The organism is Methyloceanibacter sp. (assembly GCF_050726195.1).
Taxonomy (GTDB): Bacteria; Pseudomonadota; Alphaproteobacteria; order Rhizobiales; family Methyloligellaceae; genus Methyloceanibacter.
Genome location: NZ_JBOHJC010000004.1, coordinates 54,985 through 110,463, shown reverse-complemented (window position 1 = coordinate 110,463; position 55,479 = coordinate 54,985). Strand labels below are relative to the sequence as shown.

Annotated in this window: 53 protein-coding genes and 2 pseudogenes (2 of these 55 cut by a window edge); 21 read left to right on the top strand and 34 right to left on the bottom strand. The window is 64.9% G+C overall.

Annotation, left to right across the window (positions count from 1 at the left end):
- The 3 genes and pseudogenes from leuC to rplS all read right to left on the bottom strand — a co-directional run.
- On the bottom strand, window positions 1–134 hold the 5' portion of the coding sequence (gene leuC, locus ACRECX_RS04125) for a 3-isopropylmalate dehydratase large subunit (protein WP_431557540.1). Its footprint begins 1,273 nt before the window's first position; the window shows 134 of its 1,407 coding nt (coding positions 1–134); the start codon lies at window positions 132–134; its stop codon lies beyond the left edge, outside the window.
- Between the two features lie 96 nt (window positions 135–230).
- Entirely contained in the window at window positions 231–734 is a 504-nt protein-coding gene (locus ACRECX_RS04120) for a DUF1993 domain-containing protein (RefSeq protein ID WP_431557539.1), read from the bottom strand.
- 485 nt (window positions 735–1,219) lie between these two features.
- A pseudogene (rplS, locus tag ACRECX_RS04115) lies at window positions 1,220–1,582 on the bottom strand (50S ribosomal protein L19); the annotation flags it as partial.
- Between the two features lie 246 nt (window positions 1,583–1,828).
- On the opposite strand from rplS, the gene ACRECX_RS04110 reads away from it, so the two are divergent.
- A complete protein-coding gene (locus tag ACRECX_RS04110) occupies window positions 1,829–2,434 on the top strand; it encodes a hypothetical protein (protein WP_431557538.1) in 606 nt (201 codons plus the stop codon).
- Window positions 2,435–2,452: 18 nt separating this feature from the next.
- Here the strand turns inward: ACRECX_RS04110 and trmD are convergent, their stop codons facing one another.
- The 6 genes from trmD to ACRECX_RS04080 form a co-directional block, all read right to left on the bottom strand.
- A complete protein-coding gene (gene trmD / locus ACRECX_RS04105; RefSeq protein ID WP_431557537.1) occupies window positions 2,453–3,151 on the bottom strand; it encodes a tRNA (guanosine(37)-N1)-methyltransferase TrmD in 699 nt (232 codons plus the stop codon).
- Complete coding sequence (locus ACRECX_RS04100) at window positions 3,148–4,842, bottom strand: adenylate/guanylate cyclase domain-containing protein (protein ID WP_431557536.1); 1,695 nt, start codon at window positions 4,840–4,842, stop codon at window positions 3,148–3,150. Before ACRECX_RS04100 ends, trmD begins: the two co-directional genes overlap by 4 nt.
- 116 nt (window positions 4,843–4,958) lie before the next feature.
- The gene (gene rimM / locus ACRECX_RS04095) at window positions 4,959–5,471 is read right to left on the bottom strand and encodes a ribosome maturation factor RimM (RefSeq protein ID WP_431557535.1); all 513 of its coding nucleotides are present in this window, start codon (window positions 5,469–5,471) and stop codon (window positions 4,959–4,961) included.
- Window positions 5,472–5,473: 2 nt separating this feature from the next.
- Window positions 5,474–5,968: a 30S ribosomal protein S16 gene (rpsP, locus tag ACRECX_RS04090; protein ID WP_431557534.1), complete on the bottom strand. Its 495-nt coding sequence runs from the start codon at window positions 5,966–5,968 to the stop codon at window positions 5,474–5,476.
- A 37-nt stretch (window positions 5,969–6,005) separates the two neighbouring features.
- Window positions 6,006–7,496 (bottom strand): signal recognition particle protein, encoded by a 1,491-nt coding sequence (ffh, locus tag ACRECX_RS04085; protein ID WP_431557533.1) that lies wholly within the window; start codon window positions 7,494–7,496, stop codon window positions 6,006–6,008.
- A 22-nt stretch (window positions 7,497–7,518) separates the two neighbouring features.
- Window positions 7,519–7,713, bottom strand: a complete 195-nt coding sequence (locus ACRECX_RS04080) for a glutathione S-transferase (protein ID WP_431557532.1) — start codon at window positions 7,711–7,713, stop codon at window positions 7,519–7,521.
- A 283-nt stretch (window positions 7,714–7,996) separates the two neighbouring features.
- Between ACRECX_RS04080 and ACRECX_RS04075 the strand changes: the two genes are divergently transcribed.
- On the top strand, window positions 7,997–8,536 hold the full coding sequence (locus tag ACRECX_RS04075; protein WP_431557531.1) for a hypothetical protein: 540 nt from the start codon (window positions 7,997–7,999) through the stop codon (window positions 8,534–8,536).
- Here the strand turns inward: ACRECX_RS04075 and ACRECX_RS04070 are convergent.
- The 3 genes from ACRECX_RS04070 to ACRECX_RS04060 all read right to left on the bottom strand — a co-directional run bounded on the left by ACRECX_RS04070 (window position 8,500) and on the right by ACRECX_RS04060 (window position 11,582).
- Window positions 8,500–9,939, bottom strand: a complete 1,440-nt coding sequence (locus ACRECX_RS04070) for a carotenoid oxygenase family protein (protein WP_431557530.1) — start codon at window positions 9,937–9,939, stop codon at window positions 8,500–8,502. The genes ACRECX_RS04075 and ACRECX_RS04070 overlap by 37 nt on opposite strands.
- Before the next feature lie 80 nt (window positions 9,940–10,019).
- Window positions 10,020–10,349, bottom strand: coding sequence for a DMT family transporter (locus ACRECX_RS04065; RefSeq protein ID WP_431557641.1), 330 nt, complete (start codon window positions 10,347–10,349; stop codon window positions 10,020–10,022).
- Between the two features lie 15 nt (window positions 10,350–10,364).
- Complete coding sequence (locus ACRECX_RS04060; protein ID WP_431557529.1) at window positions 10,365–11,582, bottom strand: amidase family protein; 1,218 nt, start codon at window positions 11,580–11,582, stop codon at window positions 10,365–10,367.
- An 81-nt stretch (window positions 11,583–11,663) separates the two neighbouring features.
- Between ACRECX_RS04060 and ACRECX_RS04055 the strand changes: the two genes are divergently transcribed.
- From ACRECX_RS04055 to ACRECX_RS04030, 6 genes and pseudogenes are all read left to right on the top strand, one after another.
- Window positions 11,664–12,866, top strand: a complete 1,203-nt coding sequence (locus tag ACRECX_RS04055; protein WP_431557528.1) for an MFS transporter — start codon at window positions 11,664–11,666, stop codon at window positions 12,864–12,866.
- A gap of 21 nt (window positions 12,867–12,887) precedes the next feature.
- On the top strand, window positions 12,888–13,754 hold the full coding sequence (gene dapF / locus ACRECX_RS04050) for a diaminopimelate epimerase (RefSeq protein WP_431557527.1): 867 nt from the start codon (window positions 12,888–12,890) through the stop codon (window positions 13,752–13,754).
- A gap of 33 nt (window positions 13,755–13,787) precedes the next feature.
- Entirely contained in the window at window positions 13,788–15,056 is a 1,269-nt protein-coding gene (gene mtaB, locus ACRECX_RS04045) for a tRNA (N(6)-L-threonylcarbamoyladenosine(37)-C(2))-methylthiotransferase MtaB (RefSeq protein WP_431557526.1), read from the top strand.
- 5 nt (window positions 15,057–15,061) lie between these two features.
- Window positions 15,062–16,024: pseudogene (gene ftsY / locus ACRECX_RS04040) on the top strand (signal recognition particle-docking protein FtsY); the annotation flags it as partial.
- Window positions 16,008–16,613, top strand: a complete 606-nt coding sequence (locus tag ACRECX_RS04035; RefSeq protein ID WP_431557525.1) for a septation protein A — start codon at window positions 16,008–16,010, stop codon at window positions 16,611–16,613. The pseudogene ftsY and the gene ACRECX_RS04035, both read left to right, overlap by 17 nt.
- 341 nt (window positions 16,614–16,954) lie before the next feature.
- Window positions 16,955–17,296: a MarR family winged helix-turn-helix transcriptional regulator gene (locus ACRECX_RS04030; RefSeq protein ID WP_431557524.1), complete on the top strand. Its 342-nt coding sequence runs from the start codon at window positions 16,955–16,957 to the stop codon at window positions 17,294–17,296.
- Here the strand turns inward: ACRECX_RS04030 and ACRECX_RS04025 are convergent, their stop codons facing one another.
- From ACRECX_RS04025 to ACRECX_RS04005, 5 genes are all read right to left on the bottom strand, one after another.
- Entirely contained in the window at window positions 17,297–17,890 is a 594-nt protein-coding gene (locus tag ACRECX_RS04025) for a DsbE family thiol:disulfide interchange protein (protein ID WP_431557523.1), read from the bottom strand. It lies immediately after the preceding gene.
- Window positions 17,887–18,105, bottom strand: a complete 219-nt coding sequence (gene ccmD / locus ACRECX_RS04020; RefSeq protein WP_431557522.1) for a heme exporter protein CcmD — start codon at window positions 18,103–18,105, stop codon at window positions 17,887–17,889. The genes ACRECX_RS04025 and ccmD overlap by 4 nt, the downstream gene beginning before the upstream one ends.
- An 8-nt stretch (window positions 18,106–18,113) precedes the next feature.
- Entirely contained in the window at window positions 18,114–18,851 is a 738-nt protein-coding gene (locus tag ACRECX_RS04015; protein WP_431557521.1) for a heme ABC transporter permease, read from the bottom strand.
- A 64-nt stretch (window positions 18,852–18,915) separates the two neighbouring features.
- Window positions 18,916–19,308 (bottom strand): META domain-containing protein, encoded by a 393-nt coding sequence (locus ACRECX_RS04010; protein ID WP_431557520.1) that lies wholly within the window; start codon window positions 19,306–19,308, stop codon window positions 18,916–18,918.
- Window positions 19,309–19,451: 143 nt separating this feature from the next.
- The gene (locus ACRECX_RS04005) at window positions 19,452–20,447 is read right to left on the bottom strand and encodes an AraC family transcriptional regulator (RefSeq protein WP_431557519.1); all 996 of its coding nucleotides are present in this window, start codon (window positions 20,445–20,447) and stop codon (window positions 19,452–19,454) included.
- A 169-nt stretch (window positions 20,448–20,616) separates the two neighbouring features.
- Here ACRECX_RS04005 and ACRECX_RS04000 point away from each other — a divergent pair, with 169 nt between their 5' ends.
- Window positions 20,617–22,275: a hypothetical protein gene (locus tag ACRECX_RS04000; protein WP_431557518.1), complete on the top strand. Its 1,659-nt coding sequence runs from the start codon at window positions 20,617–20,619 to the stop codon at window positions 22,273–22,275.
- 17 nt (window positions 22,276–22,292) lie between these two features.
- Here the strand turns inward: ACRECX_RS04000 and ccmB are convergent, their stop codons facing one another.
- Window positions 22,293–22,961, bottom strand: a complete 669-nt coding sequence (gene ccmB / locus ACRECX_RS03995; protein WP_431557517.1) for a heme exporter protein CcmB — start codon at window positions 22,959–22,961, stop codon at window positions 22,293–22,295.
- On the bottom strand, window positions 22,958–23,584 hold the full coding sequence (gene ccmA / locus ACRECX_RS03990) for a heme ABC exporter ATP-binding protein CcmA (protein WP_431557516.1): 627 nt from the start codon (window positions 23,582–23,584) through the stop codon (window positions 22,958–22,960). The genes ccmB and ccmA overlap by 4 nt, the downstream gene beginning before the upstream one ends.
- Before the next feature lie 210 nt (window positions 23,585–23,794).
- Here ccmA and acnA point away from each other — a divergent pair, with 210 nt between their 5' ends.
- From acnA to ACRECX_RS03975, 3 genes are all read left to right on the top strand, one after another.
- A complete protein-coding gene (gene acnA, locus ACRECX_RS03985; RefSeq protein WP_431557515.1) occupies window positions 23,795–26,500 on the top strand; it encodes an aconitate hydratase AcnA in 2,706 nt (901 codons plus the stop codon).
- A gap of 40 nt (window positions 26,501–26,540) precedes the next feature.
- The gene (locus ACRECX_RS03980) at window positions 26,541–27,035 is read left to right on the top strand and encodes an N-acetyltransferase family protein (protein WP_431557514.1); all 495 of its coding nucleotides are present in this window, start codon (window positions 26,541–26,543) and stop codon (window positions 27,033–27,035) included.
- Window positions 27,036–27,128: 93 nt separating this feature from the next.
- Window positions 27,129–27,911: a DUF1223 domain-containing protein gene (locus tag ACRECX_RS03975; RefSeq protein WP_431557513.1), complete on the top strand. Its 783-nt coding sequence runs from the start codon at window positions 27,129–27,131 to the stop codon at window positions 27,909–27,911.
- Window positions 27,912–27,954: 43 nt separating this feature from the next.
- On the opposite strand, the gene ACRECX_RS03970 is transcribed toward ACRECX_RS03975, so the two are convergent.
- On the bottom strand, window positions 27,955–30,051 hold the full coding sequence (locus tag ACRECX_RS03970) for a calcium-binding protein (protein WP_431557512.1): 2,097 nt from the start codon (window positions 30,049–30,051) through the stop codon (window positions 27,955–27,957).
- A 456-nt stretch (window positions 30,052–30,507) separates the two neighbouring features.
- Between ACRECX_RS03970 and ACRECX_RS03965 the strand changes: the two genes are divergently transcribed.
- Window positions 30,508–30,891 carry a DUF2794 domain-containing protein gene (locus ACRECX_RS03965; RefSeq protein ID WP_431557511.1) on the top strand — a complete coding sequence of 128 codons (384 nt, stop codon included), beginning with the start codon at window positions 30,508–30,510 and terminating at the stop codon, window positions 30,889–30,891.
- A 214-nt stretch (window positions 30,892–31,105) separates the two neighbouring features.
- On the opposite strand, the gene ACRECX_RS03960 is transcribed toward ACRECX_RS03965, so the two are convergent.
- The 10 genes from ACRECX_RS03960 to ACRECX_RS03915 form a co-directional block, all read right to left on the bottom strand.
- Complete coding sequence (locus ACRECX_RS03960) at window positions 31,106–31,861, bottom strand: Bax inhibitor-1/YccA family protein (protein WP_431557510.1); 756 nt, start codon at window positions 31,859–31,861, stop codon at window positions 31,106–31,108.
- A gap of 177 nt (window positions 31,862–32,038) precedes the next feature.
- Window positions 32,039–33,736, bottom strand: coding sequence for a M10 family metallopeptidase C-terminal domain-containing protein (locus tag ACRECX_RS03955; protein ID WP_431557509.1), 1,698 nt, complete (start codon window positions 33,734–33,736; stop codon window positions 32,039–32,041).
- Window positions 33,737–33,998: 262 nt separating this feature from the next.
- Window positions 33,999–35,741 (bottom strand): calcium-binding protein, encoded by a 1,743-nt coding sequence (locus ACRECX_RS03950; RefSeq protein WP_431557508.1) that lies wholly within the window; start codon window positions 35,739–35,741, stop codon window positions 33,999–34,001.
- Window positions 35,742–35,876: 135 nt separating this feature from the next.
- Window positions 35,877–37,481, bottom strand: coding sequence for a M10 family metallopeptidase C-terminal domain-containing protein (locus ACRECX_RS03945; protein ID WP_431557507.1), 1,605 nt, complete (start codon window positions 37,479–37,481; stop codon window positions 35,877–35,879).
- 126 nt (window positions 37,482–37,607) lie between these two features.
- Window positions 37,608–38,771, bottom strand: a complete 1,164-nt coding sequence (locus ACRECX_RS03940; protein WP_431557506.1) for a helix-turn-helix transcriptional regulator — start codon at window positions 38,769–38,771, stop codon at window positions 37,608–37,610.
- Between the two features lie 243 nt (window positions 38,772–39,014).
- On the bottom strand, window positions 39,015–40,181 hold the full coding sequence (locus ACRECX_RS03935) for a helix-turn-helix transcriptional regulator (protein WP_431557505.1): 1,167 nt from the start codon (window positions 40,179–40,181) through the stop codon (window positions 39,015–39,017).
- Window positions 40,182–40,376: 195 nt separating this feature from the next.
- On the bottom strand, window positions 40,377–42,419 hold the full coding sequence (locus ACRECX_RS03930) for a hypothetical protein (RefSeq protein WP_431557504.1): 2,043 nt from the start codon (window positions 42,417–42,419) through the stop codon (window positions 40,377–40,379).
- 307 nt (window positions 42,420–42,726) lie between these two features.
- Window positions 42,727–42,900: a hypothetical protein gene (locus ACRECX_RS03925; RefSeq protein ID WP_431557503.1), complete on the bottom strand. Its 174-nt coding sequence runs from the start codon at window positions 42,898–42,900 to the stop codon at window positions 42,727–42,729.
- 42 nt (window positions 42,901–42,942) lie between these two features.
- Window positions 42,943–45,519, bottom strand: coding sequence for an ABC transporter permease (locus tag ACRECX_RS03920; protein WP_431557502.1), 2,577 nt, complete (start codon window positions 45,517–45,519; stop codon window positions 42,943–42,945).
- A complete protein-coding gene (locus ACRECX_RS03915) occupies window positions 45,516–46,232 on the bottom strand; it encodes an ABC transporter ATP-binding protein (RefSeq protein ID WP_431557501.1) in 717 nt (238 codons plus the stop codon). Before ACRECX_RS03915 ends, ACRECX_RS03920 begins: the two co-directional genes overlap by 4 nt.
- 67 nt (window positions 46,233–46,299) lie before the next feature.
- Here ACRECX_RS03915 and ACRECX_RS03910 point away from each other — a divergent pair, with 67 nt between their 5' ends.
- The 7 genes from ACRECX_RS03910 (at window position 46,300) to ACRECX_RS03880 (ending at window position 51,989) form a co-directional block, all read left to right on the top strand.
- The gene (locus ACRECX_RS03910; protein WP_431557500.1) at window positions 46,300–46,959 is read left to right on the top strand and encodes an arylesterase; all 660 of its coding nucleotides are present in this window, start codon (window positions 46,300–46,302) and stop codon (window positions 46,957–46,959) included.
- Entirely contained in the window at window positions 46,959–47,711 is a 753-nt protein-coding gene (locus tag ACRECX_RS03905; RefSeq protein WP_431557499.1) for a dienelactone hydrolase family protein, read from the top strand. Before ACRECX_RS03910 ends, ACRECX_RS03905 begins: the two co-directional genes overlap by 1 nt.
- Before the next feature lie 12 nt (window positions 47,712–47,723).
- On the top strand, window positions 47,724–48,146 hold the full coding sequence (locus ACRECX_RS03900; RefSeq protein ID WP_431557498.1) for an NUDIX hydrolase: 423 nt from the start codon (window positions 47,724–47,726) through the stop codon (window positions 48,144–48,146).
- Between the two features lie 95 nt (window positions 48,147–48,241).
- Window positions 48,242–49,765: an inorganic phosphate transporter gene (locus ACRECX_RS03895; protein ID WP_431557497.1), complete on the top strand. Its 1,524-nt coding sequence runs from the start codon at window positions 48,242–48,244 to the stop codon at window positions 49,763–49,765.
- An 18-nt stretch (window positions 49,766–49,783) separates the two neighbouring features.
- The gene (locus tag ACRECX_RS03890; RefSeq protein WP_431557496.1) at window positions 49,784–50,392 is read left to right on the top strand and encodes a CDP-alcohol phosphatidyltransferase family protein; all 609 of its coding nucleotides are present in this window, start codon (window positions 49,784–49,786) and stop codon (window positions 50,390–50,392) included.
- Window positions 50,389–51,336 carry a phosphatidate cytidylyltransferase gene (locus ACRECX_RS03885; protein WP_431557495.1) on the top strand — a complete coding sequence of 316 codons (948 nt, stop codon included), beginning with the start codon at window positions 50,389–50,391 and terminating at the stop codon, window positions 51,334–51,336. The genes ACRECX_RS03890 and ACRECX_RS03885 overlap by 4 nt, the downstream gene beginning before the upstream one ends.
- Window positions 51,333–51,989 (top strand): lysophospholipid acyltransferase family protein, encoded by a 657-nt coding sequence (locus ACRECX_RS03880; RefSeq protein WP_431557494.1) that lies wholly within the window; start codon window positions 51,333–51,335, stop codon window positions 51,987–51,989. Before ACRECX_RS03885 ends, ACRECX_RS03880 begins: the two co-directional genes overlap by 4 nt.
- Here ACRECX_RS03880 and ACRECX_RS03875 read toward each other — a convergent pair whose 3' ends face one another.
- Together ACRECX_RS03875 and ACRECX_RS03870 are read right to left on the bottom strand one after the other, a co-directional pair.
- Entirely contained in the window at window positions 51,990–52,499 is a 510-nt protein-coding gene (locus ACRECX_RS03875; RefSeq protein WP_431557493.1) for a DUF1772 domain-containing protein, read from the bottom strand. It abuts the gene before it with no gap.
- Between the two features lie 39 nt (window positions 52,500–52,538).
- Window positions 52,539–53,132: a hypothetical protein gene (locus ACRECX_RS03870; protein WP_431557492.1), complete on the bottom strand. Its 594-nt coding sequence runs from the start codon at window positions 53,130–53,132 to the stop codon at window positions 52,539–52,541.
- A 209-nt stretch (window positions 53,133–53,341) separates the two neighbouring features.
- Between ACRECX_RS03870 and ACRECX_RS03865 the strand changes: the two genes are divergently transcribed.
- Window positions 53,342–54,382 (top strand): glycoside hydrolase family 3 N-terminal domain-containing protein, encoded by a 1,041-nt coding sequence (locus ACRECX_RS03865; protein ID WP_431557491.1) that lies wholly within the window; start codon window positions 53,342–53,344, stop codon window positions 54,380–54,382.
- A 3-nt stretch (window positions 54,383–54,385) separates the two neighbouring features.
- On the opposite strand, the gene cydB is transcribed toward ACRECX_RS03865, so the two are convergent.
- Both cydB and ACRECX_RS03855 read right to left on the bottom strand, forming a co-directional pair.
- Window positions 54,386–55,420: a cytochrome d ubiquinol oxidase subunit II gene (gene cydB, locus ACRECX_RS03860; protein WP_431557490.1), complete on the bottom strand. Its 1,035-nt coding sequence runs from the start codon at window positions 55,418–55,420 to the stop codon at window positions 54,386–54,388.
- On the bottom strand, window positions 55,417–55,479 hold the final stretch of the coding sequence (locus tag ACRECX_RS03855; protein WP_431557489.1) for a cytochrome ubiquinol oxidase subunit I. It continues 1,323 nt past the right edge of the window; 63 of the gene's 1,386 nt are visible here — the last part of the coding sequence; the start codon falls outside the window, past its right edge; it ends in the stop codon at window positions 55,417–55,419. Before ACRECX_RS03855 ends, cydB begins: the two co-directional genes overlap by 4 nt.

Sequence of the window (55,479 nt, the reverse complement as noted above, 5' to 3'; positions counted from 1 at the left end):
CCCTCGAAGGCCTGCGGGCTCGTCACCTCGTGCACGAGATGCCGGTCGATATAGATCAGACAGGTGCCGTCCGGCGCCTCGTGCACCAGGTGCTCGTCCCAGATCTTGTCGTACAGGGTGCGGGGCTTCGGCATTTTCGCGAGTTTAGTCGTTGAAATGCTCAAATTTCTAGGGGTCAGATAGCGTCTCAAGCCGCAGTTTACAAACCCCCAAGAAGTCGCCTTGGCGGGTTACATGCCGAGAAAGTCGCGCTTGCCGAGTTCCACTCCATTGTGGCGGAGGATCAGATAGGCGGCAGCGACGTGGAAATAGAGGTTCGGCAGGACGAAGTTGAGAAGATAGTCCTGGCCGGTAAAGGTCAGGCTGCGATCGCCAAATTTGACCGTGATATTCCTCTCCTCGCTGCCGTCGATTTGCGCGGCAGTGAAGCCGTCGAGGAAGCGCAAGGTCTTGGCGATCCGCTCCTGGAGCTCGGGGAAGGTCTTCTCGGTATCGGCGGTGTTGGGAAACTCCTGGCCCGCCAGCCGCGCGGCCCCGCGCATCACCATGTCGCCGGCGATCTGCACCTGCCGCGACAGTGGCAGCATGTCGGGCGCGAGGCGGGCGTTGACCAAAACGGAAGGGTCGATGCTGCGCGCCTCGGCGAACGCAGCGCCCTTGTCCAGGACCTTGGACAGAACGCCGAGCACACGCACGAAGACAGGAACGGAGGCTTGGTACATCGAGAGCGGCATGGCAACTCCTCGGGCTTCAATCGGGATGCCAAGGCTCTACGTGCGCGCCATGGCGCCGGCAAGGCGCACTGACCCCGCGCCGTTCACTTTCGTGCGAGGTGAATTTTCGCCTAGCTCTTCTTGGGCTTTTTGGCGGGCTTGGCTTTGGCCGCCTTGGCTGCGGCTGGCTTGGCCTTGGCCTCGCTCTCGGCGTCTTCCCCTTCCGCCTCTTCCTCGGCAGGGACTTCGTCCGCCGTGGTCTCGGCCATCAGGGCCACTGCCTTCGCCGTCCAGTCGTCGTTCTCGATCTGGCCGCCCAAGGACAGCGCGTCCTCGACATGGGCGATCTCGTCGTCGGTCAGGTTGGCGATCTGCTCGAACTTGATGATACCGAGCTTGCTGAGCTTGGTCTCGATCTCGGGCGTGATGCCGGCGATGAGCTTGAGATCATCGGGCGCGCCCTTGGGCTTGGTGAAGCCCTTGAAGCCTTCCGCCTTCTTCTTGCCGCGCACGTCCTGGCGCTCGGGGATGCGCGCCGCCTTGCCGCGGCGGCCACGCAGATAATAGAGCTTGGCGCGGCGGACGCGGCCGCGGCGCACCACCTCGATGGAATCGATCAGCGGCGAATGGATGGGGAATACGCGCTCGACCCCTTCGCCGTAGGAAATCTTGCGGACCGTGAAGTTCTCGTTGATGCCGCCGCCGGAGCGGCCAATGCACACGCCCTCATAGGCCTGGACGCGGGAACGCTCGCCTTCCACCACCTTGACGTTGACGCGGACGGTGTCGCCGGGGCCGAACTCCGGCACCTTGCGCTTCTTGAGACGCTCGGCGACCTGCTCTTTCTCGAGCTCTTCGATGATATTCATGACAATACCTTTCCAGGGCGCCTGCCTCGGCTTTTGGCCTGCGTGCGAACGCCATTCTTTTTGATTGATCCAGAAGTTCAAGTGCGGGGGGGCAAGCTTCCGCGGGGGGTTTCCTAGCCCAGGTTGCGGTCCTTGTCGATGGATTTTGGGACTAGCAAAGGCACCAAGGCAGCGAAAGCCTGGCCCCAATGCCTCGGTGTTCCAGGGCGAACGTGACTACACAGTCAGGACTGGTAAGTTGCGGCCATGCGGAAGCGGCGCGCATGGCAATGGCTCTTTGCGGCCCTCACCTTTGTGGGGCTTGTCGTGATAGCCCTCAGGGTAGAAGAAGCGGCCGGAGTCAGGGGGCTCTCCGATCTCCTGTTGCCTATCGCCCAGCGCGCGCCGTCAGTGTGGCAAGCGATCACAAGCACCGCGGCTCTCTGGGTGGCAGTCGTGGTCGTTGCCTATACGGCGGGGATATGGACTGAGGTCCTTTCCAAGAGGCGGTTGGAACCAAAGCCTTTTGACACTGGGAAGCTCGCCGAAGACTGCGAGCATATGTCGGGCATTCTCAGGAAGGCGGCGCATTTGCTGGAGCATGACACGCACAATTACATGTTTAAGTTGCGTCACGATTTGATGCGACTTTCTCTTGTCCTGTCTCGGGGGCCGGGGCGAATTCCGATTGAGTTGAGTTGTGCGAGCGAAAAGGCTGCCTTTGCATCAGCCGACCTTCTCGACGAGCTCGCCGCCGCCATCCGCGAAGGCAATCGAGCAAAATACAAAGAGGCAACGCGCCGGTTCAGTCGTTTAGGTCAAGCTGGCGAGTCTCCGGCGCCTGAAGGCAAGCCAAAAGAAAAGCCGCTATAGGCGAAGGCCTGAACGTCGTTATTTGCGCTTCAGCTTCGCCCAAAGGTCGGGGCGGCGGGTTTTGGTGAGCGCCTCCGCCTGCTCTCTCCGCCACTCGGCGATCTTCCGGTGATCGCCAGAAAGCAGCACGTCGGGGATGGTGCGACCCTCCCATTCGCGCGGGCGCGTGTAATGAGGATATTCCAGGAGCCCGGAAGCGAAGCTTTCCTCGGCCAGCGAGCCCTCATTGCCGGCGACGCCAGGCAGGAGGCGCACGCAGGCATCGATCAGGACTTGCGCCGCAAGCTCGCCGCCCGACAGCACATAGTCGCCGATGGAGACCTCCTCGACGTTCCGCGCGTCGAGCACGCGCTGGTCGATGCCCTCGAAGCGGCCGCAGAGCAGGATCGCGCCGGGCGCTTGCGCCAGCGTGCGGACCCGATCCTGAGTGAGGGGGGTTCCGCGCGGCGAAAGATAAAGCGTGGGCGTGCCTGGCGCTGCGTTTACGCGGGCAGCGTCGATTGCCGCGGCAGCGATATCGGCGCGCATTACCATGCCGGCGCCGCCGCCAGCAGGTGTGTCGTCCACCGAGCGGTGCTTGTCGGTGGCGAAGTCGCGGATGTCGATGGTCTCAAGCGCCCACTTGCCGTCGGCGAGCGCCTTGCCGGCGAGGCTCGAGCCAAGTGTGCCCGGAAACATCTCGGGGAACAGGGTCAACACGGTGGCGCGCCAGGTCATGACGGTGCATCTCCCGCGCTTGCGCTGCGCTCCGCCTTGAGCAGCCAAGTCTCCAACTGCCCCACGCCCTTCACTTGGATGGGCCCGCGCGGCTCGAACACGAAGGCATCGCCAAGCCGCTCCATGACCGCGCCAGATACCTGAATCTCGCCGGGAATCCCGTGGCTCTCGAGCCGCGAGGCGAGGTTCACCGTCTCGCCCCACACGTCGTAGGAGAACTTGTCGGTGCCGATGATGCCCGCCATCACCGGGCCGCCGGCGATGCCGATCCTGATCTTGAGATCGACGCCGTGGATCTCAGACAGCCGCGCCACGAGATCGGGCAGTTGCAGCGCCATGCGGGCAAGGCGCGGCAGGTGGTCGTGCAGTGGCCGGCTCACGCCCGCCACCGCCATATAGCCGTCGCCGATGGTCTTGATTTTCTCCACGCCGTGCGCCGCGGCGAGCCGGTCGAACTCGGTGACGATCTGGTCGAGGATGGCGACAGTGCGTGCCACGCCAAGCTTCTGTGCGAGCTCGGTGAAGCCGACGAGATCGGTGAACAGGACGGAAGCCTCGTCGACGCTGTCGGCGACGCGCTCGCCAGGCTTCTCCTTAAGGCGCTCGGCGATCGCCTCGGGCAGGATGTTGGCGAGGAGGGAATCGGCCTCGGCGCGGGCGCGGTCGGCCACGGTGAAGGCATAACCCACGAGCAGCGCGATGATGCCGAAGGTTGTCACCGCCGACGACACGTAGAGATTGGCGAGCAGGCCGGGGTCGGCGGCGATCTGCGCACTCTCGGGCGGATAGAGGAACCAGGCCGCGAGGTGGAGGGCGAGGCCGATGGCGATGACCGCCGCGACGAGGCGCAACCGGCCCATGCCGCAAATGGCAAAGGCGACGGCGGCAACGATGATGTAGTTGATCTGAATGCCGGAGTCGCGGCCAAGCTCGCGCACGAAGAAGAACAGCGCGAGATATTCGGCGACGCAGATCAACAAGGCTGCGGCGATGTCGTTGATGCGGTGGGCCAGCGGCGCGGCGAGGGCGACGAGGACCAGGAGCAGATTGGCGACGATCAGCGGCCAATATTTGTCGACGCCGTAATAGGCGAACACGCCGGCATAGACCACCGAGAAGATGACGATCAAAAACGCCATCACGTTGACGATGGTGAGCTGCCGGCGGACGGGGCGCGGATAATTGGCCGTGCCGATCTCGGCGAGCCGGATCAAGGGAGCCAGCCAGCCGAAGCGCGCGGCATGGCGCGGCGCCGCGCTATGACGAAGCTCGGCGCGCAACCGCATCAGCATCTGCCCGAGCTTGTTCTGGCCGGCGCCGTCGGGGCCGGTGCCCCAATAGCGGTCCTTGGGCGAATCCTCCTCGATCTTCTCCTCGCCAGAGCCGACAAGAAGATCGCGCAAAGTCTCGTGCTGAGTGAATTTGGCGCGGAGCGCGCGCTCCATGATCGCGTCCTTCATGGCGTCCCAGTCAGGCCTGATGTGCCCCTTGTATTTGCTGGCGTAGCGCTTGGCCGCCGCGGCGTTGGGCAATTGGCGAATGCGCTCTTGGCGGTCCGGCTCGTCGAATTTCTGCGCCTGATAGTAGTGTTCGCTGGTCGGCCAGACCGTGCCGTCGATCAGAATCGGATAGTTCGCGAAGTTCGAGAACTCGCGGTAGCGGTCGGACTTGGAGAAAAAGCGAATGGTCATGGCGTGTCACCGCCGGCGTGGCGGACGATCCAGTAACCACGGTAGTGGTTTCAGCAATCAACTCTAGTGTTTACTGGATTCCCGCTTGCGCGGGAATGACAAGGAGTCTGAGGCAATTACTCCGATTCCTCGGGCAGGACGAGGACGAGGCGGCGCCCCGCGACGTCCACTTCCGGCACGGTCGTCTCGGTGAAGGCCACCATCAGATTTGCCTCGCCGCCTACGGGCGCGATCTCGATGATGTCGCTGGCGCCGAAATTATGCACGGTGACCACTTTGCCGATGGGCTTGCCGTTCGCATCCACCGCTTCGAGGCCGACCATGTCGGCGACATACCACTCGTCCGCCTCGCGCGGCGGCAGGCTGGCGCGGAGGAGGTAGAGCTTGGTGCCGTTGAGTGCTTCCGCCTGCTCGCGCGTGGCCACGCCCTTGATGCTGGCGATGAGGGCCTTCGGCGTGACGCGGACGCGCTCGATCTCGATCGTCTTCGCTCCCGTCTCGTCCTGGAGCGGGCCATAGGTCGCGATGCCGGCGGGGTCTTGGGTGAAGGAGCGGAGGCGGACCTCGCCCTTCAGCCCTTGCGCCGCGCCAATCTCGCCAACCAGCACCCGGTCCGCGTCTTGGCCCAAGGCTACTCGGCGGCCTTCTCGGCTTCGGCCTCGGCGGGCGTCTCCTCGGCCGGGGCCTCGGCTTGAGCAGCCTCCTCAACGGCAGGTTCCTCTGCCGGAGGCGGAGCGGCAGCTGCCTCGGCGGCGGCCTTCTCGGCCTCGGCGGCGGCCTTGGCCTTCTCCTCGGCGGCGGCTTTCTTGGCCTCTTCGCGCTCAAGTCGCTTCTTGCCGGGCTTCGCCTTCTCAGGGTTCAGCCGCGCCGCGCGCTTCATCAGGCCGGCGGCGTCGAAGAAGCGCAGCACGCGGTCGGTCGGCAGGGCGCCGTGCGACAGCCAGTGCTTGGCGCGATCGGTGTCGAACTTGACGCGCTCGGCGGAGTCGCGCGGCAGGAGTGGATCGAAGGTGCCGATCTTCTCGATGTAGCGGCCGTCGCGCGGGCTGCGCGAGTCGGCGACGACGATGCGGTAGAAGGGCCGCTTCTTGGCGCCGGCCCGCGACAGTCTGATCTTCAGTGACATTGCTTTCGTTCTCCTAGGTGTTCGATCTCAAAGGGCTTCAGCGTTTCTTCGTCTTTGGCAGGCCGGGAAGCCCGCGCGGCAAGCCTCCGGGGAGGCCGGGAAGGCCTCCGGAGAAGGCGCCGGGCGGCAGTCCGGGAAAATTGGGTGGCGGCGGCAAGTCCGCGCCGGCGGGCAGGTCGGCGGGCATTTCCGGCGGCGCGCCGCCGAACATCTGGCTGAAAATGCCCCGCTTCTTGCCCATGGCCTTCATCATGTCGGCCATCTGGCGGTGCATCTTTACGAGTTTGTTGATGTCCTGGACGCTCGTGCCCGAGCCGGACGCCACGCGCTTCTTGCGCGAGGCGTTGAGCAGCTTCGGGTTCTTGCGCTCGGCGCGGGTCATCGAGCCGATGATCGCCTGCTGGCGCTTGAGGATGGTGTCGTCGAGGTTGGCGGTGTCGAGCTGCTTCTTGATCTTGCCGACTCCGGGCAGCATGCCGAGCACGCCGCCCATGCCGCCGAGCTTCTGCATCTGCTTGAGCTGCTCGGCGAGATCCTCGAGGTCGAAGGCGCCCCTCTTGACCTTCTTGGCGATGGCCTCGGCCTTGTCGAGCTCGACGGTCTGAAGAGCCTTCTCCACCAGGCCGACCACGTCGCCCATGCCGAGAATGCGCCCGGCGATACGATCGGGATGGAACTCCTCGAGCGCGTCGAGCTTTTCGCCGACGCCGATCAGCTTGATGGGCTTGCCGGACACGGCGCGCATGGAGAGCGCGGCGCCGCCGCGCGCGTCGCCGTCGACACGGGTGAGCACGATGCCGGTGAGGTTGACGCGCTCGCCGAAATTCTTGGCGAGGTTGACGGCGTCCTGGCCGGTCAGCGCGTCGGCGACGAGGAGCGTCTCGTGCGGCTCGGCGATCTTCTCGATGGCCGATGTCTCGGCCATGAGCTCTTCGTCGATGTGGGTGCGGCCCGCGGTATCGAGCAGGAGCACGTCGTAGCCGCCGAGCTTCGCCGCCTTGATGGCGCGTTCCGTGATCTTGGTCGGGCCTTCGCCGTCGACGATGGGGAGCGTGGCGATCTCCGCCTGCTCGCCCAGCACGCGCAGCTGCTCTTGCGCCGCCGGACGCCGCGTGTCGAGCGAAGCCATCAGCACTTTCTGCTTGTCGCGGGTCGCAAGCCGTTTGGCGAGCTTCGCCGTGGTGGTGGTCTTGCCAGAGCCTTGCAGGCCGACGAGCATCATCACCACGGGCGGCGTGGCCGCGAGGTCGATGCCTTGCGCGTCCGAGCCGAGGGTGCGCACCAGCTCGTCGTTGACGATCTTGATGACCATCTGGCCCGGGGTGATGGAGCGCACCACTTCCTGGCCGACCGCCTTCGCCTTCACCCGGTCGATGAACGAGCGCACCACGTCGAGCGCCACGTCAGCCTCAATCAGCGCGCGGCGCACCTCGCGCATGGCCTTGGCCACGTCGTCCTCGCTCAGCGCGCCGCGGCGCGTGAGCTTGTCGAGGATGCCGGAGAGGCGGTCCGATAGGGTTTCGAACATTGGCGCTATGCCATCCTTCTCGCTAGCGCTCCAACTCCGACGGGTCGATCAGCTCGTCGAACAGGACAGCCGCCTTGGCGAACTTGTCGCGGCAGCCTGGGCAGCAGAAGCCGATGACCCGGCCGCGATAGCGCATCAGCGAATCCGGTGCGACCGGCTTGCCAGACCAGGGGCAGGCGGTGTTGATGCAGTCCTCGATAGTCAGGCTCTCCGCCATATCCTTCTCCAAACACGAACGCACCCGTGGGCGCATCGCGCTGACGGGTGTTGACCCCCCTGACTCTTGATTTGCGCCACCGCGCTTCGCGCTACTTGAGCGCTGGACGTGCAAGCGGGCAATCATGTTCAGGGCGGCGGCTCTGGTTAAGGAGCTGCCTTGAATTCGGCCGGGAATGTCGGCGAGGCGAGGCCTCAAGTCAAGCGGCGCAGGCGATTTCTCTTGCCCTTCCGGCGCCCTCCTGTCACGAGCTTGCGCCGGCAAATCGAGGTTTTAGAGGACAATGCGGCCGCGGGTCATTCTCCTTGTCCTAGTTCTCGCGGCTTGGCCAACGGCCACCGCAGCCAACGTGATCTGGCCTGCCGCCCTCCTCACCGAGCGCCTGCTCGCCTGGTGGATCATCGGGGCCTCGCTCGTCATCGAGTGGTATTTCGTCGCGACGGCCTTTCGGCTATCGCCGAGAAACGCGGCGTGGGCGACGCTCGCAGCCAATGCCATGTCGGCGGGGATCGGGGTCTTCCTGGTGCCGTTTCTCGGCATCGGGCTCGCCGCAATTCTCCACTATTCGGGCATCGGCCCGGCCATTGGGTGGCAGGACTTTAGTCTGCCGGACTGGGCCGCGACCTTCGTGCTGGCGGTTGCCGCCAACCTCGCCATCGAGCTTGCGGTGTTTCGGTTCGGCTATGGACTTGGCATCGGCCGGCGGGCGTTCTGGCTGATCGCGCTCGCCAACGTCATCACCGTCGGGCTCGCGCTCGTTAGCCTCGATATCGTCCCCGATGACGTCTATCGCGAGGTTTCGCCGGGGATCGTCGCGAAATAGTTGCCGTGGAAGTGGAAGGGGATGGCGTGTGGCGCCTCCGCGCGCGCCTTCTCCTCTAAGGTGCGCGCGTCGAGCACCAGAAGGAAGGACCGGTCCTTGACGACATCGAGGACGACCGACAACAGCACGCCTTCGTCTTCGGCTTGTGCAGAGGGCGCAGGAACGAACACGGGCTCGCCGGGATAAAGTCCCGGCTCGTACCAGCGCGCAACCGTGCCGGTCTCAATATCGACTTTGAGAATTGAATCGAGGAAGTCGCCCTTCACCTCGATGCCCGTGCCCCAGACATAGCGGTAGGGCTTGCCGGCATGCGCCTTGTAGTTGATACGCGGCAGTTCGAGAGCCACTGACGCGAGCGTCTCGCGGGCGACGGGGCCGCCTACGAGCGGGACGCGATAGCGCACGAGCCGGCCGGTGGCGTCGAGCGGCGTGTTCGCGCGGAGTTTTGCCAGATAAAGTGCGTCGATGATCTCGGCGTTTTCGTACGCGATCAGGTCGATGACGAGGTCGCCGCCGTCCTCGAAGGCGTTGACGTGATGGAAGGCGAAGGCGGCCTCGCCTAGGGCGGTCGCCACAGTGCGCCCGCTGTTCTTCTCGACCACGGTGAATTTGAGTCCGCGCTCGGGCTGCCAGCGATAGTTCCGGATAAAGGGCTTGCCGGAGAACTTCAATTCGAGCGCGCTCACGGTCAGCGGGAACTCGACCAGCGCAAGGTAATTCTCGCTCATGGCGAAGCTGTGCATATAGGCGGGCCGGTCGACTGGAAGCTCGGCCACTTGGGCTTGCGCGCCATCGTCACCGATGCTGAACAAGAGGTAGCGGCTCTCCATGCCGAACGCGACCATGTAGCTGTAGTGGCGTTTGCGTGCGACGTCGTAGTGGGGATGGGCGTTTGAGACCTGGCCGGCGAGAGGCGGTGCATAGCCGAATACGCCGAGCGTCTCGAGCGTGTCCGGGGCGAAGCGCATGGGCAGCGTCGTCTCGGTCAGGGCGACGATCTCGCCGCCGAAATCTGAGACATTGACGTTGCAGTTCGCGGTGAGCTTCGGATCGAAGATCGCGGCAACACGACCGAACAGAGTGCGGCAAGGGTCGGTGGCGAACTCGCCGTAACTGATCTTGCCGGTCTCCATGGCGGCGGTGAAGGCGTTGCTTTGGAGAAAGCAGCTTGAGTAGGTGACCTGGCCGTCCCCGAAGGCGAAGCGATGCAGCATCGCGAGCCCGTCGAACCAGTGATTGTATGTGCGCTCGCCGACTTCGAACTTCGATGGGCCGGTGCGCAGCAGCGTGCCCGTCAGCCAAGCCGGCAACGCGCCCCGAACCGGCAGCGGTAAGGGACTTTCGGTCTCTTGCGTCAGCGAGCGAAAGCCCGCGCCAAAGGCAAAGGCGGTTTTGCTCGACATCGTACCCTCGCGGTCAATGCGAGGAGCCTAGAGGACGTTCCTTAAGAGCGGCTCAAGAGGAGCATCATCCACGGCAGCGCCTAATGTGGCACAGAATGCGAAAACGCGTTCACCACGACGACGCCACCGATGATGAGACCGAGCCCAATCAGCGCCGGAAGGTCCAGCGGCTGTTTGAACCACAGCCAGCCGATCAGCGCGATCAGCACGATGCCGAGGCCCGCCCACATGGCGTAGGCGATGCCGACGGGGATGGTCCGCAGACTGAGTGCGAGAAAGAAGAAAGAGGCCGCATAGGCGACCACGACCACGAGGCTTGGAACGAGCCGGGTGAAGGTGTCGGATTCCTTCAAGGCGGAGGTTCCGATCACCTCGAAGCCGATCGCGAAGCTGAGATAGAGGTAGGGCAAGGCTAGGGTCACGGCTCACTCCTGGTCTGGGGACTGGCTCTTAGGGGTTTGTGGACGCGAGAGAAACGGCAAGGTCGAGCAGCGCCTCGTCGCCGCCGGGCCAGCCGATGAACGACAAGCCGACCGGGCAGCCGGCAGCCTCGGCCGCCGGGATCGAGATCTGCGGCAGGCCGGCATGGCCGGCGAGGCAGGTGCTTTGCAAGGTGAGGGTGCGGTGAACGAGGCGCCGTCGGGGATGCCGCGCTCCGGCGGCAGGGTGGGCGTGGTCGGCAGCGCGATCAGCGTCCCCGGCTGCACCGTCTCCGCCAGCCGCTTGGTCGCTTCGGTGCGCACGGCCCGTGCCGCCTCCGCCTCGTCGAAAGTAATCCGCGCCGCGGCCTCGAAGCGCTCCTTGATGCCGGGACCGAGATCGACGTCGTGGGACTGAATGAAGGGCAGCAGGGTCGACTGGATCTCGAAGCCTTGTATGACGCGGAAGGCATCGCGCCACGCATCGATCTCTTCGCCGGCGATGGAGCGGTGCTCGGGAGCGGGGAGCGCCGGGCCGATGCTCGCCAATACACGACGCAACGCCTCGGCGGCGCTCGGCTCTTCATGGGCGAAGAAATCCTCCGCCAGGATCAGGCGCTCGATACTGGTATAGACGGGCTCGCCTTCCAGAAGAACATTGCCGACCTTGCGGAACAGCTCGGCGTCGCGCGCGAGATAGCCGACCGTGTCATAGCTCGGCGCCATCGGCGTCACGCCTTCGAGCGAGATGCGACCATGCGTCGGCCGGTGTCCGTAAAGCCCGGAGAAGGAAGCCGGCACGCGGATCGATCCGCCGGTGTCGCTGCCGAGGGCAAAGTCGCACATCTTCGCGGTCACGGCTGCCGCAGAGCCGCAGGAGGAGCCGCCGGTGACGCGCGCGGGCGCGCGGCTATTGACCGGCTGGCCATAATGGGCGTTCCAACCGAGAACGCTATAGAAGAACTCGTCGCACACGGTGATGCCGGTGCATGAGGCGCCGGCGTCAAGCAGCCATTGGATTGCGCGAGAGGTGGCGGGAGCCGCCCGGGCATGGGCGTACCAGTCGGGGTTGCCGTTCGCGACTTTGTGGCCGGCGATGGCGAACAGATCCTTCACCATGAAGGTGGTGCCGGCGAGCAGGCCATGCTTCCGCCCCATCAGCGGCTCCTTCAAGGTATGGGGGACAAGAGCGCCGACGGGATCACTCTCAGGAATGGCGATCATCGGGCTCTCCTCGGGGTACGCTCGAGGAGCAGAACGCCATATAAGTGCGATCTTCGCAACGCCTCACGATGGCTGAGCCCCTTGAGCGCCGGGACGACACCAAGATCGCGCCTGCCGGGAACGGTGTGGGCGCTCGGCTTCACGTCGCTGTTCATGGACATCTCCTCGGAGCTGATCCACGGGCTGCTGCCGCTGTTCCTCATGGTCAGCCTTGGGGCCAGCGCCACCGCGCTCGGCATTGTGGAGGGCATCGCCGAGGCGACGGCCTACATCACCCGCGTCTTCTCGGGCTGGCTCTCGGACACGCTGCAGCGGCGCAAGGCCCTCGCCGTCGTCGGCTATGGACTTGCTGCGGTCACGAAGCCCCTATTTCCGCTCGCCAACGCCGTCTGGCTGGTGCTGGTTGCGCGCTTTATCGACCGTATCGGCAAGGGCATCAGGGGCGCGCCGCGCGATGCGCTGGTCGCCGATGTCACGCCCGAGCATCACCGCGGCGCGGCGTTCGGCCTGCGCCAGTCGCTCGACACGGTGGGCGCGACGGTTGGGCCGCTGCTCGCGATCTTGCTCATGTATCTCTACAACGACGATATCCGCACGGTGCTGTGGTTCGCGGTCATCCCCGCCGCGATCGCCGTCGTCGTTCTGCTGGTAGGCGTGAAGGAGCCGCCGCGCGTCCCGGAGGCGAAGCGGGCGCCGATCAAATTCGCCGAGGTCAAGCATCTCGGCCGGTTCTATTGGCTCGTCGTGGCGGCGGGCGTCGTGTTCACGCTCGCCCGGTTCTCGGAAGCGTTCCTGGTCATCCGCGCGCATGATCAGGGGCTGGCGCTTGCGCTGGCGCCGGGCGTGATCGCGGTGATGAGCCTCGTGTTCGCGGCAAGCGCCTACCCGGCTGGGCGGCTCCAGGACAGATTCGGGGCGCGGCCGCTGCTACTCGCCGGCCTCGTGGCGCTGATCGCCGCCGATCTCCTGCTTGGGTTCGGCGAAACGCTGCTCCCCATCTTCCTTGGCATCGGCCTGTGGGGCCTCCATATGGGGCTCACGCAAGGGGTGCTCGCGGCGCTGGTGGCCGAGACGGCGCCGTCGCGGCTCCGCGGCACGGCTTTTGGCCTATTCGGCCTGGCCACCGGGCTTGCGGCGCTCGTGGCCAGCGTCGTGGCGGGCGTGCTGTGGGAGGTCGTTGGCCCGGCGGCGACGTTCCTGGCCGGCGCGGTCTTTGCCGGTTTGGCGCTCATAGCGTTTGTAGCGATTCCCGGCGGAAGAGCCGCGTCCCCCGGTGCTATATAGGCGGCAGCAGGATTGAACGACATGGACGCAGCACTTCTTCCGTTTCGCAAGATGAACGGGCTCGGCAACGACTTCGTCGTGCTCGATGCGCGCGCTCGCGTGTTCGGGCTCACGGCGGAAGCGGTGCGCGCCATCGCCGACCGCAAAGAGGGCATCGGCTGCGATCAGCTCATCGCGCTGGAGCCGTCGTCGAAGGCGGACGTATTCATGCGTATCTGGAATGCCGACGGAGGCGAGGTCGCCGCCTGCGGCAATGCCGCGCGCTGCGTGGCCGCCCTCGTCGCCGAGGAGCAGGGACGCCCGCAAGTTACCATCGAGACGGAAGACGCGGTTCTCGGTGCTGTGGTCGGCGGCGACGGCCAGGTCACCATCGACATGGGTGCGCCCCGCCTTGCGTGGAACGAGATTCCGCTCGCCGAGCCGTTCCACGATACGCGTCGCATCGAGTTGCAGGCGGGGCCCATCGATGCGCCGGTGCTGCACTCGCCGGCCGCGGTCAATGTCGGCAACCCGCACGCCATCTTCTTCGTTGAGGACGTGGATGCGGTCGATCTTGCGCGTATCGGGCCGATGCTCGAGCACCACCCGCTGTTTCCCGAGCGCGCCAATATCTCGGTGGCGCAGGTGCTGAGCCCGGAGCACTTGAAAGTGCGCACCTGGGAGCGAGGTGCCGGGCTGACGCGCGCCTGTGGCACCGCGGCCTGCGCTTCCGCCGTCGCCGCCATCCGCCGCGAGCTGACCGGCCGCAAGGTGACGGTGAGCTTGCCGGGCGGCGATCTCGTCATCGAATGGCGAGAGGGGGACGGTCATGTGCTGATGACCGGGCCCTACGCGCTCGACTTCGAAGGCACCTTGCCTGCGGCGCTCTTGCAGCCCGCCGGGGTCTGACTCAATTGAATATTTTGTGTTAGAAGCCGCCCCATGTCCGAGACACGGAACATCGAGATCATCACCTTCGGTTGCAGGCTCAACGCCTACGAGTCCGAGGTCATACGCGCGCACGCGGACGCCGCCGGGCTCACCGACGCGGTGATCGTCAACACCTGCGCGGTGACGGCCGAGGCCGTGCGCCAGGCGCGCCAGGCGATCCGCAAGGCCCGCCGCGAGCGGCCCGGTGCGCAGATCGTGGTGACCGGCTGCGCGGCGCAGATCGACCCCGACCGCTTCGCACGGATGGACGAAGTCGACCGGGTCATCGGCAATCAAGAGAAGGTGGAAGCGCGCACGTTCCAGGGGCTCTGCCTCGACGGCACCGAGAAGGTCGCGGTCAACGACATCATGTCGGTGCGCGAAACTGCGGGCCATCTCATCGAAGGCTTCGGCTCGCGCGCCCGCGCCTACGTGCAGATCCAGAACGGCTGCGACCATCGCTGCACGTTCTGCATCATTCCGTTCGGCCGCGGGCCGTCGCGCTCGGTTCCCGCCGGCGAGGTGGTTGCGCAGGTGCGCAAGCTCGTCGAGAACGGCTACGCCGAGATCGTGCTGACCGGGGTCGACATCACCGCCTATGGCGCCGACCTGCCCGGCGAGATGACGCTCGGCAAGCTTGTGCGCACGGTGCTCAAGCTGGTGCCAGAGCTGCCGCGCCTGCGGCTCTCGTCCATCGACTCCGTGGAGGCCGATCCCGTGCTGATCGCGGCGATCGCCGAGGAGGAGCGGCTGATGCCGCATCTCCATCTTTCGCTCCAGTCTGGCGACGATCTCACCTTGAAGCGCATGAAGCGCCGCCACGCGCGCGCAGATTCCGTCAGCTTCTGCGACGCCATGCGGCGCGCGCGCCCAGACATGGTGTTCGGCGCCGACCTGATCGCCGGGTTCCCCACCGAGACCGAGGACATGTTCAGGAACTCGCTGTCTCTGGTCGACGATTGCGGTCTCACCTTCCTCCATGTGTTCCCGTTCTCGGCGCGCGAAGGCACGCCAGCGGCGCGCATGCCGCAAGTGAACGGCGCGATCATTTCCCGGCGCGCAGGCGAATTGCGCGACAAGGGGCTCGCCGCGCTGAGGGGCCATCTCGCCGGCGCCAAGGGCCGGCGCATCCAAGTGCTCATGGAGAATGCCGTCACCGGCCGCTCCGCGGACTTTACGCCCGTCAGGCTCGACAATTGCGCAGGTGGTGCCGGCATGTTGGTCGATGCGCTGGTGTCCGGCGACGACGGTGCTGCCCTTATTGCCGAGGTGCATCCATGAGCGCGGAGAAACCTGCCGCGCCGGAGACGAAGCGAAGCTGGTTCCAGCAGCTCAGGCACGGTCTCTCCCGGACCTCGGCCGCTCTCTCCAACAACCTTGCGGATGTGCTCGTTCGGCGAAAGCTCGACGAAGACACGCTTCACGAGCTTGAGGAAGTGCTGATCAAGGCCGATCTTGGTGTCGGCATGGCCGAGCGCATTCGTGCGGCGATCGCCAATGGGCGCTACGACAAGGGGCTGACGCCTGAGGCAGTGCGCGCCGTGCTGGCGGCCGAGGTGGCGCGCGTGCTCGAGCCCGTGGCGCGGCCGCTCGCGCTCGACAAGGCGGCCAAGCCGCACGTGATTCTCGTGGTCGGCGTGAACGGCACCGGCAAGACCACGACCATCGCCAAGATGGCGCATCAGTTCGCGCGCAAGGGCGCGAAGGTCATGCTCGCCGCCGCCGACACGTTCCGCGCCGCCGCCATCGATCAGCTCAACGTGTGGGGTGGCCGCGTCGGCGCCGAGGTCGTCGCCAAGGACGTAGGCAGCGATCCGGCGGGCGTGGCGTATGACGCGCTTCAGAAGGCGAAGGCCGAAGGCATGGATGTGCTCCTCATCGACACCGCCGGGCGGCTCCAGAACAAGGGCGATCTCATGGCCGAGCTCGCCAAGATCGTGCGTGTGCTTAAGAAGCTGGACGACAACGCGCCGCACTCGGTCGTACTCGTGCTCGACGCCACCACTGGGCAGAACGCCATCAATCAGGTGCAGACATTCCAGGAGATCGCCGGGGTGACGAGCCTGGTGGTGACCAAGCTCGACGGGACGGCGCGCGGCGGCATCCTTGTCGCGATCGCCGAACGCTTCGGGCTGCCCATCAACGCCATCGGCATCGGCGAAGGGCTCGAGGACTTCGAGCCGTTCGATGCGGACGACTTCGCCCACGCCATCGCCGGGAGAGGAAGCGAGAATGAAGCCGCTGCCTGACACTAAGACGACCGCGAAAGTGGGCGAGCCGGAGCAATCCGTGGGCGCCAAGCTGGCCGTCGAGCTTGGGCCGCTGCTCATCTTCTTCGGGGTGAATGCAATCTACGGCATTTTCGCCGGCACTGCGGCCTTCATGGCGGCGACCGTGGTGTCGCTCGGCTATGCGTGGCTGCGCCACCGTAAAGTGCCGGTGATGCTGGTGGTCAGCGCCGTGATCGTGCTCGCGTTCGGCGGTCTCACGCTCTATTTGCAGGATGAGACCTTCATCAAGCTCAAGCCGACCATCGTCTATACGATGTTCGCGGTGCTACTGGCGGCGGGCCTCCTCACGCGAAAACCCGTGCTCGAACTCCTATTCGGCCCGGTGTTCAGCCTCACCGAGGAAGGTTGGCGCAAGCTGACCCTGCGCTGGGCCGTGTTCTTCGTCGCCATGGCGGTGCTCAATGAGATCGTATGGCGGAATTTTTCGACCGACACCTGGGTGAGCTTCAAAGCATTCGGCTTCCTGCCGATCACATTTCTGTTTGCCATGGCCCAAGTGCCGCTGATGCAGCGCTACGGCGTGCCCGCGGACGAGGCCCCCAAATAGCCGCGGTCGCTTAAGGTTACCCATAGTCCTTTGTTTTCATCACCTTGTAAGGCCGTTCGCTCCCTCCGATATGTCTTGCCGACCCTTGGCCGGGCCCCCCGCGGTTCAACTCGCCGCAGGTTTCCGTGCAACCTGACGTTTGCTGATCGCGATTTCGGGTTGTAAAAGGAGCCTGCCGCATTAACCGAGACACTGTGGCAACCGAGGGATCTTGCACGCTCCGCGCGAGATCGGCGCCGCATATGATGGCAAAGGCTGGAAACGCTCTGAATCGCTCGGCGACTCACCTGTTGCACCGCGCGGGTCAATGTGCCGCCGACATTTTCGCTGCGGAAGCGCGGATGGGCGGCCTGACGCCGCGCCAGTTCGCCGTGCTGATGACGGTGGCCGAGGAGGAAGGGCTCACGCAGACCGACCTCGTCGATCGGACCGGCATCGACCGGTCGACTCTCGCCGATATCGTCGCCCGGCTGCTTTCCCGCGGCCTGATCCAACGCCGCCGCGCCAAGAACGACGGCAGGGCCTATGCCATCAAGCTGAGCGCGCAAGGCGCCAAGACCTTGCGCGAAGCCCAGCCGGCGGCCGCTGCCGTGGATATGCGGCTTCTTGCCAATCTGCCGCCGGCAAAGAGGCAGGACTTTCTCGAGTCACTTGCCATCATCGTCGAGTCGTCCGGCAAGTAACTAGCCTTGCGGCACACCACTCGGCTGTCGCAGGAGCGGCAGGATCTTCTGCGTGATCGCCGCTTCGGTGAGCGGACCTACATGGCGGTAGGCAATTTTTCCGTCGCCGGAAATCACATAGGTCTCCGGTACGCCGTAGACGCCGAAGTCGATCGCGACCCGGCCGGAAGCGTCGGCGCCGACGCGGCCGAACGGATTGCCGTAGCGGCCGAGAAAGCGCCGCGCCGACGCGGGGTCGTCCTTATAGTTGATGCCGAAGAGGCGAATGCCTTGCTCCTTGGCGAGCGCCATGAGCAAAGGATGCTCCTCGAGACACGGCACGCACCACGAGGCAAACACGTTGACGACGGTGGGCTCGCCCGTGGCGAGATCAGCGGCGGTGAAGCTCTGCATGTCAGTGCCGTCCCCGGCCTTCAAGCCTTCGAGCGGGGGCAGCGCGAACGCCAGCACGGGCTTGCCGATCAGCGCCGAGGGCAGGCGCGAGGGATCGCCGGTGTGCAGCGCATACCAGAAGAGGCCGGCGAGACCGGCGAAGATGAGGAAGGGCAGCGCGACGCTTAGGCGGCGCGGGTGTCCTTTCGACTTGGGCGTCATGACCGCTTGGCTTTGGCACGCGGGGCGTTGGGCTTCCGCTTCAGCGTCTCGTTCGCCGCAGAGCGCCGCCTGATGCCCTTGCGCTCCAACTCGCTCAACATGCGCCGCTGCTCGCGGTCATCCATGATGGTGGCGAGAGTGAGCGCGCCCAAGGCGACGAAGGTCACGCCGTAGGCGGCGACGATAAAGACTGCGTGGGGGCCGAGATCGAACATGTCGGCGATCAAGCCTCGGCAAGCGCGGTGTGCTGGACGTGGGTTTGCTGGAGCGCGCGCACGCGGCGACGCAGGATCTCGGCACGCATGGCGATGAGATGCAACAGCACGAAGAGAGCGGTGAAGCCGGCCGCCATGACAAGGAGCGGCGTCAGCAACGATGGATCAATGGTGGGACCGTCGGCGCGGAGCACGCTCGCCGGCTGATGCAAGGTGCTCCACCAATCTACCGAGAACTTGATGATGGGGATATTAACGGCGCCGACCAGCGCGAGGATCGCCGCGGCGCGTCCGGCGCGGCCCGGCTCCTCGATAGCCTGCCACAGCGCAATCAGCCCGAGATAGAGCAGGAACAGCACGAGCATGGAGGTGAGCCGCGCGTCCCACACCCAGTAAGTGCCCCACATGGGCTTGCCCCACAGCGAGCCGGTGACCAGCGCCACGAAAGTGAAGGTGGCGCCGATCGGGGCCGCGGCCTTGGCGGCAACGTCGGCGAGGGGGTGCCGCCAGATGAGCGTGCCAAGCGCGGCGATGGCGATCAAAGTGTAGCCGAACATGGCGAGCCACGCGGCGGGCACATGGACGAACATGATCCGCACGGTCTCACCTTGCTGATAGTCTGGCGGGGCCACGAAAAAGGCGAGATAGAGCCCGGCGACGAGCGGGATGACCACGAGGCCGCTGAGCCAGGGAGCGACACGGTCGACAAGGCTCAGGAAGCGCGTGGGATTGGCGAGGCTGATCATGCCGGGTGGTCTAGTGGGTTTGGCGGGAGAGCGCAATCAGGCCCCGGCAAGGGCGCCAGGGCTTCTACGCGCCGTCGACCTCGACCAGGCGCGCGATTTCCTGCCCGCCTGCGTCGAATAGGACCAGCGAAGCGCCCTCGCGCCGGAAGGTGGCCGCGGCCTGGAGCGTCGAGAGAAATGTCGTCTCAAGCTCGTACTTGCCCGGGCAGCCCTTCTTGGTCGAGGCGAGCGGGCCGATCCGGACGGTGTCGCCGGCGATCTTGTAGCCGCCGAAGAACTGGTTGCAGCCACCGTTGCCAGTGACCCGGCCGTTGGCGTGGAACGTGACGAAGACGCGCTCCTCCGCGGGAACGGCGAAGGAGTGAATGAGGCTAGGGTGCCACCGGCTGCCGGCAGGCGTTTCGGTCGTGGTCAACCCCATCGATCCAATGGCCAAGGCAAGGGCGATCGGCAACATTCGTGAAGGTCCTCTCGCGCCGCATCCATTCGGGCGACATCCCGGAGATTAGATGGTGAGCGGCTTTCGTCCGCATTAAATCTTGGAAAGGCGTCCGTGCTTCTAGCGCATGGCATTGCGCAGCGCGGCGGCGGTGCTTCGCGTCAGGACCACCGCGCGTATCGCGGCGTGACGCCGAACCGCCTGCGGAAGTGGCGATTGAAGTTGGAGATTTCGTTGAAGCCGCAGTCGAGCGCGATTTCGGCGATCCTGAGCCGGTCGAACCGGCTATCGGCGAGCATGGCGCGCGCCTTCTGTAGTCGCAGTTCGAGAACGCGCTCGCTGAAGCTCCGGCCCGACTCGTGAAGCAGCTCCTGGACGTAGCGTGGCGACACGCCGGCCGTCGCGGCAACACGATCGAGCGAGAAGGTCGGATCGGTGAAACCGGCCCTGATCGCCGCAGTGATCTCTCGCAACCTGGCGCGGCGCAGTCCCCGCATCCTGGCGATCTCGGCCGACTCGCCCTCAGCTCCAAGGGCGAGCGCAACGAGATCCAGCAGCGTGGTCTCGATGTGGGTGTCCAAGCCGAGCTCCTCGTCCACGCCGCCATCCATGAGGAACTGGATGTATCGCCGAAAGTGCCTGGCTGCGGCGCTGTCGGAAAACTGTGCAAGCGCCAGATCCTCTGCGTCGGCGACGCGCTCGAGCAGGCGCTGGCGGGGCAAGTTGATGCCCATGACGCGCATCTCGCTCGCCGCTTCGGCTACGGCCGCCTCAGCGTTAGTGAACAGCGTCCACTGCTGACTTCCGACTACGGTCTCCCGGTCGCGCTGTCTCATTGCGAGGGGCGATGCGTTGCAGTTGAAGGTCACCATGAAATCGCCGCGCGTATCGGCCGACAAGTGCTTGGCGTTACGGGCCCACCTGAGCACCGTCGAGCTTGCGCGGCCTAGGCCGATCTCCTTGAGGTGCATGAACTCGTAGACCGCGCTGAACGGCCGGTCCTGCACGCGAGCGAAATCGCAGGCGCCATAGCGCTCGGCGAAAATGTCGCAAAAAAGATTGAAGCGCGCCGTATCGCTCAAGTGTTTTGGCAGGTGGTCCGAGGAGAAAATGAGTTTCCTCGCGCCGGCCCCGTTCGTCGCATTGGGCTCGTCCATCCCAATCTCCCCCGCTTGAGCACAGCAGGCAGGACCGCGTGAAAGTCCCACTCTAGCGCGCCGCCGAACAAGACGGCAAAGCAAAAGCTTCTCATAGTTTAGGAAACGCACTGACGCCAATGGCTCGTCTACCAGACGACCGGGGACGCAGTGTGCGAACGGCAAGGCCATGGCTGTCACTCTCGTCAATAGCTTCAACGTTCAGGACAACGCCACGCTTGAGCTCGACGGCGCCTTCACGGTCACGACCGCCGTGGTCGGCGGCACGTCGCTTTTGTTCGTGGGAGGCGTCGACGATGATGGCATCAGCGTGTTTTCTGTCTCCGCCAACGGCACTCTGACCAATGTCGCCAACGTCGCCGACAACGCGACACTGGAGCTTGAGGGCGTCGCCTCCTTGACCACGGCAGTCGTCGGCGGCACCACCTACCTGTTTGCAGCGGGCATCACCGACGACGGAGTGAGCGCGTTCTCTGTGGGCGCGACGGGCGCCCTGACCAATGTTGCCAACGTAACCGACGACGCAACCCTCCTCCTCGACGGCGCTATCTCATCCGCCGTAGCGACTGTGGGTGGCACTACCTACCTGTTCGTGGCTGGCGTTAACGACGACGGCATCAGTACGTTCTCGGTCGGCCCGACGGGCGCCCTCACCAATATCGCCGGCGGCAATGAAACCGACGTCGGAGCACTCCAGCTCGACGGAATCAGGGGGCTTGCGACTGCGATCGTCGGCAGCGCGACCTATCTGTTCGCCGCCGGTTCCCAGGACGATGGTGTCAGCGTGTTCTCCGTAGGCGCGAGCGGGGCGCTGACCAACGTCGAAAATATCACCGACGGATTGGACCATCAGCTCGAAGGCGCCCAGGCGCTTGCAACGGCAAGCGTCGGTGGCACCACCTACCTCTTCGTGGGTGGAGCGGACGACAGCGGGATCAGCGTGTTCGCGGTCGGCGTCAACGGCGGCCTGACCAATGTCTTCAACATAACCGATGACGACACACTGAACCTCAACTTCGTCTCCTCTCTGATAACCGCGAGGATCGCCGGTACCACGTATCTCTTCGCGGCGGGGCAATTCGATGGGGGCGTGAGCGTCTTTGCCGTAGCTGATGATGGCAGCCTGATCAATTTCGCCAATGTCTCCGACGGTGGGGCTCTTGAGCTCGCAGGCGCAGCCTCGGTAACAACGGCAGTAATTGGCGGAGCGACCTATCTGTTCGTGGCGGGGAACACCGATGACGGGGTCAGCGTCTTCCGCATCGACACCACAGGCCTCACCATCAACGGCACGGGCGGCAACGACGTTATCGATGCGCTGAACTCAGCGCCAGGCGAGCTTCTGCCGAGCGACCTCGGCGACACCATCAACGGCCTCGGCGGCAACGACAATATCGACGGCCTCGCCGGCAACGACGTGCTGCTTGGCAGCGGGGGCAACGACATCTTGCGGGGCGGCGAGGGCGACGACGTGCTGACCGGCGGCGCGGGACGTGACTTGGTTTACGGCGACGCGGGCCGCGACAGATTCGACTTCAACAAGATCTCCGAATCGAAACCCGGCGGTCAGCGCGACAAGGTCATGCACTTTCAGCGCGGCCAGGACGACATCGACCTCCGCACCATCGATGCCAAGACAGGTGTATCCGGCAATAACAAATTCAAGTTCATCGGCACGCAAGACTTCCACGACGTGAAGGGCGAGCTGCGTTACGAGGACCGTGGCTCGACGGTCATCGTCCAGGGCGACCGTAACGGCGATGGCACGGCCGACTTCGAAATCTTCGTCGCCGTCGGCAGCCTATCCAAGGGCGACTTCTTGCTGTAGCGCGAGCAGCGTCCGCCTCAGCGCATGGCGTTGCGGAGCGCGGCGGCGGCGGCGAGCGGTGCGAGCACGATGCTGGCAAGGCTCAGCGCACAAAGAATGAGGAGGGGCGCCCAGATTGAGTTGGGCCCGGTCACGTAGGGTGTCGTTGCCGAGACCCCGAAGATCAAGATCGGCACGTAGAGCGGCACGACGAGAAGCGCGAGCAGGAGGCCGCTCCGGCGAAGGCCCAAAGTCAGGCTGGCGCCGATGCCGGCGATAAAACTCACGGCCGGCGTCCCGGCCAGCATGGCCAGCACGAGCGCGTGGAACGTGCCCAGGGGAAGATTGAGCAGGAGGCCGAGGATGGGCGCGATCAGCACCAGCGGGATGCCGGTGGTGAGCCAATGGGCGAGGCATTTCACGGCGGCGACCACGGGCAGGGGAAGCGGCCCGGTGGCGAGCACGTCGAGCGCGCCGTCGTCATAGTCGTTGTCGAAGATGCGGCCGGCCGAGAGCAGCGCGGCGAGCAGCAGCCCGATCCACAAGATGCCGGGTGCGAAGCGGGCGAGCAGGTTGAGGTTGGGTCCCAGCCCCAATGGGGTGATGACGATCACCACGAGATAGAAGCCGAGCGCGACGCCGATGGCCCCGCCTTCCCGCCAGGAGAGCTTAACGTCGCGGGCAAGCAGGGCGAGGGCGGCGTTCACGCCACATGCTCCTTCCCGAGCGCGAGCTTGTGCTTGAGCAGATTGGACGGAGTGTGGCTCGCGACGATAGCAACGCCACCGCTGTGCAGATGGAGGGCAATGGCGCGATTGATGAGGACCGTCGATCGGTCGTCGAGCGAGGCGGTCGGCTCGTCGAGCAGCCAGATCGGCCGCTTGGCGGCAAATAGCCGCGCGAGCGCAAGCCTCCGCTTCTGACCTGCCGACAGCAGCCCCGCCGGCAGATCGGCCAGTGCATCCAAGGCGAACCCCTTCAGGGTTTCATCGAGGCTCCGCTCCCCGTCCTCCAAGAAGCTTGCCCAGAACGCGACGTTCTCGCGGACGCTAAGCGCGGTCTTGATGCCGCCGAGATGGCCGACATAGTGACATAGCTCGGCGATAGACATGTCCGCCTCGGCGCCGGCGACGCTGAGCCGCCCCGCCGCGAGCGGCAGGAGACCGGCGATCTGTCTGAGCAGGCTCGTCTTTCCCGCGCCGTTGGGGCCGGTCACGAGCAGTCCCTCGCCAGGCTCGAGCGCAAAGCTCAGGCCCTGGAACAGCATCCTGCCGCCACGCTCGCAGGCGATGTCATGGGCGGCGAGGCTGACCTTCAGGGGCATTTGCATGGAATCTGCGCAGATTGAGGCTGGATCAGGCAGTTTGACACGGCTTCAACCGCGTCTCTTCGCGTCATTGTCTCGTCGCCGCAAGGGCTTTTATTACCAGGCTACAGGTGTCAGATATCAGACGTCAGATGTCTTGAGACCTGATCTGGCCATGCCTTTGCATGCGCCGTGCTGGGACCTGCCCGTTCGCGGGCTTCGGAGGAGACTTCTTTGACATCGGCGGTTTCGACCTCGCTCGACAGCTTCAAGTGCCGGCGCACGCTCCACGTGGGCAAGCGCGCCTACGACTATTTCGATCTCAAGGAGGCGGAGGCCGCGGGGCTCGATGGCATCAGCCGGCTGCCGTTCTCACTCAAGGTGCTGCTCGAGAACCTGGTGCGCCATGAGGATGGGCGGAGCGTCACCGCCGACGACATCCGCGCGGTCGCCGACTGGCTCAAGGAGAAGAGGAGCGACCGCGAGATCGCCTTCCGCCCGGCGCGGGTCCTGATGCAGGACTTCACCGGCGTTCCCGCCGTGGTGGACCTTGCGGCCATGCGCGACGCAGTGACCGCGCTCGGCGGCGACCCGAACAAGATCAATCCGCTCGCGCCCGTCGACCTCGTCATCGATCACTCGGTCATGGTCGACGCGTTCGGAACGGGCGCCGCCTTCCAGTTCAACGTCGACAAGGAGTATGAGCGGAACAGCGAGCGCTACGCCTTCTTGCGCTGGGGGGCCGGGGCCTTCGACAATTTCCGCGTCGTGCCGCCGGGCACCGGTATCTGCCACCAGGTCAATCTCGAATATCTGGCGCAGACGGTGTGGACCAAGAAGGAGAACGGCGAGGCCAAGCTCGCCTTCCCAGACACCCTGGTCGGCACCGACAGCCACACCACCATGGTGAACGGGCTCTCGGTGCTCGGCTGGGGGGTGGGCGGCATCGAGGCGGAGGCGGCGATGCTCGGCCAGCCGATCTCCATGCTGATCCCCGAAGTGGTCGGTTTCCGCCTCACCGGGAGCCTGCGCGAAGGCGTCACCGCCACGGACCTCGTGCTCACCGTCACCGAGATGCTGCGGCGGAAGGGCGTGGTCGGCAAGTTCGTCGAGTTCTTCGGGACCGGCCTCGATTGCCTGCCGCTCGAGGATCGCGCGACCATCGCCAACATGGCGCCAGAGTACGGCGCAACCTGCGGCTTCTTCCCCATCGACAAGGAGACGCTTGCCTATCTCGAGGCGACGGCGCGGAAAGAGTCGCGCATCGCCCTGGTCGAGGCTTATGCGAAAGCGCAAGGCCTCTACCGCAAGGACGACTCCGCCGACCCGGAATTCACCGACACGCTTCATCTCGATCTCGGCGATGTGGAGCCGTCGATCGCCGGGCCGAAGCGGCCGCAAGACCGCGTGCCGCTCACCCGCGCCGCGCCCGCCTTCGCCGAAGTGCTCGACAGGGAATACGGCAAGGGCGCTGAGGCCAAGAAGCGCGTGCCGGTGCACGGCAAGAATTTCGATCTCGGCCATGGCGACGTGGTCATCGCCGCGATCACCTCATGCACCAACACGTCGAACCCGTCGGTCATGGTGGGCGCGGGGCTGCTCGCCCGCAACGCCGTGGAACGGGGCTTGAGCGTCAAGCCGTGGGTCAAGACGTCGCTCGCGCCGGGCTCGCAGGTGGTGACGGACTATCTGGAGCAGGCCGGCTTGCAAAAAGACCTCGACAGGCTCGGCTTCAACCTCGTCGGCTATGGCTGCACCACCTGCATCGGCAATTCCGGGCCGCTGCCGGAGGAGATCTCCAAGACCATCCACGAGCACGGGCTCGCCGTCGCCTCGGTGCTGTCGGGTAACCGCAACTTCGAAGGACGGGTCAATCACGACGTGCGGGCCAACTACCTCGCCTCGCCGCCGCTCGTCGTGGCCTACGCGCTGGCGGGCTCGGTCACGGTCGATCTTGCCAGCGATCCGCTCGGCACGGACAAAGAGGGTAAACCCGTCCATCTCAAGGACATCTGGCCGTCGTCGAAAGACGTGGCCAAGCTCGTGCGCAAAGCCGTAAAGAAATCGATGTTCAAGGAGCGCTATGGCGATGTGTTCCGCGGCGATCCCGAATGGCGCGCGATCGAGGTGGCCGGCGGGCTGACCTATGGCTGGGATACGCAATCCACGTATGTGCAGGAACCGCCCTACTTCGCCGGCATGAAGGCAGCGCCCGAGGGGGTAACCGACATCGAAGGCGCGCGCATTCTCGGCCTGTTCCTCGATTCCATCACCACCGACCATATCTCGCCGGCGGGCTCCATCCACCGCGACAGCCCGGCAGGCCATTACCTCACCGAGCACGGCGTCGCCGTGCATGACTTCAACTCATACGGCTCGCGCCGCGGCAATCACGAGGTGATGATGCGCGGCACGTTCGCCAACACGCGCATCAAGAACCAGATGGTGCCGGGGATCGAGGGTGGTGTCACCGTGCACTACCCATCAGGCGAGCGCCTGGCGATCTACGGCGCGGCGATGCGCTACCAAGCCGAGGGCGTGCCGCTCGTCGTGTTCGCGGGCAAGGAATACGGCACCGGCTCGTCGCGCGACTGGGCGGCCAAGGGCACGCGGCTGCTCGGCGTGCGCGCGGCCATCGCCCAGAGCTTCGAGCGCATCCACCGCTCGAACCTGATCGGCATGGGGGTCTTGCCGCTCGTGTTCGCCGAGGGCATGTCGTGGCAGACGCTCGGGCTCAAGGGCGACGAGACGGTGGCGTTGCGCGGCTTGGGCGACATCAAGCCAGGCCAATGGCTCGAGGCTGATGTTACCTATCCCAGCGGGGAAACACGCGCCGTGCCGCTCCAGGTGCGCATCGATACGTTCGACGAGCTCGACTATTTCCGGCACGGCGGGATCCTGCACTATGTGCTGCGGTCGCTGGCGCGCGAGGCGGCATGAGCCGTCTTCACAGGGTCGGCGCGCAGAGCCACACTGTTGAATGACATCCGAACTGGTGATAAGGCCGTTCGCCGCCGATGACCTCCCGAGGCTGCAAGAGGTGCGGGCGGCGGCGTTCAGTCCCATATTCGAATCGTTCCGCACCATCGTCGGCGAGGCGATCTCGGCACGTGCCTTCGACACGGCGGATGCCGATCAGGCTGCCCTTCTCGATGGCATCTGCCGGCCTGGCTCAACCCACAGAGTCTTCGTTGCGTTGATGGATTCGGAGATCGTCGGGTTTGTCTCCCTAACATTGGATCAGGCAAAGAGGACCGGAGAAATCGGTCTGAACGCGGTACATCCGTCGCACGCGAGACAGGGCATAGGCACGCAGCTCTATGCGTTTGCAATTTCCGTAATGCGCGACGAGCGCATGCGTCTCGCCACGGTCGGCACCGGAGCCGATCCGAGCCACGCACCGGCGCGCCGCGCCTATGAGAAGGCCGGGTTCGAAGTGGGCGTGCCTTCGGTGTTTCTCTACAAGGTTCTCTAAGGCCCGAGGGCGCTTGGCGAAGTCACCGCATTGTGACCCCCGGTGCACACTTTTTGCCGGAAATTTTGGGCCGGTTCCGGCATTCTAGGGTCCATGAGGCCCCTGACTTTCTTGAGCTTTCGCGCCGCCGCGGCACTTGCCCTGCTTTGGCTCGCCGCGCCCGCCCAGGCCGAGCCGCCAGAGCCTACGGCGAGCGGTCCCATTCTGCTCGAGCTGTTCACGAGCCAAGGCTGCTCGTCCTGCCCGCCTGCGGACGCGCTGCTCGCCGAGTACAGCGACAAGCCCGGCATCATCACGCTGTCCTACTCGGTCGACTACTGGAACTACCTCGGCTGGCACGACACCTTGTCGAGCCCCGCGAACAGCGAGCGCCAGCGCGAGTATGCGCGGGTACGCGGCGACGGGCGCGTGTACACGCCGCAAGTCGTGGTCGACGGCGTTCAACACGTGAACGGCGGCAACGAAGCCGCCATCGAGATGGCAATCCGCAACGCGGCCAAGCGCCTCCAGAATGTCAAGGTGCCTGTCACCATGCGCGCCGAAGGCAATAGCCTCGTGATCGATATCGGCGCGGCGCCCGAGGGCTCAGACATGCGCGAGGGCACCGTATGGCTCGCCATCGCCAAGGACAAGGAGACCGTCGCCATTGCCCGCGGCGAGAACCGCGGCAAGACGATCACCTACTCGCACCCGGTGCGGGAATGCACTCCGATCGGCATGTGGAAGGGCGAGGCGATGACGCTCCGGCTGCCGCTCAAGGATCTCAGGACGATCGGCGGCGATTTTCTGGTGGCGTTGCTTCAGGTGGAGAGCGCCGGGCCGATCCTTGGCGCCGCCGAGTATCAGCGCCAGGCGAGCGCGGCAAACAGCCCCTGACACCCCAAAGCAAAATGGGCCGGCGTGAGCCGGCCCAGGCGGCTCAGAGCAGGAAATCGCTCTTGATCAGCTTCGATATATCGTCCACCTGGATCTGGAAGTCGGCCTTGCCGTCGCCGTTGATGTCCCCTTCGACGAGGACAAAGCCTGCCTTCTTCTTATAATGGAGTTCCCCGGCCTTCTTGTGGAACTTCTCGTTGTCGATCCATTTGAACCTCTGATCGCCGGGGACGCCCCTCTGGGCGTCGATGTCGCGCAAGTCGATCTTGTCGCGCTGGCTGCGGCTGAAGTCCATGATCTTGTCGCGCTGGCCGCCCTTCTTGGTCTCGCCGATCTTGTTGAAATCAAAGCGGTCGGCGTCCGTGCCGCCAAACAGCATGTCGCGACCGGCGCCCCCGGTCAGGATATCCTTGCCGGCGCCGCCCGTGAGGGCGTCGTTGCCGCCGCCACCCCTCAGCATGTCCGCGAAACCCGAGCCGGTGATGGAGTCGTTGCCGCCGCCGCCATCGATGAAGGGTAGGCCCGTCTTGGTCAAGAGACCGGAGAAGTCGAACGTGTTGGCGGCGCTCGTGCCGGTGAGGCCGCCGCCGTCGCCCAGCCAGTGTTCGATCGACGAAGCGGCGGCATCGAAGCCGGCAAGCTGAACTGCGCCGATCGCCTGCAAGGTGTCGTCACCAGTGTCTCCGCTCATCGTGTCGTTGAGGGCCTCGTCGCCCATGATGACGATCGTGTCGTCGCCGGCGCTGCCATTGACGATGTCGAGACCTGCGCCGCCGATGAGGATGTCGTTGCCCTCGCCGCCTTCGAGTGTGTCGTCGCCGAGGCCGCCATTGAGAATGTCATCGGCATCGCCGCCATAGAGCCGGTCGAGACCATCGCCGCCGTCCAGGATGTCGTTGCCGCCATTGCCGTGAATCTCGTCGTCGCTATCAAGGCCATTGATCGTTTCGTCGATGGCGTAGCCTTCGAACAGATCGGCGTCCGGCGTGCCATTGGTCACCTTGGTGATAAGACCGGCGTAGCCTTGGATACCGAAGTTCGTGTCGGTTGTGTTGACGGTATCGCTAGCACTGGTCCAGGCGATGAAGACCTCACCCGCCGCGTTGATGGCAACGGTCGCGCCATCCTCGCCGGCATTTTGCGGATCCGGAATCAAGAAGCCATCACCGGCCGGATTGCCATCGGCATCGAAGCGGCGCACGGCGATGTCGCCGTCGATTCCGGAGCTGACATCGTCCCACACCGCAAGAAAGCCGCCGTCAGGCGTGGCGCTCACCCGGGGGATGCCGCCGTCCACCGCAACGGTGAACTCATCGCTCGTCATCCCGGTCGATGGATCGTAGAAGCGGCCGAGCACATAGCCGGCGCTGTCCATGTAGAGAACGACGAAACGGCCGTCGGTTAACGCCGTGACATCCGGCGCGGAGAGACTGTTGGTATTGTCGGCGATATCGAAGGACGCAGCCTCGCCAAGACCGCTGCCGTCTGCATCATTGTAGAGATTGGCGCGGATATTGCCGTTCTCGACATAGACGATGAGGGCGAGCGTGCCGGAGGCCGCGACCGCGGGGTCGGTCTGCGAGGCGGTGCCCGCATTCACATTGGCCGCAGTCGTCGGCGGCGGGAAAACCCCGTTCATGATGCTGAACTGGATATCGTGATTGCCGGACGCCGTATCGCGCTCCCACACGACGATCTGGCGCAAGCCGCTGCCGAAAGTAGCGATATCGGGGTCGTGCAGGGTGACCGTATCCGCCGCTAAGGTTTGCGTGCCGAACAAAGTGCCGGAGCTCGGATTGAAAAGCGTGAAGTGAAGGTCGCCGGTCGTGTCGTTCTGCCAGACGCTAACGGAGCTGGATTCCCCGAATGAGGACACCACGGGGTTGCGGTCGTCACCCGTCAGATTGGCGATCCGCGTGGCATCGCCGAGCTTCGTGCCGTCGGCATTGAAGGCCTGGGCGTGAATATCGACAGCCGAGGCGCCCCCATTAGCGCTCTGGAAGACAACGAGAAAGCTCCCGTCGCCGAGCGTCGTGACGTCGGCGTTGGATTGCACGCCGGATAGGCCGCCAACTCCGGTGATGTTGGTGTTCACCTGAACCTCGGAGCCGACGAGGTCAAGATTGGTTAGGGTCGTCATCGCTTGTCCCCTTGTGCAGTAAGCCAGAGCGGACTCTGTCGAGCGCAGGCCGCCACGTTGTGACGCTAGTTAAGGGGTCGAGACAGAAAGCGCGTCACCCGAACGGGGGATGCTGTCCGGAAAAGCGCGGTGCGGCTCTGAGGGCCCCCGCGAACTGCCCCAAAACAAAATGGGCCGGCGTTAAGCCGGCCCATTTGAGTGGCCTCTGAAATGAAATGGCCCGGTCCGAGAGAAGACCCCGGGGGGGCTGGGGGGCTGAGATTCCGAAGCCTCTCTTTGGACCGGGCCGAGAGGCAACACTGCTGAGTTTACCGTTTTTTGGGGCCTGCCCTGGGCTGAACTTGGGCGGAACTGTGATTTATGTTTCGTTATGTTACACTTCGTGTGACGCCCATGTCGGCTTGAAATTCGTTACGCGCGCGGTCATCATGAAGGTTCCGTTACAGGAGGCGCGAGTTGAGCGAAACGGAACCCATAGTCTTGCCGCTGGCCCGCAAGGCCGGCGGCGAATTCAATCCTTCCGACACGGCATCCCGGCGCGGCGGCATCGCGTTCAATCGCCAGGAGCTCACCCAAATCCTCGATGTCTACGGCCGCAAGGTGGCGAGCGGCGAATGGCGCGACTACGCCATCGATACGCACAGAGAGAAGGCGGTGTTCTCCGTGTTCCGGCGGTCATCGGAAGTTCCGCTTTACCGCATCGAGAAGGCGCCGAAGCTCGCGCGCCGTCAGGGCGCCTATAGCGTGATCGCCGCCACCGGCCTCATCTTGCGGCGCGGCCATGACCTTGCGCGTGTGCTGCGGGCGCTGGACAGAGGCTTGCGCCTGGTCGAGGCTTAGCCCCCTACATAAGAAGAAGCCCCGGAGACGGGGGGGACTCGGGGCTTCTCCGGTTCCTTATGGGGGGAACCTGTGATGGGGAGGGAAGCCCATCACTGCAACCTAGGTAGCGATCAACGGCCGATTTTCAACCCGGTGCGCCCCTTGGCAGCGGGCGTGAAAAAGGCCCCGGCAGACACCGGGGCCTTTTCGTCTTGTGCCCGCTTGGCTCGTGCTAGCGGCGGTCGCCGAAGAGCTGCAGCAGCAGCATGAACAGGTTGATGAAGTCCAGATAGAGGCGAAGCGCGCCCATCACGGCCTTGCGGCCCGACATGGTGCCGTCGTCGTTGGCGCTATACATCTCCTTGATCTGCTGGGTGTCGTAGGCGGTGAGCCCGGCGAACACCAAGACGCCAATCACCGACACGGCGAATTGCAGCGCGGTCGAGCCGATGAACAGGTTCACCAGCGAGGCGATGATCACGCCGATCAGGCCCATGAACAGGAACGAGCCCCAGCCGGAGAGGTCCTTGCTCGTGGTGTAGCCCCACAGGCTCAGCGCGCCGAAAGAGGCGGCGGTGATGAAGAACACGCGCGCGATGCTCTCGCCGGCATAGACCAGGAAGATCGAGGAGATCGACGCACCCATGAGCGCGGCGAACGCCCAGAAGGCGATCTGGGCGCCGCTGAGGCTCATCGAGCCAATGCGCGCCGAGATGAAGAACACCAGGGCGAGCGGCGCGAAAATCACCACCCATTTGAAGGCGCTGGCGAACATGAAGTTGCCGAACGCCGTGAGCCCGGTGACGGCGCCGTCGGCACCGGTCACCACGGCCATGGAGTAGACCAGCCAGGCGACGACGCCGGTGATGGCGACGCCGGAGGCCATGTAGTTGTAGACGCGGAGCATGTAGGCGCGCAGGCCCTGGTCGATCACTTCCGCGCGGCCGACGGCCGTGCCTTGCGCGTAACGTCTGTCGAGTTCCGCCATGTAGGAGAATCCCCTTGCTGAACGGTTGGTCAGAAAGCCAGTTCGGCTTGGAATATGGTGGTTTTACGCTAGCGGCGCAAGATGAAGCGACTGTGTCCTGCAGCCCGACTCGAGGCGTTTTCGACCGACTTGAGGCGATTTCGGTCCGAAATCGCGCGAAGCTGCTCCGAATCCGCGCTACAGCAGGAAGTCGCCCCGCGACAGACTGCCGACATTCACGAAGATCTCGAAATCGGCTCTGCCGTCGCCGTCGACATCGCCTTGGACGATGACGGTCGAGCCCCTGTCCTCGTAGCGCAGTTCGCCCTTCACGCCGTGGAAGTCGCTTTTGCCGATCCAGTCGAACGCGTTGTTGCCGGCGACGCCTTTCTTGGCGTCGATGCCGATGAGGTCGATGTCGTCCTGGCCGCGCTGGAAATCCCGGATCCTGTCACGGTTCGCTGCGCCTAGCCCCGACTCGCCCAGACTGTTGAAATCGAAGCGGTCGGCGCCGGCATCGCCATAGTGAAAATCGCGCCCCCTGCCGCCGGTGAGCACGTCGTCGCCGTCGCCGCCGCGCAACACGTCCCAGCCTGATCCGCCGAGCAACAGGTCATCGCCGCCGAGGCCGGCAATCCGGTCGTTGCCGCCAAAGCCCCTGATGACATCACCAAGCTCGCTTGGCAGGAGCTGGCCAGGGGCGGAGTTGAGCGCATCGATCCTGTCGTTGCCGCCGGTGCCGTTGATGGTGAGCCCCGTGGTGTCGACCCGGAAAGTGCTAATGCCGCTGTCGAGCGCGCCCGCCACGGTCACAAACGTCGCGCCGCCGGCCACGGAGGTGGTAAGAGCGACCGGGGCATCGAGCTCCAGCTCCGGAGCCTCGGAATCGATGACGTTGGCCACGTTGATGAGCGAGCCGTCGGCGGCGACGGCGAACACGCTCACGCTGTTATCGAGGGTTGCGGTCGCGAACAGATAGGTCGTGCCGGCGATGTTGGCGGTCGCCAGGGCCTGGATGCCGTCGAGCACCAAGGCCGCGTCGTCGGTGACGTTATAGACATTGGTCAAGACGCCGGCGCCTGAGACCTCGAACACGCTGATGCCGTCATCCCCGGCTCCGGCGGCGAACAGGAAGGTCTTGGCGCCGACGGCGGCCGTCGCGAATGCGGTTAGGCCGGACAGCGCCAGCTCGCCGCCATCGATCTCATTGTCGGTGTTGCGGCCGGATTCGACGATCCCGTTGCTGATGTCGAACACGCTCGCGAGGCTGTAGGGGTTGTTGACGGCGAACAGGAACGGCGTTCCGCCAACCGACGCCGTATGAAGCCCGGAAACGAAGTCGAACTGAACGATGCCGCCCTGCGAGAAGCTGCCCAGCCCGTCAAGGAAGGTCAATGCACCGGTATTGGGATCGACGAGGAAGGACGTAACGCCACCGTCGCCGCCGCCACTGTCGCCTCCCGCATAGAGGATCGTATCGGCTCCGATCGTTGCCGTGGCGAGCGTTTGCAGCGAGAAGAATAGGGCGCCGCTGGCGTCCGCCACGTTGTCCACATTGGTCAGGCTGCCGTCATTACCGACCGCGAAGACGCTGATGCCGAAGGTATCTCCGGCCACGTACAGGTAGGTCTGTCCGCCAACCGTGGCGACGACCGGGGCGTGGGCGTTGGCTAGCCGTAAGTTTGGGTCCTGCGAGTCGTCGACATTGAATACATTGGTAAGGGCGCCTGTGGCGTCGAGGGCGAATACGCTCACCCCATTGTCGAAAGAGCCGGTGACAAAGACGTAGGTCGCGCCCCCGACCACGGCCGAGGTGATGCCGACCGGGACGTTGAGCTGGAGATTGACGTCCTCGGAGTCGTCGACATTGTCGGTGTTGACGAGGGTGACAGCCATGGCCTGCTCCTTGCGGATAGGTGGCAGGCCTTTTGGCTCCTAGGCTGCCCACAAAGACCCCCCTCAGGGGGTCGCTCGGTTGCGAGCCAAAGCCTATCGGCGCATCACAGACAAGTCACGAATTGGTGTCGCCGGAAATCGCGACCCAAGAACATGGTGAACACGCGGCCCGCGACATTCAGAGCAGGAAATCACCTTTGCTCAGCGCGCCGACATTCACGAAGATCTCGAAGTCGGCCTTGCCGTCGCCGTTGACCGCTCCTTAGAGGATGAAGTCGTCGGCGGTGAGGGTGATCTCGCCGATGAGCTCGATCTCGAAATCGACGACAGTGTTGCCGTCGCCCTGGATCTCCCCTTGCACGATGGTATTGCCGCCAATGAACTCGAAGCGGATCTGGGGGTCACCGCCATCGAAAGGGCCGTTGCCGATGAACAAGAAGCTCTGGTTTCCGATCAAACCGGTATTCGCATCGATGGTGCTGACATCGATCTGATCGCCTTCGGCGCCGAACCCACTGAAGTCGAAGATGACGTCGCGGTTTCCGGCGCCGACGCCCGTCTCGGAAACATTATTGTAATCGAACCTATCCGCGCCGGTACCACCTGCCAGGTCGTCCACACCATCGCCGCCTTCCAGGACGTCGTCGCCCGCCCCGCCGTCAAGCGTGTCGTCGCCGTCGCCGCCGGCCAGGTCATCGCTGCCGTCGCCGCCCTCGAGCGTGTCACTGCCGCCGACGCCGGACAAGACATCGTCCGCGCCGCCGCCTTGCAGGCGGTTGCTGCCATTGTCCCCGAAAAAACTATCGTTGAAGATCGAGCCGAAGAGATTTTCGATGCTCGTGAGCGTGTCGCCCTCCGCGTCTCCGCCGCCGGTCGTCCCGGCAACCAAGTCGATGAAGACGCCGGCCGAGGACCCTGCGTAGCTCGCCGTATCCGTGCCGTCACCGCCGTTCAGGACGTCGGCGCCGGCGCCACCTTCAAGGAAGTCGTTACCGTTGCCCCCTTGCAGACTGTTGCTGCCGTCGTCGCCGATCAAGCTGTCGGCGAAGTTCGAGCCGATGAGGTTCTCGATGCTTGAGAGCGTGTCGCCCTCCGCGTCTCCGTTGGCGCCCGTTCCGGTCACCAAGTCAACGATGACGCCGCTTGGAGAGTCGGTGTACCTCGCCGTATCCGTGCCGTCGCCGCCATTGAGGGCGTCAGCTCCGGCCCCACCGTCGAGCAGGTCGTTGCCGTTGCCGCCGTCGAGCATGTCGTCGCCGCCGCGACCCTCGAGAAAGTCGTTGCCGCCGCCGCCTTGCAAGTGGTTGGCGCCGTTGTCGCCTTGGAGCGTATCGTGGGAGCTCGTGCCGATGAGATTCTCGATGCCCGTCAGCGTATCGCCATCCGCGTCCCCGGCGGCGGCAAGTCCGTTAAGCAAGTCGACCAGCACAGCGAGTGGAGAGCTCATGTAACTCGCCGTATCGATGCCGTCGCCGCCGTCCAGAACGTCGGCGCCGGCGCCGCCTACAAGCGTGTCATTGCCTGAGCCGCCAAGCAGCGTGTCGTCGCCGACGCTCCCTGAGAGCGTGTCGTTGCCAGCGCCGCCGTTCAGGATGTCGTTGCCAGAGCCGCCGTTCAGGCTGTCGCTGCCGTTGTCGCCGAAGAGCTTGTCGTTGCCGCTGCCGCCTTTGAGCGTGTCGTTGCCGTCCTGACCTTTGAGAGTGTCGTTGCCGCTGCCGCCATCGAGGTTGTCTTTGCCGCCGCCGCCAAAGAGCTTGTCGCTACCGCCCTGACCTTTGAGGGTATCGTTGCCTCCCTGGCCTTTGAGGTTGTCCTTACCGCTACCGCCCAAGAGCTTGTCGTTGCCGTCACCGCCCTTCAGTGTGTCCTTGCCGCTGCCGCCCTTGAGCGTGTCCTTGCCGCCGCGGCCGATAAGAATGTCGCCGCCGGCGAGGCCAATGAGAACGTCGTTGTTGTTGGTGCCTTTCAGCTTGTCTTTTCGGCCGGTGCCTTTGATCGTTGCCATGGCGCGCTCCTTTCGCCGCTCCTCGGCGTGGGAGCGAGCCTAGGACCGCAGCGCCGTAGAGCGCGTCATACAAATGCATGACGCGCGGCGATTGCCGGGCGCGGTATCCTCGGACTCTGCGTCGCGTCTCGTGGCCTACAGCAGAAAATCGCCTCTGCTGAGGGCGCCCACCGCGACGAAGATCTCGAAGTCGGCCTTGCCGTCGCCGTTGCGGTCGCCCTGGACGATGACGGTCGAGCCCTTGTCCTCGTAGCGCAGTTCACCCCGCACATCGTGGAAGTCCTGCTTGCCGATGAACTTGAAGGCGTTGTTACCGCTGACCCCCGTCTTGGCATCGATGGTGCGTAGGTCGATGTCGTCCTGGCCGCGCTGGAAGTCCATGATCTTGTCGCGCTGGCTACCCTTCTTGGTCTCGGACGGTGCGTCGAAGTTGAACAGGTCGCGGCCAGCTCCGCCGAGCAGGATGTCCCGCCCAGCCCCGCCAGTGAGCGTATCGTTGCCGCCAAGGCCTTCGAGCGTGTCGTTGCCGCCGAAGCCGGAGATCACGTCGCCGAGGTCGCCGGGCAGAAGCTCGCCTGCGGGCGCGTTCATCGCGTTGATGACATCGCTGCCGCCGGTGCCGTTGATGGTGAGCCCCGTGGTGTCGACGCGAAACACGCTGACGCCGTCGTCGGTGTTGCCGCTTGCGGCTACGAAGGCCGTGTTGCCGACACTTGTCACGGTTAATGCCCAGATGCTGTCCAGCAGCAGATTGACATTGTCACTGTCGTCGACATTGGCGACGTTGACGAGGGTTCCGTCCGCGGCGACGGCGAAGACGCTGAAGCCATTGTCGAGAATTCCTGCCACGAACACATAAGTCGTGCCGGCAATCTCCGCCGTCGTGAGCGCCTGCGTGCCGAGGAGCTCCAGTGTCGCGTCGTCGGCAACAGTATCGACCAATGTAAGAGCGCCATTGGCGGCGATCTCGAATACGCTGACCGCATCCTCGCCGGCTGAGGCGGCAAACAGGAACGTCTTGTTGCCGACGGTTGCCGTACTCATCGCGATGGGGGACTCCAGTTGGAGATCCGGATCCTGGCTGTCATCGATATTGAAAACGTTGGTCATCTCGCCGTCGAAATTGATCGAAAACACACTGATCCCATCATCGAGAAATCCCCCAACGAAAAGATAGGTTGTGCCGCTGACCGAAGCGGTCGTAACCGGCCAAGCGCCGTTCAGGTTGAGTACCCCGCCGTCGGTGATGTTGTCGCGCTTCGTGAGCGCACCGTCCGGGCCGATTTCGAACGAGTTCAGGCCGTCGTCGCCAACACTCGACGCGAACAGGAAGGTGCGATCGCCGATGGTGGCCGAGGCGAATGAGCGGATGTCCTGGAGGAAAAAGTCGGGATCGTCGGCGTCGGCGACGTTGTCGTAGTTGAACACAAATCCGCTCGCCAGCGGGATGTACGCACTGAAGCCGTTGTCGCCCGACGTGAATAGGAAGGGCTGACCGTCGACAGTCGTGCTGCCGATGCTGTTTACGAGGTGCAAAGGGCCGCCGTCGGTGACGTTCTCTCGGTTGGTAAGCGTGCCGTCGGTGTCTAACTCGAATACGCTGAAGCCATCGTCGAAGCTGCCAAGGACGTAGAGGAACGTCCGGCCGGCAAAACTGATGGCGGTCATGTTGGTGGGGGTGTCGATGGCGAGTGATGCATCGTCGACGACGTTGTCGGTGTTAACCAGAGTCACGGCCATGGCAGGGCCTCCTATGGTTGGGGCTCGGCCGAAAGCGTAGGTCTACTGCGCCGAGTCGCGCGTCATACAAATGCATGACGCGGGGCAATTGCCGGGCGCGGTATCCTTAGATTCGTCGGAGGAATGTCAGCCGGCAGGCCGGCGCAGCGGCGAAAGCAGCTGCGTCGTTAGGCGGATCAGCTCGCTCTGGCGGGTGACGCCCGTCTTCTCCATGAGGCGGGCCAGATGCGTGCGCGCGGTGGTCGGTGCGACGTCGAGCTTCGTGGCGACGTCGAGGATACTGTGGCCTTCGATGAGAAGCTCCAGCACGCGCACCTCGGCTTGGGTCAGGCCGAACGCGGCCGCCCAGGCTTGCAGAGGCAAGGTCGACGGGTCGGAGGCCAAGGTGATGAACACCGCAGCAACGGCGCGGGGCTCGATGCGGCCGCGCGCGGTGCCTGAGCGGAGCGGCAAGACATGGGCGAAGGCCGGGCGGCCATTCGCCGTTGGCAGATAGATGACTTGGCCCAGAGGCTCACCCTGGTTCGCCGGTCCGGCCGAGTCGGCGATGGCCGCCTCGAGCCGCATGGAGGCATCGGCGGCGGGCGACTTGAGCGTGCCGCGCTCCGAGCGGATCGGGGCGCCGCGCGCAAACAGATCCTGTGCCGCGCCATTGGCGTGGACGATGCCGGCGCGGTCGTCTACCAGGATCACCGGCACGCGCAGCGCCTCGAACGACTCCTCGAACGTCTTCGCCGTCAGCTGGCGCATCTCGATGAGTTCGGCGATTGAGATAGACTTGCGCAGGTGCGGCGCCAGCAGGCGCATGATCTCGAGCTCGCGCGGGCCGGCGAAGCCGACATCCCGATGCCGGGCGAGGCGGTAGGTGACGAGCCGCGACGGCGTCTTGAGAAGAGTCACGCCGAGACTGTCGAACCAGTCGTTGGGCTCGCCTAGCTCGCAATACATGCGGGTTTCCAGCCATGCGCTCGGCTCGATCACCATCGGCACGTTGTACGGCTCCCCGACGCCGAACCGCCTGAAGCCCTCATCCAGCGGATTCTCGGCGTGGTACTTCTCGCTATAGGCCTGCATCAGCGCGCGGTCGACGTTCCAGTCCGCATAGAAGCGGCTCTCATTCTCGACCGTGTCGATGACCATGATGACGCCGTTGAGGCCGCCGACCAGTTCGCCCATCTGCTCGATGGCGGTCGGCCAGCAATGCGGGTCGACGGCACAGTCGCAGATTGTGCTGATCACTTCCGAGAAGTGACCGAGTTCTACGGTCGTATCGGTCCTCAGACGCGCCACGGGTAGTCTCGCTGAGTTGTCCGCGGGGGGAGGCTGACGATTGCCGGCAAGTTTGGCATAGGCCCGGATGCCATTCCAGACCGGGATTCATCCCGGAAGGCCCGACTATTCCGCCCTGAGATAGGTCGCGGCCTTAACCAGAAGCTCGCCACCGGACTTGGTGCCGTCGGCATTGAAGCCCGTCATACAAATGCATGACGCGGGGCAATTGCCGGGCGCGGTATCCTCAGATGCGTTGGAGACCTATGAGCCGGCGGACTGGCGCAACGGCGAGAGCAGCTGCGTCGCCAGGCGGATCAGCTCGGTCTGGCGGGTGACGCCCGTCTTCTCCATGAGGCGGGCCAGATGCGTGCGCGCGGTGGTCGGTGCGACGTCGAGCTTTGTCGCGACGTCGAGGATGCTGTGGCCTTCGATGAGAAGCTCCAGCACGCGCGCCTCCGCTTGGGTCAGCCCAAAGGCGGCGGCCCAGGCTTGCAGGGGAAGAGTCGACGGGTCGGCGGCGAGGGTGATGAACACGGCGGCGACGGCGCGGGGCTCGATCCGGCCGCGCGCGGTGCCTGAGCGGAGCGGCAACACATGGGCGAAGGCGGGGTTGCCATCCGCCGTAGGCAGATAGACGACCTGGCCCAGAGGCTCCCCCTGGTTCGCCGGTGGGACCGAGTCAGCGATGGCCGCCTCGAGCCGTTTGGAGGTATCCGCGGACGGGGACTTGAGCATGCCACGCTCTGAGCGGATCGGGTCCCCCTTGGCGAACAGGTCCTGCGCCGCGCCGTTGGCATGGACAGTGCCGGCTCCGTCATCGACCAGGATAACCGGCACACGCAGCGCCTCGAACGACTCCTCGAACGTGCGCGCCGTCAGCTCGCGCATTTCGATCAGATCGGCGATGGAGATGGACTTGCGCAGATGCGGCGCCAGAAGTCGCATGATCTCGATCTCGCGCGGGCCGGCGAAGCCGACCTCCTGATGCCGGGCGATCGACAGCGTGCCGAGCCGCGATGGCGTCTTTAGAAGAGTCACGCCGAGACTGTCGAGCCAGCCGTTGGGCTCACCAAGCTCGCGATAGATGCGGCTCGCGCGCCACCGGCTCGGATCGATCACCATCGGCACGTTGTAAGGTTCCTCGACGTCGAACTGCATGAAGCCTTCATGTAGGGGATTCTCGGCGTGGTATTTCTCGCTATAGGCCTGCATCAGGGCGCGGTCGACGTTCCAGTCGGCGTAAAAGCGGCTCTCATTCTCGACCGTGTCGATCACCATGATGACGCCGTTGAGGCCGCCGACCAATTCGCCGATCTGCTCGATGGCGGTCGGCCAGCAATGCGGGTCGACGGCACAGTCGTAGATCGTGCTGATCACTTCCGAGAAGTGACCGAGCTCCAGGAGCGTGTCCTTCCTGAGTTGTGCCACGGCGGTTCTCGCAGGGGTTTGGGCCGCAGGAGGCTGACGACTGACCCGGCAAGTTTGGCATAGGCCCGAAGGCCGTTCCAGACCGAGATTGGCCTGGCCTCGGGGCGGCTTACTCCGCCCTGAGATAGGTCGCAGCCTTGACCGACAGGACGCGCCAAGTGGCGAGGGCGCCGACCACCTCGGAAGCGCCTTGACTCAAAGCAGGAAGTCGCCTTTCCCGAGCGCGCCGACGTTTACGAAGATCTCGAAGTCGGCCTTGCCGTCGCCGTTGACGTCGCCCTGGGCGATAACCTTGGAGCCTTTGTCCTCGTAGCGCAGCTCGCCCCTTTTGTCGTGGAAGTCCTGCTTGCCGATGAATTTGAACTTCTGGTTGCCGCCGCCCGACTTGGCGTCGATGGCGGAGAGATCGATCAGGTCGTCGGAACGGTCGAAGTCGAGGAGTCTGTCGCGCTGGCCGCCCTTCTTGCTGTCGTTCTTGTGGGTGAAGACGAAGATGTCGTCGCCATCGTTGCCGAACTGGATGTCGCGCCCGCGGCCGCCGGTGAGCAGGTCGTCGCCGTCCCCGCCGATCAGCCTGTCCCTGCCGTTCTGGCCAAAGAGCAGGTCGTCGCCGTTGCCGCCACGCAGCGTGTCGTTGCCGTTCTGCCCGAGCAGGCGGTCGTCGCCGTCATCGCCGAACAACCGGTCCCTGTGGTTGCCGCCGGCGAGAAAGTCATTGTCACCTTGTCCGCGCAGGACGTCGTTGCCGGATCTGCCGCGCAGCGCGTCATTGCCGTCGCCGCCGATCAGACTGTTTCTGCCGTTGTGGCCAAAGAGCAGGTCGTCGCCGTCGCCACCGATGACTCTCTCGATCGATTCCAGTGTGTCGGTGCCGTTGGGCTTGCTCGCCGTGCCGGCGGCCAGATTCACCGTCACCGCGCCGGCCGCGTTTGCGTAAGTTACCGTGTCGAACCCGTCACCGCCGAGGAGCGTGTCATTGCCCGCGCCGCCGTCGAGGATATCGTTGCCGCCGAGGCCGGCGATCAGATCGTCGCTGCCGCCGCCCACAAGCGTCTCGGCGGCGGCGGTGCCGGTCACCGCGAGGGGAGCCTCGATCCGGAAGACGCTCACGCCCTGCTGAAACGTCCCCCCGTCCTCAATGCCGCCCGGCGCGAACAGATAGGGGACGCCACCGGCCGTCGCCGTCGTGATGGCGCTAGCGCGGATAAGCCCCGCCGTGGACTCGCTGAGGACTTCGAGGAGATCGAGCGCGCCGTCGGCTCCGACCCGGAACATGCTGACCACACTCTCGACTTCGTTCGCCAAGAACAACAAGGGGACGCCGTTGACCGTCGCCGTCGTCAGGGTATCGATCTGGCTAAGCGACACCGCGAAGTCGTCCCCGAGGTTGAAGACGTTGGTGAGCGATCCGTCGTTGTCGACCCGGAAAACGCTCACGCCTCCCTCACGGATTGAATCAGTAATGTTAGGATCGCCACCCCTCACGAACAGATGGGTGACGCCGCCGGCCGTGACCGTGGCCGTGGAGGTGATGCTCTGAAGTTGCAGCGTGGCGTCGTCGCTGACATTGTCCACATTGGTGAGCGTGCCGTCGTCTTCGACCCGGAATACGCTCACCCCGTTGTCCGAAAGGCCTGCCGCGAACAGATAGGTCGTTCCGCCGACCTCCGCCGTGGTGACCTCGACCGCGCCGGCGAGGTTCAGCGTGGCGTCGTCGTTGACATTGTCGACATTGGTGAGCGAGCCGTCGCTTTCGACCCGGAACACGCTCACCCCGTTGTCCAGGAGGGCCGCCGCGAACAGATAGGTCGCTCCGCCGGCCTCCGCCGTGGCGACGGAGAAGGGGAAGCGAAGGTTCAGCGTGGCGTCGTCGTTGACATTGTCCACATTGGTGAGCGTGCCGTCGTTGTCGACCCGAAACACGCTCACCACACTTTCCAGTCCGCCCGCCACGAATAGAAAGGTGACGCCATCGACCGTCGCCGTCGCGAGATCCTGGGTACTATCAAGGGTCAGCGTGGCGTCGCCGACGACATTGTCCACATTGGTGAGCGAGCCGTCGTCCTCGACGCGGAACGCGCTCACGCCGGCGTCGACGTTGCTTGCCACGAACAGATGGGGGACGCCGCCGACCACCGCCGTGGCGGAGGAGCGGGCGACGTTAAGGTTCAGCGTGGCGTCGTCGAAGAGGCTGAAGGCGTTGACCAGCTCGAAGCCGGCGGTGTTGACGGTGATCATGGGCGCGCTCCTTTCATAAAACCGGGCCGTCAGCCGGCTGGCGCGGCGGTGAACCCTGCGAAAGTCGTGCCAGCCGGGGGCGCTCTGGAACAGATGCCGGCGGCTAACGTTTCGTTAGCCTGCGTGCAACGCCGGAAAGGAAGCCGGCGCGCCGCGCAGAACCCGACTTTAGGGGGGCCAGACGGAGGCGCAAATAAACTCTAATGAACTTTGCGTAAGCCACCCGGACGGCCGGCCACAGGCCGGACCCGTTGGCGGGCATGACAATTGGGCTTGGGCCCTTAGGCCGGGGGCCTAAGGGGTTGCGCTAAAGCAAGAAGTCGGCGGCGCTGAGGAATCCGACCTTCACGAAGATCTCGAAGTCGGCCTTGCCATCGCCGTTGATGTCGCCCTGGACGATGACCTTGGAGCCTTTGTCCTCGTAGCGCAGCTCGCCCTTCTTGTCGTGGAGCCGAATTGCAGGCAATCTTGGCACAGCCATACCGGCCGTTCCAGGCCGGGTTTCTCCGGGTAGGTGCGCCACTTACTCCGCCCTGAGATAGGTCGCCGCCTTGACCGACAGAACGCGCCAAGTGGCCAGCGCCCCGACGGCCAGGACCAGCGCCAGCGCCAAGAGCACGGTCTCAAGCGCGGCAAACGGGTCGAACACGAACTTGATGTCGAAGGCGAACGTGCAGAGCGCCCAAGCGGTGATGGTGGCGATAAGGATGGCGAGGAGGGACGTCGCAAGCCCGAGCACGCCGAACTCGAGCAACTCGGCTTTGAGGACGCGGCCGCGCGTGGCGCCGAGCGTCTTGTACAGCACGGCGCGGTATTTGCGCCGCTGCTGGCCCGCGGCCACGGCGCCTGCGAGCACGGCGGCGCCGATCAGCAAGGTGAAACCGGCCGTCGCCTCGATCGCCGCCATGAGCTTGGCGAGCATCGCCTTGGCCGCGTCGATGATGTCGCCGATCTTGATGGCGGTGACGAGCGGGAAGCGCTCGGCCAGCGCCTGGATGATCTTGGCCTCGCGCTCGGGTGTGGCGCCTTTCGGCAGCTCGAGCGTGGTGACGAGGCGGTGCGGCGCGCCCTGCAACGTGTTCGGCGAGAACACCATGACGAAGTTGATGGCGAGCGATTCCCAGTCGATCTTGCGCATGCTGGCGATGGTCGCCTCGACGTTGCGGCCGAGGATGTTGACCGTCACCTTATCGCCGAGCTTCAGCCCGAGCCCCTTGGCGAGCTCGCCGTCGAAGGAGACGAGCGGTGGACCGGCATAGTCCTTCGGCCACCATTCGCCTTCCGAGATGGTCGATGAGCCGGGGATCGTGTCGGTGTAGGTGAGGCCGCGGTCCCCGGCGAGCACCCAGCGCGCATCCGGCGAGACCTCGGCCTTGTCGGCGGGGACGCCATTCAGTTCGATGATGCGGCCACGCAGCATGGGCGCATCGTCGAGCTTGGCGTCAGGCTCGATGGCTTTGGCCGTATCCTGGAAAGTCGCTAGGTCCTTCTCTTCAACGTCGAGGAAGTAATAGGCGGGCGCGTCGACCTCCACATGGCTTTCGATCTCGGCGAGAAGCGAATGATGGATCAGCGCCACGGCGATGAGAAGGCCGAGCCCGAGCCCGAGCGACACGGCGATAGGGCGGGCAAGCGAGCCCGGCGCGCCCATGCTGGCGAGCGCCAACCCCCAGGCGGGCGGCTTGGTGCGGCGGAAACGGGCGGCGAAGCGCTGCATCAGATGCCCGAAGCCAAGCAGAAGCCCGAAGGCGACCACGATGCCGGCCGAGATGGCGGCGGTGACGGCGCGCTCCTCCGAGGCGGCGATGGCGAGCGTGAACAGCGCGGCACCCGCGGCCGCCGAGCCGAGGGCGAAAGGAAGCGCCAACCGTTCCCGCTCGTCGGTCAGATACGCGCGCATCAGCACGGCGGGTGAGATGCGGTTCGCCTGGCCGAGCGGCCACAGCACGAACAGCACCATGGTCAGTAGCCCGGCGAGCGCGGCGACAAGCAAGGGTATCGGGTGCGGTTCGACGGCGAGCTCGATAGGCAGCACGTCGGCATAGAGAGTGGCGATGACCACAGGCGCGAGCGCGCCGAGCACAAGGCCGATGACGATGCCGATCGATGCGAGCAGCAGCGCCTGGATCATGTAGATGTTGAGCACGAGGGTGCTGGTGGCGCCGAGGCATTTGAAGGTGGCGATGATCTCCCGCTTCTTCGCCATGTAGCTCTGGATGGCGTTGCCGACGCCGATGCCGCCGAGGAGCAGCGCCGTGAGCCCGACAAAGTTGATGAACTGGGTGAAGCGTTCGGCATCGCGGCGGAGTGTAGGCGCCGGGTCGGTCCAGTCATGGATGGCGAAGCCGCTTTGCGGAAATTTGGTCTCGATGTCCTTGCGCGCGTCGGCCAGCGCGTTGCGGTCGGCGCCGCGGTCGTCGGGCAGTTTCGCGCGATAGGTCCAGCGAATCAGGCTGCCGGGCTGTACCAGGCCGGTCCTTGCGAGCGTCTCGCGCGACATCAGGAGCTTCGGACCGTAGGACAGCCGGTCGGCGAGGCGGTCGGGCTGCTCGCCGAGAATGCCGCCGATGCTGACGGTGGTCTCGCCGATCTTGAGGGGTTCGCCCACGTTGAGCCCGAGGCGATCGAGCAAAGTGCGCTCCGCAAGCACCACGCCCGTCTCGCGCCATAGCGGGCCGGCGTCCTGCGGCTCGAGCACCGCCACTTCGCCGTAGAGCGGGTAGGGATCGTCCACAGCCTTGACCTCGATGAGCGCGCTCTTGCCGTCCGCGGCGCGGGCCATGGCGCGGAAGCTCGCCGACTCGCTGATCTGGCCGAGATTAGCGAGCGCCGCCTGCTCCTCGGGGCTCGTCTGGCGGTGGATCAGCTCGAAGGAGAGATCGCCGCCAATGAGAAGCCGCCCTTGCTGGGCCAGCGCCTTGTCGAAAGCCGCGGCCAAAGAGCCGATGGCGGCCACGGCGGCGACGCCGAGGGCAATGCACAGCACGAACACGATGAGCCCGCCGGCGCCGGCGCGGAGCTCGCGCATGGCGATTGTGAATGCCAGGGGAAGCTTGAAGCTGGGTGTAGCCGGGGCGGCGGTTGTCGTGGCCGCGGTCATGACGCGGCCACGCGGCGCTTGGCCCCGCCGCTCACGATGCGGCCGTCGGCGAGGCTGACAATGCGGCCGCAGCGCTTGGCGAGGTTGCTGTCATGAGTGATGAGCAGCAGGGTCGCGGCGGTGCGCTCCTTCAAGGTGAACAGCAGGTCCATCACAGCTGCGCCGGTAGCAAGGTCGAGATTGCCGGTCGGCTCGTCGGCGAGAATCAGCGCCGGCTTGGTGGCGAGCGCGCGGGCGATGGCCACGCGCTGCTGCTCCCCGCCGGAGAGCTGGCCGGGGAAGTGCGTTTCGCGGTGAGACAGGCCGACATCAGCAAGCGCAGAGCGCGCCACGGAAAAGGCATCGTCCTGGTCGAGAAACTCCATGGGCAGGGCGACGTTCTCGATGGCCGTCATGGTCGGCACGAGGTGGAACGATTGGAACACAATGCCGATATTGGCGGCGCGGAGGCGGGCCAGGCCGTCCTCGTCGAGGGTGCCGAGATCGGTGCCGACGACGGTGACCTTGCCGTCGGTGGCGCGCTCGAGCCCGGCGATGACCATGAGCAGGGTCGATTTGCCGGACCCGCTCGGGCCGACGACGGCCACAGCGTCGCCCGAAGGCACGCTAAGATCGATGCCGCGCAGGATGGCGACAGCGCCGGCGCGCGAAGGGAGGGTGACATGCACGCCTTCGAGCTCGATCGCGGGGCGCTGTTTCAAAGGCTGGTCCATGAGCGGCAGGTTTCCCCCGTGACAGATGGCATGGTGGGCATCATTAGAGAAGGGCAAACAGGTCGAAATGATGAAACGTCATATGGCCAAAATGGGCCTTCTCGCCGCAGCCCTGCTGGTGGTGCTCGCCGTGGCCATCTCCCAGGCGGAGCCGCGCGAAACCGTCATCGTCGCACTCGGCGACAGTCTCACTGCGGGCCTTGGTCTGCCGCAAGACCAGTCGTTTCCGGCGCAGCTCGAGGTGGCGCTCAAAGCGCGCGGGCATTCCGTCAGGGTGGTTGACGCGGGCGTCTCCGGCGACACGGCCGCCGCGGCGCTGAAGCGCCTCGACTGGGCGCTGCCGGAGAACGCCGATGCGGTGATCGTGGAGCTTGGCGGCAATGACGCGCTGCAAGGCATTCCCCCGAAAGGAACAAAGCAGGCGCTTGCCAAGATCATCGAGCGATTGCAGGAAAAGGGGCTGCCCGTCTTGATCGCCGGCATGGAGGCGCCGCGCAACATGGGCAAGGAGTATGTGGAGTCCTTCGGCGCGATCTTTCCTGACCTTGCCGCGCAGTATGACGTGATCCTCTATCCGTTCTTCTTGGATGGCGCCGCGCTTAATGATGAGTTGATGCAGAAAGATGGCATCCATCCCAACGGCAAGGGCGTAACTATCATCGTCGAGAAGATCATGCCGAAAGTCGAAGAGCTGCTAGCGCGGGTACAGGCGAAAGGACAGTCGTGATGAGGTGCGACCTGACGTGGCTTGCTCTGGCGCTTGCCCTTGTTTCCGCCCCGGCTGTGGCGCTCGCGGGTGAGGCTGTCATTTATGACATCGACGGCGAGACCTTCGAGGGCTATCGGGCTACCCCGAGCGATGACTCCAAGGGCCTTGTTTTGATCATCCACGATTGGGACGGCCTTACCGCGTACGAGCAGAAGCGCGCCGAGATGCTGGCGGTGATGGGCTACGATGCGTTCGCCGTCGACATCTTCGGCAAGGGGAACCGTCCCGTCGAGATCGCCGACAAGAAGAAGGAAGCGGGCAAGCTGTATGACGACCGCGCGCGCATGCGGAAGCTCATCCTCGGCGGGCTCGCCGAGGCGCGGAAGGAATCCGGGGAGAAGACCGTAGTGATGGGCTATTGCTTCGGCGGCACGGCAACGCTCGAGCTTGCCCGCTCGGGCGGGGCGGAGGACGTGGTGGGATACACCAGCTTCCATGGTGGTCTCGCTACGCCGGAGGACCAGACCTATCCCGCGGGTACGCCGCCGATCCTAGTCGCCCATGGCGGCGCCGATGCCTCCGTCAGCATGGACGACGTGGCGGCCCTGTCGCAGGAGCTGGAGAAAGCGGGGGTGCCTTACGAGATCGAGGTTTACTCCGGGGCGCCGCACGGCTTCACCAACTTCACCTCCGACAAGTACCAAAAGCGGGCCGACAAGCAGTCTTGGGACGCCTTCTCGGACTTCCTTTCCATGACCTTGGCGGACTGATAGCCGCGCCTCATGAACCCACCGTTGAAGCAGGTCGCGGCTCTTCCCTACGTGGAAACGGCGGACGGCCTCCTTGTGCTCCTGATCACGACGCGGCGGATGGGCCGCTGGACGATCCCCAAGGGCTGGCCCAAGCCGGGCCTTCCGGACACCGAGCTTGCGGCGCGGGAAGCACTCGAGGAGGCAGGTATCAGGGGCGATATCGGTCCGCGGCCGATCGCACAGTTTCTCTACACCAAGCGACTCCATCTCTTTTCATGGTCGAAATGCACCGTGGACGTCTATCCACTCCGCGCCCGCTGTCAGGCGCTGGACTGGCGGGAGAAGTCTAGCCGCAGACTCCTGTGGATCGAGCCTGATGAAGCGGCTGGAAGGGTCGGGGAACGGGGCTTGGCGAGGATTCTTCTGGAACTCGATCCCGCCAAACTCGCGTAAATTGTGCGAAAAATCCGTGGCTTGAGGCCATCCGAGGTTGTGGCGTCCACAAAGAGCCCCTATGACACTCTCAAGGGGACGCCGGGCGCAATCACATGACATTTCGCGATGACGGGGCGGTGGCCGCACGCTTGAGCGAGGTCCGCAAGACTTCGCTCGACAAGGACCTCCGCAAGCTCGAGCGGCTGGAAGAGGCCACGCTCGCCGTATCGCGCAATCGTTTGGCGCTCGGTCTCGCGTTCCTGTTTCTCGCGACCGTCGGCGTGTTGGCCGGGTCCCAGATTGGGGCCGGTCAGTATGGCCTGCTGCTGGTGGTAGCCGCGGTGATCGGCGGCTACATGGCGCTCACTATCGGCGCCAACGACGTGGCGAACAATGTCGGCCCTGCCGTGGGGGCGCGCGCACTCACCATGACCGGCGCGCTCACCATTGCCGCCATCTTTGAATGTGCGGGCGCCTTGATCGCCGGCGGCGAGGTCGTCGAGACGATCTCCAAAGGCATCATCGATCCCGCGCTGGTTCCAAGCGGCGAGACCTTCATTTGGGTCATGATGTCCGCGCTGCTCGCTTCGGCGATCTGGGTCCATCTCGCGACGTTTCTCGGCGCGCCGGTGTCGACCACCCACGCCATCGTCGGCGGCGTTTTGGGTGCGGGGCTTGTGGCGGTGGGCGCCGGCGCTGTCGACTGGCTCATCGTGTCGACGATCTTTTTCAGCTGGCTGATGTCACCGCTCATCGGCGGCTTCGTCGCGGCTGCTTTTCTGGCCTTCATCAAGGTCAAGCTGATTTACCAGGAGGACAAGATCGCCGCGGCGCGGCGTTGGGTGCCCGCGTTGGTCTCACTTATGGCGGCGATCTTCGCCGCCTATATCATCGTCAAGGGTCTTCATAACGTCTGGCAACCCAACCTTGCTTCCGTCGCCGGCATTGCCGCAGCCGGCTTCCTATTGACTTACATCGTCGCCCGTCCGTGGGTGCGCAGGCAGTCGGAGAGCATGGAAAACCGCAACCAGGACCTGCGCAAGCTGTTCCACCTGCCTCTGATCTGCTCGGCCGCGCTGTTGTCGTTCGCTCATGGCTCGAACGACGTCGCCAATGCTGTCGGGCCGCTCGCCGCCATTCTTGACAGCGTCCAGACTGGGTCGCTCGCTCGCGAAGTTGGCGTCCCGTTCTGGGTTATGCTGATCGGCGCGATAGGCATCAGCCTCGGCCTGTTTCTATTCGGTCCACGCATCGTGCGCATTGTCGGCGAGCAGATCACGAAGATGAATCCCATGCGTGCGTTCTGCGTGGCGCTGGCGGCGGCGTTCACGGTTCTCGTCGCCTCGCAACTCGGCCTGCCCGTCAGCACGACGCATATCGTGGTGGGAGCGGTGTTTGGCGTCGGGTTCTTCCGCGAGTACTACACCGCCAACAGCCGCCGACGCCGCAACTATATCCACACGCACAAGCGGCACCGGCCGCGACGAATCTCGGAGGCTGACCAGGATGAGATTCGCCGCCGCAAGCTCGTCCGCCGGTCACATTTCCTTGGCATCGTCGCAGCCTGGGCGATCACCGTCCCATCTGCCGCGGGCCTGGCGGCTCTGATATTCTTAGCGGTACAGTGGTTGCGCTGAACGGGCGGGGCGGCACGCTTGGCCACAATCTACGATCTGAAGCCGGGGTTTCAGGCAAGGCTGCGCCCGGCGGCCGCTTGGCTCGCGGGCGCAGGGGTCAGCGCCAATGCCGTCACCTTTGCGGCGCTTGTGCTCAGCATAGCCCAGGGGACATGGCTCGCGCTGATACCATCCTCGCCCTGGCCGCTGTTCTTGCTGCCCGTGACCTTGTTCGTGCGCATGGCGCTCAACGCCATCGACGGCCTCATGGCCAAGGAGCACGGACAGGCGAGTCCGCACGGCGCAGTGCTCAACGAACTCTCGGACGTGATAGCCGACGCGGCGCTCTATCTGCCGTTCGCGCTCATTCCGGGCGTCAGCCCCGGGCTCGTTGCCCTGGTGGTGGTTGCAGGCGTGATCGCGGAAATGGCAGGGGCGCTGGGGCCGATGATCAAGGCGTCGCGCCGCTATGACGGACCGCTCGGCAAGAGCGACCGGGCATTGGCCTTCGGGCTGCTTGCGGTGCTGCTCGGGCTTGGGCTTAGCCCGGGCCTCTGGACCAGCGTCTATCTCGCCGTGCTCCTTGCGCTGTCGGCAATCACCGTGATCAACCGCGCGCGCCGCATCGTCGCGGAGGCCAAGGCATGAACATTCTGCTCGGCCTGCCGGAGGTCGTCGTCTACGCCACACTCGGCGTGTGGGTGCTGCTTATCCTCGCCTCGATGATCGTGTCGTGGCTTCGCCTGCGGAACCCCGGCGAGAAATACGAGGAGCTGGCGCGCCGGACGGAATCCTGGTGGTGGATGATCGGCGCCTTCACCTTCGCCATCGTCGTCAACGAGACGGTGGCCATCGTGTTCCTCGCCTTCATCTCCTATCTCGCGTTGAAGGAATATCTGTCGCTCATCCCGACGCGGCGCATCGACCGGGGCCTCCTGCTGTTCGCCTATCTCGCCATCCCCATCCAGTATTACTGGGCGGCGATCGACTGGTACGGCATGTTCATCGTGTTCGTGCCGGTGTGGATGTTCCTGTTCTTCCCCGCGCTGATGGCGCTCCGCGGGGAGACGCGCGGGTTCTTGGGTGCGGTCGGTACGTTGAGCTGGGGCCTGATGCTGACGGTGTTCTGTCTGAGCCACCTGGCCATGCTGCTCGTTTCCGGTGCGGTGCCGAACCCGGTCGGGGGAGGGGTGGGGCTGTTGTTCTTCGTCGTGGTGCTCACCCAGTTCAACGACGTGGCGCAATACACCTGGGGCAAATTGTTCGGCCGCCACAAGGTGACGCCGAGCGTGAGCCCCAACAAGACCTGGGAAGGTCTCGCCGGCGGCGTGCTGACCACGGTCGTTGTCGCCGCCGCCGTCGGGCCGTTCATCACCCCGATGGACTGGATGTGGTCGGCGCTTGCCGGGCTCGTGCTCGGAGTGGCGGGCTTTCTCGGCGACATTACCGTGTCGGCGCTGAAGCGCGATCTCGGGGTCAAGGACACCGGTGGGCTGATCCCAGGCCATGGCGGAATTCTCGACCGGGTTGACAGCCTCACCTATGCCGCGCCTGCATTCTTCCACTTCTTCCGATATTTCTTCTATCCATGAGCCGGAACCCGTTCGTCACCTTGCTGCGCTTTCTGTTCTTCGCCGTCGTGGTGCGGGCGGTGATCCTTGTCGCGCTGGGCTTGACCGTGCGCCACCGCGAGCGCCTGCCGAAGGACGGCCCGGCGGTGCTGGCCGCCAACCACAACTCCAATCTCGATGCGCTCGCGCTGATGTCGCTGATGCCGCTTCGCCTGTTGCCGAAGCTCAGGCCGGTCGCCGCGGTCGACTATTTCTTCACCAGCAAAGTGCGCGGCTGGTTCGCCACCAACATCATCGGCATCATCCCGGTGAAGCGCGGCAGCGGCAAGGAGGGCGGCAACCCGCTCGCGCTGTGCGAAGAAGCGCTCGACCGCGGCGAGATTCTGGTGCTGTTCCCGGAAGGCTCACGCGGCGATCCTGAGACCTTGGCGCCGCTCAAGAAAGGCATCGGTCATCTCGCCTGCGCGCGGCCGCACGTGCCCATCGTGCCGGTCTTCATGCACGGTCTCGGCAAGGCGTTGCCCAAAGGCTCGGCGGTACTTGTGCCGTTCAACTGCGCGGTCAACGTTGGCGAGCCGCTCTACGGCAAGACGTCGTACGACGCCTTCGTCATCGAGCTTGAGGCGGAGATCGCCAAGCTCGCGGCAGAGGAGAAGAGGCCCGTCTGGGAGTGATCATCCGCGGGTGGCGAACGGGTTGCCGCCTTCCACCAGCGCCATGATGAAGGCCGCGCAAGCTGCGAGCGAGGTGATGGTGCGGATGTGGTTCCACATGCCCCACGACGACTGGAATTTCGCCCACATGTCGCGGCCTTCCTTGGTGTCGGGCGCGGCGCGGGCGAGCTCGTTGTTGAGTGGCACGTTCTTCATCATGGTGATGGGGAAGGCACCCATGAGAAAGAGGAGTGCGCCCGCCAGCAAGTAACAAGCGCCGGGCCTCGTCGACCACTCGAGAACAGCGACGCCTGAGAGGATTGCCGCGAGCGCGGCCGTGCCGAAGAACACGACAAGGAACAAGGGGCTCCTGATTGAAGCGGTGATGGCCTGCATGGCGGTAATACCGCGCTCGGCCGAGAGGCCTGAAAGCGCCTTCATCAGGAAGGCGGAGAAGGCGAAGAAATTGCCGGCGAGCAGCGCCGTACCGAGCGCCGTCAGCATGGTCACTACGAATATGATCTGTTCCATCAGGCTTGCCTCCCGTTCCTCTCGAAGCGAATCCCCTCGTCACCAGGAGGGGTTGGCGCACTGGACGCCCTTGGTGTCGGCCTTCGTGATCTTACCGGGCTCCGGCTTCGGCTCGGCCTCCGGGCCCGGTTCAGCCGTGGAGCCGGTTTCTGTTTCTGTTTCCGGCTCCGGCTCGGTTTCGTGCTTGAGCGCGATCTCCCAGGCACGGCGCACCTCGGTCCACCACTCTTTCGACTCTGGCCCCCTTGCATCCCCAATGAAGCGCAACGTGAAGTCATCGCCTTGCATGCAGGAAATGGAGACCGCGTAGCCCTTCCACGGCTTGGATATGACCAGTGCGTCCGTTACGACAAAGCTGCCCGTCGGTGTCTCCCGGCTCGTCAGCACGAGGGAGGTGCCGTCCTCACGCTGATACAGCCGGACATAGATAGGCGGGGAGACGAGGCCGCCGCCGAAATCGGTCCAATCCTCGATGTCAAGTTCGCCTTCGTAGGACTTGCCGAGGAGGCTTTCGACGAAGCTCGCGTCGGCGGATTCCTCCTCGGTCGGGGCCTTCGGCTCGGCAAGGGCCGGCCCCGCGAGGGCACCGGCAAGACCAAGGATGGATAGGGACGTCAAGATGATACTGTGCATTGGAAGTGCCCTGAGCTTACCCCCATCGTTGCTCCGCAGTTTATTCACAATCGCGGCAAAATTCGTCCCTAAAGCCACTGGTAATGTTCGCTCGATTCTTCCGTCGCCCCTGGATTATGGCTGCGCCCGCGGCGCTTTGCCTCTTTTGCCTTATGGGGCTGGGAACTCAGGCAGGCCCGCCGAAGTGCGAGACGCCGCGCCTTAACGCCATGATCGGTCAGATGATCATGGTGGGGTTCCCAGGCGCCGACGAGAAGGACGCTGGTGTCATCGCCGTGCGCCGGCAACTCGCTGACGGGGTCATCGGCGGTGTGGTGCTGTTCCCGGATAACATTGGGTCACCCGAGCAGCTCAAAAGTCTCATCGCCTACTTGCGCAATGCGCGCTCCACGCCGGCACCGTTCATCGCCGTCGATCAGGAAGGCGGCAAGGTGCAGCGGCTCGCGCGCCGGAACGGCCATCGCCATTTCCCCTCCGCGCGGAGCGTCGGGAGAAATCCGGCCTATGCGTCGCCGGAAGCGGCCAAGCGGCTCTACGCCGAGCTGGCGGCGGAGCTCGCCGAGGCCGGCTTCAACATGAATCTCGGCCCGGTCGTCGATCTCAATCTCAACCCGAGCAACCCGGTGATCGGCGCGCGGGACCGGAGCTTCGGCGCCGACCCGAACATCGTGACGGCGCTCGCCACCGCCTTCATCAAGGCGCACCGCGCGGCCAACATCGTCACCGTCGCAAAACATTTCCCCGGCCACGGCTCGAGCGTCGCGGACAGCCACAAGGCGCTTGCTGACATCTCCGAGACATGGCGCGCGGTCGAACTGGTGCCTTATCAGAGGCTCGCCAAGGATGGTCTGCTCGATGCGGTGATGGTCGGCCATCTCTACCATCCGCGCTTCAGCGATCGGGAAATGCTGCCGGCCTCGCTGTCGGCCAAGGCCATGCGGGCGCTAAGGGAGAAGAGTTGGATCAATTTCGGTGGCATCGTGATCAGCGACGACATGGAGATGGGTGCGGTGCGTGACGACTTCACAATGGACGACCTGGTCACAAAGGCCATCAACGCCGGGACAGACCTCCTCGTGTTCTCAAATCAGCAGTCGCACGATTCAGAGCTTGGGACGCACGTCCATGCCGCTATCGCCAGGGCAGTGTGCGAGGGACGCGTCTCACGGTCCCGCATCGAGCAGGCTTACGGCAGGATCATGCTGCTCAAGCGGCGGCTACAGCAGAAGGACCTCGCCGGCAAGTGGTGAGGCTTAGTGATAGGCGTCGTGTTCCGGCGCGTCCCACAGCGCATAATAGGAGTACGCGGTGTAGCCGAGGATGATGGGGAGCAAGGGGACCGCGCCGTACAACATGAAGAGCTGCGAGTCCGGCGCGGCGGCGGCCTGCCAGATGGTGATGTCGGGCGGGATGATGTAAGGGAACAGGCTCACCGCGAGCCCGATGTAGCACAGCATAAAGAGCGCGGTGCCCCACAGGAACGGCGCGTAGCGCTGGCGCTTCTCGAGCGCCCGCCACAAGCCATAGACGGCGGCGGCGGTGATCAGCGGCACCGGGCTGAACATCACCATGTTGCCCGGCGAGAACCAGCGCGCGGCGATCTCCGGGTGCAGGAATGGCGTCCATAGGCTGAAGACGACAATGAAGAACGCCACGGCGACGAGCGCATAGCGCGCCACCTTGTAGGCCCAGTCGCGCAAGGCATCGTCCGCCTTCATGATCAGCCATCCTGCCGACAGCAGCACGTAGCCCGCCAGCACCGCGATGGAGGTGACGACGGAGAACGGCGACAGCCAGTCGAACGCGCCGCCGGAGAATTGATTGTTCGTCACGGCGAAGCCCTGGACGAAGGCGCCGATGATCGCGCCCTGCGTGAGCGCGGCCAAGGTCGAGCCGCCGGCGAAGGCGAGATCCCAGGCCCAGCGGTAGCGGCTCGACTTGAAGCGGAACTCGAAGGCCACGCCGCGCAGGATGAGCCCCATCAGCATTAGGATGATGGGAATGTAGAGGGCCGGCAACATCACCGCGTAGGCGAGGGGAAAGGCGGCGAGCAGCCCGCCGCCGCCGAGCACGAGCCAGGTCTCGTTGCCGTCCCAGAACGGCGCCACCGACGCCATCATGGCGTCGCGGTCGCGATGGGACGGGGCGAGCGGGAAGAGGACGCCGAGCCCGAGATCGTAGCCGCCAAGCAGCACGTAGAGGAACACGGCCAGCGCAAGGATCGCGGCCCAGGCGAGCGGCAAGAGGATGGGAATGGCCTGAGCGATGTCCATGCTGGCGGCTGTCATGGGGCCCCCGCTGCTGCCATGGGCCGGCGCGACGGATCGCCTTCGCCTTCTTCGGGCAA

What these genes read in the sequence shown, in the direction of transcription:
- ACRECX_RS03970 (WP_431557512.1), bottom strand. Translation starts at nt 30,051, where the DNA reads ATGACGACCCTAACCAATCTTGACCTCGTCGGCTCCGAGGTTCAGGTG.
- trmD (WP_431557537.1), bottom strand. Translation starts at nt 3,151, where the DNA reads ATGACCTGGCGCGCCACCGTGTTGACCCTGTTCCCCGAGATGTTTCCG.
- ffh (WP_431557533.1), bottom strand. Translation starts at nt 7,496, where the DNA reads ATGTTCGAAACCCTATCGGACCGCCTCTCCGGCATCCTCGACAAGCTC.
- ACRECX_RS04070 (WP_431557530.1), bottom strand. Translation starts at nt 9,939, where the DNA reads ATGTCGAGCAAAACCGCCTTTGCCTTTGGCGCGGGCTTTCGCTCGCTG.
- ACRECX_RS03915 (WP_431557501.1), bottom strand. Translation starts at nt 46,232, where the DNA reads ATGGACCAGCCTTTGAAACAGCGCCCCGCGATCGAGCTCGAAGGCGTG.
- ACRECX_RS04110 (WP_431557538.1), top strand. Translation starts at nt 1,829, where the DNA reads ATGCGGAAGCGGCGCGCATGGCAATGGCTCTTTGCGGCCCTCACCTTT.
- ACRECX_RS03950 (WP_431557508.1), bottom strand. Translation starts at nt 35,741, where the DNA reads ATGGCAACGATCAAAGGCACCGGCCGAAAAGACAAGCTGAAAGGCACC.
- ACRECX_RS03880 (WP_431557494.1), top strand. Translation starts at nt 51,333, where the DNA reads ATGAGCCGGAACCCGTTCGTCACCTTGCTGCGCTTTCTGTTCTTCGCC.
- ACRECX_RS04025 (WP_431557523.1), bottom strand. Translation starts at nt 17,890, where the DNA reads ATGACGCCCAAGTCGAAAGGACACCCGCGCCGCCTAAGCGTCGCGCTG.
- ACRECX_RS04005 (WP_431557519.1), bottom strand. Translation starts at nt 20,447, where the DNA reads ATGGACGAGCCCAATGCGACGAACGGGGCCGGCGCGAGGAAACTCATT.
- rpsP (WP_431557534.1), bottom strand. Translation starts at nt 5,968, where the DNA reads ATGTCACTGAAGATCAGACTGTCGCGGGCCGGCGCCAAGAAGCGGCCC.
- ACRECX_RS04120 (WP_431557539.1), bottom strand. Translation starts at nt 734, where the DNA reads ATGCCGCTCTCGATGTACCAAGCCTCCGTTCCTGTCTTCGTGCGTGTG.
- ACRECX_RS03910 (WP_431557500.1), top strand. Translation starts at nt 46,300, where the DNA reads ATGATGAAACGTCATATGGCCAAAATGGGCCTTCTCGCCGCAGCCCTG.
- ACRECX_RS04035 (WP_431557525.1), top strand. Translation starts at nt 16,008, where the DNA reads ATGAAGCCGCTGCCTGACACTAAGACGACCGCGAAAGTGGGCGAGCCG.
- ACRECX_RS03955 (WP_431557509.1), bottom strand. Translation starts at nt 33,736, where the DNA reads ATGGCTGTCACCCTCGTCAACACCGACAATGTCGACGACTCCGAGGAC.
- ACRECX_RS04075 (WP_431557531.1), top strand. Translation starts at nt 7,997, where the DNA reads ATGCGGCCGCGGGTCATTCTCCTTGTCCTAGTTCTCGCGGCTTGGCCA.
- ACRECX_RS03895 (WP_431557497.1), top strand. Translation starts at nt 48,242, where the DNA reads ATGACATTTCGCGATGACGGGGCGGTGGCCGCACGCTTGAGCGAGGTC.
- ACRECX_RS03885 (WP_431557495.1), top strand. Translation starts at nt 50,389, where the DNA reads ATGAACATTCTGCTCGGCCTGCCGGAGGTCGTCGTCTACGCCACACTC.
- ACRECX_RS03875 (WP_431557493.1), bottom strand. Translation starts at nt 52,499, where the DNA reads ATGGAACAGATCATATTCGTAGTGACCATGCTGACGGCGCTCGGTACG.
- dapF (WP_431557527.1), top strand. Translation starts at nt 12,888, where the DNA reads ATGGACGCAGCACTTCTTCCGTTTCGCAAGATGAACGGGCTCGGCAAC.
- cydB (WP_431557490.1), bottom strand. Translation starts at nt 55,420, where the DNA reads ATGACAGCCGCCAGCATGGACATCGCTCAGGCCATTCCCATCCTCTTG.
- ACRECX_RS03905 (WP_431557499.1), top strand. Translation starts at nt 46,959, where the DNA reads ATGAGGTGCGACCTGACGTGGCTTGCTCTGGCGCTTGCCCTTGTTTCC.
- ACRECX_RS04015 (WP_431557521.1), bottom strand. Translation starts at nt 18,851, where the DNA reads ATGATCAGCCTCGCCAATCCCACGCGCTTCCTGAGCCTTGTCGACCGT.
- ACRECX_RS04030 (WP_431557524.1), top strand. Translation starts at nt 16,955, where the DNA reads ATGGGCGGCCTGACGCCGCGCCAGTTCGCCGTGCTGATGACGGTGGCC.
- ACRECX_RS03980 (WP_431557514.1), top strand. Translation starts at nt 26,541, where the DNA reads ATGACATCCGAACTGGTGATAAGGCCGTTCGCCGCCGATGACCTCCCG.
- ACRECX_RS04000 (WP_431557518.1), top strand. Translation starts at nt 20,617, where the DNA reads ATGGCTGTCACTCTCGTCAATAGCTTCAACGTTCAGGACAACGCCACG.
- ACRECX_RS04100 (WP_431557536.1), bottom strand. Translation starts at nt 4,842, where the DNA reads ATGACCATTCGCTTTTTCTCCAAGTCCGACCGCTACCGCGAGTTCTCG.
- ACRECX_RS03960 (WP_431557510.1), bottom strand. Translation starts at nt 31,861, where the DNA reads ATGGCGGAACTCGACAGACGTTACGCGCAAGGCACGGCCGTCGGCCGC.
- mtaB (WP_431557526.1), top strand. Translation starts at nt 13,788, where the DNA reads ATGTCCGAGACACGGAACATCGAGATCATCACCTTCGGTTGCAGGCTC.
- ACRECX_RS04080 (WP_431557532.1), bottom strand. Translation starts at nt 7,713, where the DNA reads ATGGCGGAGAGCCTGACTATCGAGGACTGCATCAACACCGCCTGCCCC.
- ACRECX_RS03975 (WP_431557513.1), top strand. Translation starts at nt 27,129, where the DNA reads ATGAGGCCCCTGACTTTCTTGAGCTTTCGCGCCGCCGCGGCACTTGCC.
- ACRECX_RS03945 (WP_431557507.1), bottom strand. Translation starts at nt 37,481, where the DNA reads ATGGCCGTGACTCTGGTTAACACCGACAACGTCGTCGACGATGCATCA.
- ccmD (WP_431557522.1), bottom strand. Translation starts at nt 18,105, where the DNA reads ATGTTCGATCTCGGCCCCCACGCAGTCTTTATCGTCGCCGCCTACGGC.
- ACRECX_RS03925 (WP_431557503.1), bottom strand. Translation starts at nt 42,900, where the DNA reads ATGGCTGTGCCAAGATTGCCTGCAATTCGGCTCCACGACAAGAAGGGC.
- ACRECX_RS03900 (WP_431557498.1), top strand. Translation starts at nt 47,724, where the DNA reads ATGAACCCACCGTTGAAGCAGGTCGCGGCTCTTCCCTACGTGGAAACG.
- ACRECX_RS03865 (WP_431557491.1), top strand. Translation starts at nt 53,342, where the DNA reads ATGATCGGTCAGATGATCATGGTGGGGTTCCCAGGCGCCGACGAGAAG.
- ACRECX_RS03930 (WP_431557504.1), bottom strand. Translation starts at nt 42,419, where the DNA reads ATGATCACCGTCAACACCGCCGGCTTCGAGCTGGTCAACGCCTTCAGC.
- ACRECX_RS03920 (WP_431557502.1), bottom strand. Translation starts at nt 45,519, where the DNA reads ATGACCGCGGCCACGACAACCGCCGCCCCGGCTACACCCAGCTTCAAG.
- ACRECX_RS04060 (WP_431557529.1), bottom strand. Translation starts at nt 11,582, where the DNA reads ATGATCGCCATTCCTGAGAGTGATCCCGTCGGCGCTCTTGTCCCCCAT.
- ACRECX_RS04010 (WP_431557520.1), bottom strand. Translation starts at nt 19,308, where the DNA reads ATGTTGCCGATCGCCCTTGCCTTGGCCATTGGATCGATGGGGTTGACC.
- ccmA (WP_431557516.1), bottom strand. Translation starts at nt 23,584, where the DNA reads ATGCAAATGCCCCTGAAGGTCAGCCTCGCCGCCCATGACATCGCCTGC.
- ACRECX_RS03870 (WP_431557492.1), bottom strand. Translation starts at nt 53,132, where the DNA reads ATGCACAGTATCATCTTGACGTCCCTATCCATCCTTGGTCTTGCCGGT.